This window comes from Virgibacillus sp. MG-45, from assembly GCF_036409425.1.
Taxonomy (GTDB): domain Bacteria; phylum Bacillota; class Bacilli; order Bacillales; family Amphibacillaceae; genus LDC-1.
Window position 1 is genome coordinate 57672 of record NZ_JAXOFU010000002.1, and the last position, 57671, is coordinate 115342.

The window sequence follows — 57671 nt, forward strand, 5'->3', positions numbered from 1 at the left end:
AACCTCCATTTGTTTTTACATTCATTCTTTACAGCTCATCAATGTCCAGTTATACACAATGAGGGTGGTGTCCTAACTGTCCAATTAACCGAAGAACTAGATAAAGCATTAATGAACCGTCCTTTTTACTGGCATTACGTAAAGAGTACAGGACAAAAAGGTAAACCGATGGAGCTTACGTTGATTACAAATCCGGAAAAACGCGAAGAAAAAGGCGAGTGGATTCATTTTGGTAGTCCACGTCTACAGCAAATTATACGGTATTTAAAAACAACAGAGAAATATACGATGCTCTTTCAACGCATTAAAACGCGACAAAACACTGAGCTACATCCTTGGCTTGTAACGAATATTAAAGTTAGCTATATTGGAAAGCAAAAAAGAGATGAATTGTTTTCAATTGGGTTGAATTTAGTGAATGGTAGCATGCTGACGGAATTTATGAAGCAATTAGAACCATTATCCTTCCAGTCAAGCATATCGAACTTTTGCTATACGATTGCTCCATTAATTCGTCTTAAAAGCGGCTATCTCCGTATTGAATCCGTACTAAAGCAATACATTGAAAATCAAGAACAAGAATGGGCCAACGCTTCTCATCAAGCACTCGATGATGAATTGCAAATGCTTAAGCACTTTTACACGGACAAACCAGAGGAAGAATCTAATCAAATGAAGCAAGAAGAAGAAGAAATTCGTAAACGGTTCACTCCAAAAGTTAGAATCGAAGTAATTAATGGAGGTTTAATCTATATTAAGAAACAGCAACTGCAACAGAAAACCAATAGCGGTTAAAGAGATTAGCTATTGGTTTTCTTTCTTTTCTTGAATGTTAGCTGAATAAGAAATGGCAGCAAACCAAACCATCGATTAGATAGTCCTTTCTTTTTCTCGTTTTTCTGTTGCACTCGTTGCTGCTTTCTTTCTTCAGGTGTAGATTCAAGATAAGCTATAAATTGGCCTGCCAAATATTTCACATATTCATCGCCAGACATTGTTGCCTCCTTTTTAATTACTAGCATAAGCATTATGGAATCTCATTATACTCCAATGCTTTTTTTATTTCGGACACAATTGCTAATTCTGACTTTCCGTCTGTATCAATAATTACATCGGCACAGCTCTTATATAAAGGGATTCTCTTGTCATATAATTGTCTTCGTTGATCAACATTTATATCCCATAATGGGCGTAACGTATCGTTATTTAGCCGTTTTGTTATTTCAGCAAAGGATGTGTGTAAATAAACAATGCATCCATTTTGCTTCATGAAAGCTATATTAATTGAGCGTTCGACAATTCCTCCTCCAGTAATAATCACTTGCTCATCCCGTTCTTTTAATGCTATTGTCTCTAATTCTCGAAAAGCCTCCTCCCCTTCGCATTGAAAAATATCCTTAATCTTCTTACCGCTCTCTTTTTCAATATATTGATCAAGATCTATCGAGCTGAGCAACATTTCGTTACTAAATAGCTTTCCGATTGTTGTTTTTCCGCTTCCCATAAACCCGATTAAATATATTCGATCCAATTACTTCAGCTCCCTTTCATAATTTTTTCAAAAAAAGAAGGATTTTAATTAAAAGTGTCGAAATGTACCTATACCTCAAAAATATTATAAGGAGGTGTACTTTTTATTGAACTCCGCAAGAGTACTCGCCGAAAAGCTTCTCTCATCTGCTTTTTCCACTGGAGCTTCTGATATTCACTTCTATCCTTTCCTCAAGGAAACAAACATTTTTTTTCGAGTCCACGGTAAAAGAATTTTGCATCGACAAATTACAGCTTCACAATATGATGCAATCCTCACTTATTTTAAGTTTACCTCAGGAATTGATATTGGGGAAACGAGAAAACCACAAAATGGAGCAATCTCATTTTATTTTAGCAAGAAATCCTACGCATTGCGTATTTCCACCCTACCGCTTGGTCACAAAGAAAGTTTAGCTATTCGTATCCTTCCGCAAGAAAAAGCACTTCCATTAGATAAACTATTTCTTTTTCCAAATCAGGTAAATAAATTAAAGGCATGGATGGACAAGCCTGCTGGCATCATTTTGTTAACAGGACCAACAGGATCTGGAAAAACAACAACACTCTATGCCTTGCTACAAAGTATTATGGAGGAACGCACATGCCAAACCATTACTTTAGAGGATCCTATCGAAAAAAAACTCGATAATATCTTTCAAGTTCAAATTAATGAAAAAGCGGGAATTACGTATCAAACCGGATTAAAAGCTGCATTAAGGCACGACCCTGATATCATAATGATCGGAGAAATAAGAGATGCATTTACAGCAAAATTCGCCTTTAATGCTTCATTAACAGGACATTTGGTTCTCAGTACGTTACATGCTAAGGATACTGTTGGTACAATCCACCGGTTATTAGACATGGGAATAAAACAAATTGATTTACAACAATCTTTAATCGGAGTTGCTTCTTTACAGCTACTCCCTATTACACTAAATACAGGTAAAAAAAGGAGGGCAGCTATTATGGAATTTTTGGATGGACACGCACTTGATCAATCAATAAAAGAAAAAAAAGGAACCGGCATACAACGTATACAGTCATTCCATCATTTACGAAAGAAGGCATTCGCATATGGCTATATTGATCAAACGCTTTTATAAAAAGCAATCATTTAAAAGTGAGCACCACCTGCGATTTCTTCGCGTACTTTCCAGAGCATTAGCGAATGGATATCCATTCATTTCTGCCTTAGAAACCATGATGTGGGACAAAAACTTAAATCAAGCCGCATCCATCATGATGAAAGCTTTAAAATCTGGTGAAACCGTTGACAAAGCTTTTGATAAGGCAGGCTTTCATCCTTCCATCACTTCTTATTTATTTTTTGCTAATAAATCTGGCGAACTAACAAGTAGTATTAAAAAAGGACTTCAGCTTTATGAAAAACGGTTACAATACACGCAAAAACTATACCACGTTTCTCGTTACCCTCTCCTTTTATTTCTATTATTTACTGGCTTACTAATCGTTATCAAACAAATTGTGCTTCCGACATTTAGCGATTTATTTCAAAATGGTTCCACCGCTTCTACGTCAGTAAACTTTTCTATTATCATGATTGATCTATTTATTCAGCTATTTTTTACTCTTCTTCTACTTACTCTTTTCACAGCCTTCCTATTTCAACGATTTAATAAAAAAATTTCTATCGAAACCCTCGTTGCCATCTACCGCTCTATACCAATTTATCGAAAATTGATTTCGATGTATCATTCCTTTTTGTTTGCCACCCATCTTAGTACTCTATTAAAAACCGGAATATCCATGAAAGAAGTTCTTTCTATTTTATCTAAGCAAACGAAGCATCCGGTTCTAGCTCATTATTGTACTGTTATTAATAGTGGCCTACTTCAAGGCGTACACATATCTAGCATGATTACTGAACTTTCCTTGCTTCAACCTCAATTTGCAGCTATCTTTCAGAAGAATAGTGATGTAATCACGTTAGAAAAGGATCTAACTGTTTACGCAGACCTTCTGATTGAAAGATTTCATCATCAAATGATGAAGCTCATTTCCATGATCCATCCCATTTTCTTCATTGTAATTGGAGCTTTTATCATTTTCATTTATGTGACCTTAATGTGGCCGATGTTTGAATTAATACAATCTCTATAAAAGGAGTCAAAATTATGTTTCGTAATAATCGTGGATTTACATTAATCGAAATGCTGATTGTTTTAATGATTATTTCAGTATTAATGATATTAATTATTCCAAATCTTAGTGGGAAAAGTGATCAAGTTTATAAAAAAGGCTGTAAAGCACTTGTTTCTGTCGTGCAAGCACAGGTTGATGCTTATCAACTAGATAAAGGAAGTATCCCCAATGACTTAGATACGCTGGTAGTAGCAGGCTATATTACTCCAGAACAAAAACAATGTCCGAACGGAGAAGGTATTATTTATGAAAACGGGAAAGTTTCAACCCCATAACAGAAATATAAGCGGATTTACACTGATAGAACTCCTTATTCTGTTAGCAATAGTCAGCTTAACCCTTACGATTACTACCCCTATCGCCTTATCAATTTATAAGTCTCAACACGAAAAACATTTTTTTCATGTAATGAACTCTGATATTCTTCTAATTCAAAACATCGCTGTTGGTGGGGCTTCTCAGAAATCAAAGCTAGTATTTCAAAAAGATCAGTACACTGTCATTAATAGTATAGAACAACGTGTAGAAACGAGATCCTATCCATCTGGCTGGAAGCTTAATGGTCAGAATAGAACCATCTATTTTAAGAAGAACGGTACAATTGGGGCTCCGGGAACGATTGTCATTCACACGGATAAAAATAATTATAAAGTTATATTTCCTCTTGGGAAAGGAAGAGGCTATGTGGAAAAACAATAAAGGATTTTTCTTAATGGAATCACTTGTTGCTTTTAGCATTATAATCATCTTAACAACAATCTTTATCCCTATTCATACACAAATCCGTATGGAACGTGTGAATCATAATGACCGAATACTAATTAGTTCAAGATTGCATGATGAATTACAATTACTTTTGGTCAAGCCAAATAATACATTACCACAAAACTATTCTTTGATACTGTATGGGAAAAGTGTTCAATTTTCGTTTATGATGAAGAATGATTTATTGAAAGGATGTGCGCATTGGAAGAATGCCAAATTTAATAAAGAAAGCATTTGTTTATATGGGTATCCGTAAAGATAGTCACGGATTTACCTTCCCTTCACTTCTGTTATCACTTGGGATCTTTTTCATATCCGCCCCTCTCATTATATATATTATTCAAACCTTCCATTATAAAGATAATTATGACCTACTATCTGTCTCTCAATTTTTCCATTATATTAGAGAGGATATAAAGTTTGCATCAGCTATTAACATCAATAACAATACGTTAGAGCTAACATTGCACAATGGTGATCTTGCAACAATCGAACAATATAACCAACTAATAAGACGAAGAGTAAATGGATTAGGTCATGAGGTTTATTTAAGAGATATACAAGAAGTGTTATTTACTTCACTTCAAAATAGTTTTAAAATAACGATCGATACCATCGATGGAGGCCATTATGAGAAAATCTTTATATTTGATGAATAATTCCTATGGTTTTTTTCTCCCGTATACGATGGCTATTCTAGCAATATCATTTCTTGTCTTAATGACTAGTGTTTCTATTTATCGCAATGAACTCTTCATTTCTCATCGCCTCATCGAACAAATTAAAATTGAAACTTTAATGCAAATGGGTCAGGAAAAGTTCAAAGTAGATGCCGCCTCTTCTGAAAAGGACAATGGGAAAGTTTTTTATTCCTTTCCACATGGTGATGTTCATATTGATTATGAACTGGTTGAGCTTAACCAATTTAATTTGACAATCAAAATTAATACAAATAAAAACACACACTATTTTATTACGAAACGAATTAAAAAAAATAAGCGTTAATCCTCTATTGTGATTATTTTCACGAGTTGTGTACAATTCTTAACAATCACTTTGAAAACGCCTTTTTTGGCTATTTTTCTACTATAATGAAAGTAATAAACGTAGTGAGGTGGATTGAAATGGAACGTACATTAAAAGTAACAAATGTATTAAGTGATCCAACACGATTTAATATTTATCAATATGTCATTAAAAAGCGCAAAGAAGTAACAGTAAATGAAATAGCAGAAGAATTTGGTATTCACGCTAATGTATCAAGATTACATTTATCTAAGCTAGAAGATATTAATTTGCTTGTTTCTTATTCTCAAAAGACTGGAAAAGGCGGGAGACCAAGTAGATTATATCGTCTATCAAACGAAGTGGTTGAACTAAATTTCCCACATCGTGATTACAAGATGCTTTCCGCTATCTCGTTAGAAACATTTGCTGAACTAGGAGATATCGGAAGAAAAGCTTTATATGATACTGGTAGAAAATATGGTGCCAAAATCATGGAGCGCTACCAAACACCAACAACGACAGACTTAACAGTAGAACAAAAGCTACAAATTCTTGAGGATGCAGGAACGATGCTTGGTCTCTACCCTGACTTCACCTACTTCCCTAACAAAAATACGATAACATTCCATGTCAACAATTGCCCATTCAAGGAAGTAGCATTGAAAAACCAATCAATGGTTTGTAAAATGCATAATGAGTTTATTCAAGGGATGTTCGAATCATTATTTTCGGGTATTGAATTAGTTGAAACTGAAAATATTTTACAGGGCTGTGAAAATTGCACCTATGTCGCAAAATTTTCAGTAATTTAGAATGATTCATTTACATTATGGAAATACTCGTTTATAATGACTATGAATGTTACCGAGAAGGAGGGGGATGGCATGGATCGTATGTTTCGCGTGCTAGGCTTTTGGACAGGAATATTTACTGTCATGTTCTATGTTGGTGATATGACTGAAGTCGCTTTACTATTTCTTGTTCAAACAGCCTTTTTCCTTGCAGTAAGTTATTTAAAATTATCTGAACGGATGTATATGTATTTGTTCGGGGCTTATTGTACATTGTTTATGATTGGATTTACTTGGTATTCTGAATTTATCTTGATCCCAGGGTTTGGGCACTAAGATAACATTCCATTTTCGATAATTTGCTTTTTCTTTTTATCGAATGATGGCTATAATTCAATATGAAGTTTAGCCTGCAATCTTAATATTTTTTCTTTAAATCCTGCATTCCAAAGTGCAGGATTTTATCTTTTGGAAATATTTCATGAGACGATGAACAAATCGAGATTTTTTAAATTAATTCTATTGACACAGTGTCTATTTACCTTTATTGTTATTATTATAGCTTTAACTTTTTATCCCTAACCAACAAAAGAGCAGAGCACATCCCCCCTAGAAACCCCCTTCTTTTACAAGAAGGGGGTTTCTTATTTAAATGGAACGAATGGGTTATTTTTCTTCTCTTCGCCAATTGTTGTCATCAGACCATGTCCTGCGAAAACTTGAAAATGATCTGGTAAAGAATATAATATGTTTCTTATGCTTGCTTCAAGCTGCTGAAAGTCCCCACCTGGTAAGTCCGTTCGACCAATACTATGTTGAAATAGTACATCTCCGCTTATAACAAATGCTAACTCCTTAAAAATAAAGCTCACACTACCTGGTGAATGTCCTGGAGTTTCAGCCACTTCAAAGCGAAATTTTCCAATTTCCATTTTTCCTGGTTCTAATAATTTATCCGGCTCACGAGCAGATATTTCCTCACCAATAAAAAATGTAGAACGATTTAAATTTGGGTCTTGAAGCCAATCATTTTCGTTTCGATGTAAATACACATCGATATGAAAATGATTTCGAAGTACTTCAACAGCACCAATATGATCAAAGTGAGCGTGAGTTAATAAAATAGCTTTTGGAGAAGCGTTCAAGTTTTGCAATCGTGTAATCACTTCATCTGCGTTTCCACCTGGGTCAATAATTAATGCTTCAGCACCTTTCACAATAAGATAACAATTGGTGCCTAATGGACCTAACTGTAGTGTTATAATTTCCATATAAATCACTCCTAAAACAATTATCACTAAATTCAATGATTATTCTCGACAAAAGTATGGGAATCATATAAAATAATCTATAGTATGTAAATACATAATAATATAAGTGTATTACCTTTATCAAACATATGCACGATGAAAACGTAAGGAGGATTCTATATTATGCAGCATCTTGTATTAGCTTCTATCTTATTAATTGTTGCACTATTATCTGTTATTTCTATCTTTCGTCAAATCAAATTTAAAAACTTTTTCGCCCTAACATTTTCAGTGCTTTCTGCTGTAACCTTTGGATTTTTCTCGATCGCTACAATTATCGATATTTTGAAAAATTCACTGTAACAATGTGTCATTAGTAATATGAATATCCTAAATCCCCGCTTCCTGGTGATAAAAGTTTTGTCGGAAGCGGGGATTTATAATTTACTCCATATTACCTAACTCCCTCTAAAAACAAAAGAAAAAAGCTGCTTTTACAGCTTTTTTAAATACTTCTCTATTTCGGTTAGCTCTACTTAAATTCCATAAAGCGGAATAGATCACCATAAATAATTTTATCTGAGTACTCCAGCTCTTTATCCACTTTTTCTCCTATCGGTTCACATTGTGAAGCTGTGGGATTACTTTTTTCCTCGTCTTTTTCAAGTAACTCACCTGTTTTTCTATCATAACAATTTCCTGATGTAAAAATATAATCATCACTAATAAAGTCACCATTACGTAAAGCGATATATCCTTTACGATTTTTTTGAAATACATCATTTCCGAAATAAATATCATTTTCAGTTTTGATTCCCAACATATTTAGTAACGTAGGCTTAACATCAATTTGACCAGCTACTTCAGACATGACCTTCCCTTTTCCATGATTAGGTATATGGATAAAGAATGGTACACGTTGTAATTGAACATGATCAAATGGTGTGATTTCGTCTTTTTCTAGATATTGTCGCATGGCATGGTTATGACTCGCACTAATTCCGTAATGATCACCCATAATAACGATTATTGAATTGTCATATAGTCCTGCTTGCTTTAACTGTTGAAAAAATTGCTCGATCGATTCATCTAAATATCTTACCGTAGGAAAATAATTGTTCAATGTATTTGAATTCGAATCATATGCTGCAATTGACTTATCTTCTTCATCTAATTCAAATGGAAAATGATTTGTTAAGGTAATGAATTTTGAATAGAACGGCTGCTCTAGTGATTGTAAATACTTGATAGACTGGTCAAAGAAATCCTTATCCTTTAAGCCCCATCCAACTGAATTACTATCAGTAACATCATATGACTCATAATCAAAAAATTCATCATATCCTAAACTTTCATACATTTGATCGCGATTCCAAAAGCTGCGATTATTTGCATGAAATACAGCTGAGTTATACCCTTTTTGTTTCATTAGTTCAGGTAACGCATGATATTCATTTTGACCATGTGTAAAAAATACAGCTCCTCTAGATAATGGGTACAGTGAGTTTGCAACTAAAAACTCTGAGTCTGATGTTTTTCCTTGCTCTGTTTGATGATAAAAATTTTCAAAATAATAGGTATCCTCATCCTGTGTAAGTTTATTTAAAAATGGAGTTATTTCCTCCCCATTTACTTTATTATTAACAACAAAACTTTGTAATGATTCTGCCCAAATAAAAATAACATTTTTGCCTTCAGCAACACCGTGAAGTGAAGACTTCTCTGAACTTTTTACATTTTTTTCTACGTAATCCGTTATTTCTGGTAATTCATTTCCATCAGCAAAAACACGTTGTGTCTTTACTTTGGAATGCACAATGATATCGTAAACATGATAATTAAATAAACCAATATTTTTCACTAAGTATTCCCTGTCAAATGCTCTAGTAAATAATTGAGGACGTTCCATTTCTGCTAAGAAGAAGTTACCTGCAAGAAGTACGAGCGACATTGCTAATGCAAAAACCTTTCCACTTCTTGGGTATTGGACTGCAAATCTATCGGGATGCTTTTTACTGAAGTACCAGACAAATGCAACATCTGTAAGTAAAAAGACATCATAGAACTTGATTAAAGTCCAAATACTTTTTCCTAAATCAGCTGCATTACTTCCTTGGAACAGTTGAGGAACCGTGATAAAATCTGTAAAAGACCGATAAAATACAAGATTTACAAAAATAATGATTGTGCCAAGCAATGCTGTATACCTTAAGTATTTCATTTGACTTTCTTTCCTCTTAAACCAAACACTCAATGCAAATATGATGAATGCCGAAATAAAAGGGTTTAGAAATAAGATGATCTCCTGCATTACATTATCTAATTCAATACTAAACAAAAAGCGATATACAATATACGTTTTCAAACCAAATAATAAAGTAGCAATAATGTATAGTGGTAGTTGAATTCTTTTCCCCTGCATATAAGTTCCTCCTGTATCTTAAGCATCTATCGTAATGCTCTCTAATTATATGCTGTCACTTCTTTACCCGTTACGGCAACGAACGAAACGCCCGCCTTTATCTATACTATATGACGTTTCAATGATGGAAAAAGTTTCAAATAATTTTGAAAGATTTTTAATTAGTTAGTTGCTGCTGATGAACAAGATAAGCAGCTCCAATAATACCTGCATCATTTCCAAGCTGGGCAAGCGCTAACTCACAAACATCGAATACTCTAGGTAAAGCATATTTTTGGAACGCTTCATTTATGTATGTTAATAACGTGTCTCCTGCTTGAGATACTCCTCCACCAATTAAAACTTTAGAAGGGTTCAGGAGGATGGCTAGATTAGCAATTGCAAAACCTATTGCATCAGTTATATGTTGAATGATTACCTGGCTTTCTTTATCTCCTTCAGCTGCACAGGCAAACACATCTTTTGTACTAATATAACCTTTACCTTGTAAAATTGCTGCGAGTTTTCCAGATGGTTGATTTTCAGCAACTTCTATTGCCTGACGTACAATACCAGTTGCAGAAGCAATTGTTTCTAAACAGCCCTTCCTACCACAATTACATGGGCTTCCTTCTGGATCAATGGTGATATGCCCTATTTCACCAGCTGTACCATTTTCTCCCGAAAGAATCTTTCCCTCCGCAATAATTCCTCCACCAACACCTGTTCCTAATGTGATGGCGATCAGGTTATTCGCATGCTTCCCTGCTCCAACCCAATTCTCCCCTAACACAGCAATATTAGCGTCATTTTCAACATATACAGGTAATTGGGATTGCTTTTTTAGTTGATCACCAAGGTCAAAGTTTTTCCAACCAATATTGACCGCCTCATACACCATTCCTGTTTTGGCATCAATAAACCCTGGGGCTCCCACACCAATACCACGTATTTCAACCATTGCCCACTTTTTCTCTGATAATTTCGCTTGAATAGAGCTCCATATTTCATCAACGATAAACTTTCCACCGTTGGCTTTATTCGTAGCTATTTGCCATTTATGTAGAATTTCTCCTGTCTCGTTAATAAAACCTATTTTTACAGAAGTGCCACCTATATCTATTCCTACTGTTATTTGCTTCATAACGTTCTTCCCCGCTTTTCACCTTGTATTTGTCTTGCTTCTTTTTTTAAAACAAGCGTACATTGCTGGTATTCAACCGAAGAAATAAATCCTGATTTAAAAAGCTCATATAACTCTAATTCCATTAGTTCAATATCTGCCAGTCGATCACCGACATAAATAAATATACCAAATCGTTTTAACACTTGTTGTACATCGAATACTGTTTGTATCATAACTACCTCACCAATTTTGATTATACCAAATAGAGAACAGGAAGGGAATTTCTATAAGAAAGGAATGTGCATCATATTTCGAGGACAAGCCGCGTATAATTAGACATCTTAGGAAAAGGATGAAGAATATGCGGAAAATACTAGGTTTACTTTTCATTTTAACGATCATTCTAGTCGTAAGTGTCACTTATGTTAATCAACAAGCAAAACAAGTGATCACTTATTTTCCACTAGATAAAAATGCTTCTTTTATAACAGGAAAAACGAAGTTAACGCTCGCTAATTCAACAAAGGATAAGAAACTACTTAGATGGGATATTCATTCTCAAACAGATGCTCCATTTTACTTACGACAAGATGTCTCCCTTTTGTATGCCAACGGTACATTAAAAGGTATTCGAAGTAAATGGAAAGAAAATACAGATACCATTCAAATGGAGGAAACAGTTCCGATTCAAAATGATACACTTTGGGAAGCTATTTCCTTTCATTATGGAGAAATTCACTACCCAAAGGATATCATTAAAAGTGTTCAAATGATGTCCGAAGACCAGTTATATACTGCAGAATCAAATAAAAAAGATATAACTAGTTTTCGTTCACCAGAAGACAACAGAGAAGAAAAACTAAAAGAGAATCTGGATAAAGTAACGAAGAAAAAGCTATTGCGCCATTGGCAAGACCTACTATCACATTTTAAATTAAATATTAATCAATATGATTCTATTCCGCTAACAAGCTTAGCGCAATATGAGAAGAAAAATTTTCCCGGCTTTACGCAAAAACAAACAGAACAAATAATTGGGCAGCTATGGGAAGGTCTTTATAAAAACTATGTAATTCCAGCATCTAATAATGAAGATCGTCCATCGCAAAGCTATGTGCCTCTTATTTTGATCGATAAGCAGCACACACAGCTCATCGTATTATTTGAGTTAAACGGAAAATATGAAAAACTAATTCAACAATTACCGGAATTTTAACGTAGTAGATCAAGATTCGCTTTCTTTATTAATCCTCTCCATTAATTTCTTGTATTGTTCATTATCCGGTTGAAGTGCATTCGCTTTTTCAGCATATTTAATCGCCTTTTCTTTATCATTTTGCTCATTATAAAGTATTGCTAAATTAAAATATGCCTCATGCATATTGGAATTAATATGTATACACTTCTCTAGGTCATCAATTGCCTGCTTATATTCCCCTAATTGAATATATGCATAAGAACGTTGAAACAGCAAAGGAGCTTCAAAGTCTTTAGGATTGTCTAATGCTTTAGAAGCTCGTTGCACTACTTCGCGATAATCTCCTTTTTGCTGGAGTTCATTAACTACTGTCAATTGATACTCTGGCGATTGAAGATTGTTTGGAATTCCGTAGAACAGCAATGCTCCAATTAACAAACAATAGGCAAGGATAGAAACGAGCTGCGTTCTTAGCTGATGCCTCTTCTGCGGTAAATGGACCATCCCCGCTGCAATAAATCCGGAAACAAGCCCTCCCAGATGCGCACTATTATCTACTTGGGGAACAATAAATCCAAATACAATATTAATGACAACTAACATTAATACATTGGTACCCATTGTTTGAAAAAAGAGCTTTTTATATTGGAGACCAAAAAACATTAATGCACCAAATAAACCGAATAAAGCGCCAGATGCTCCTGCTGCTACACTAGGAGAAAAAGTAAAACTTGCTATCCCCCCACCGATTCCAGCTAACATATAGATTACAAAAAAACGCCACTTTCCATAAATTTTTTCTACAACCGTTCCTAAATAATAGATTGCAATCATGTTTAACACTAAATGTAAAAAACCGATATGTAGAAACATGGAGCTTACTATCCGCCACCATTCCCCGTCTAATATAGCAGGATTATATTTTGCACCAAGACTAATTAACGTATCAATGGATTGACTGCCACCCTTCCATTCCAAAAGAAAGAACATGGCGATATTTAACGCTAGGAGAATATAAGTCAAAAACGGCTTAGCATAGGAAAAAACTTGTTTTTCCTCTTTTACTTTATTTTTAAACGCATTTACAATGTATTGTTTATAATCTTGCACAGAATCCGATAGATTTCCTTCTGTTAATCCTGAACCTTGCAACAAAGAAATATCCGGCATTAATTGCTGAAGCCTCGCTTGCTCTTCATGAAGATTTTGATCATCGAAATAAAAAACGTGCATCATAATAGATGTTTTATCCTTTAATTTCATCGGCCGTTTGAGCATTTCCCATTCATCTACAGGGCTATAGGAGGCGAAATAAATATTATATATTTCCATGCGCTTTCCACGGACTAACCGTTTCATGCCTTGAACACGCTGAAATACGCTTGCAATATCTTTTTTTAGATGGTTTTTCCAATTAAAATCCTGAGATAAAATTCGTACGAGATAGGACGTTTTATCAATATATTTTTCTAACCATACTTCCTCGTTCTTTTCATCAATAAAGAGTAAGTCATACTGATGTTCTGTGATTAATTGGTACACGAATCGATACATCCTATGTTGATTGTTGTTATACATAACGTTTCCTCCCTATCAACATCATATCAAATCTTTTTCCGAATAGCTTTGTAGAAGAACATCTTACAGCAAGGAATATCCTTCCATTTTACTATGTTACATATCCCATTCCTTTAGTATGACCGAGATAAACAGAAATTTAAAATAACAATAAAAAACCACTTTATTCTAGTTTTTTTCTAAAATAAAGTAGTTTAGATGAAGTTTATATTACATTTTCCTTAATGTATTTCTTTCTTGCCATTCGTTTGAAATAAGGCAGGAATTATCTTATTTTTTAATGCAGAAGGCTGAAGCGCAAATGAAACCGCAATACGACGTATCAGTCCAATTGCAAGCAATGTATTTAACAGGCGATATCTCCATTTATACAATAGTGAAAAGCTTGTTATTATTACAGTAAAAAAGACGAATCCTCTCACAAAAACACCCCTTTATTTGTTTCGTGGTGTTTTAGTTATTTACGCTATGGCCCAAATTATACATTAAGAACCGATATAGCGATCATAAAAGGAGCGAGCAACTAGCGTGTCCTCTGTCCCTTGAACAAGCACGCGTCCATCAGAAAAAATAACAAATGTAATTGATTCATCAAAGAGAACCTTAAGTAAAAACGGTGTCTTTTTAATAGTAGCAACACGCGATAATTTAGTTGCTAGTTCATCAAGATCAAAATGCGTTTCTTGATGAATTTGCACCGTATTCCTTCCACAAAGCACCGTTTCTTCTGAGACACCTGCTTTCATGAGAGCAGGAAACACACGCTTCTGACACGACGGACAATTTGAATCAGGCTTTGGAAATTTTAAATCGTATTGATGGTTATACCAAATGTCTATCGTCTTTAATGTACGTCGCAAATGCTTTGTATTATCGGTTAAGTATTTGAATACTTCTGTTACTTGTAAGGAAGAAATGATGTCCACAGCAGGAGCAATTACCCCGACGGTATCACACGTTTGATTTGAATTAGCTTCACCCTTAAACAAACAACGCATACACGGGGTCTCTTCAGGGATAAAGAAAGCTGTCATTCCTCTTGAGCTAACAACACCACCATATGAATAAGGAATATTTTTTTTATAGCATATGTCATTTAATAAATAACGCGTTGCAAAGTTATCTGTACCGTCCATGACTACATCAACGCCAGAAACGAATTGTTCAATATTATCGTTTGAAACATTTGCAACAAATGCTTCTATCTCTATCTCGCTATTAATGGATTGTAGCTTGTTTTTGGCAGCAATTGCTTTTGGTATCGATTGTGCCGCATCCGACTCATCAAATAAAATTTGCCGTTGTAAATTACTATATTCCACATAATCGCGATCAACTAAACGAATTTTTCCAATACCTGCCCTTGCTAATTGGTTACATATAACAGTTCCTAATGCTCCAGCACCTACAACTAGAACTGCACTATTAGCAAGTTTATCCTGTCCAGTTTGTTGAATTGGTTCAAATAACATCTGTCTCGCATATCTGTTCATCTTAATCCCTCACCGTCAAATCAATACACCATGTTCTGTTATTAAATGTTTAACAGGAATATCAAACCGCTCCACCGGAAGTTTTTGTTTTAACTGCTTTGTATGAAGCAATGATATGGTAGGCTGTTGAAAATCTACTAAATAACGATCATAGTAACCCCCACCAAAACCAAGTCGATATCCATCAACATCGAAAAGAATACCCGGCACAATAAGTAAGTCAATCTCGTTCTTTGCGACAAATGTTGTTTTGTTAGGAATAGGCTCACGTAAATGATGATAGACAATTTCTAATTGTGCTTCATCCTCATATGTATAAAATTCTAATTTTCTTGACTGTGGCAAGCATCTAGGAATACAAACCCGCTTTCCTTCTCTTCTGCATGCCTCAATAATTCTATCAGTATTCCACTCTTCACCCATAGAAAGCGTGACACCAATAGTCTTCGCCTTGGTCCACCAAGATGTGTTTGTTAAATAGTGCACTAATTTCTTTTCAATTTCCGCTCTATTCTCATTGGTAAATGATTGGAGAATGGCTAATCCTCGCTCACGCAGTTGTTTTTTATCCAGTCTATTTCCCTCCAATGAATCGTATACTTACCTAAATTATAGCTTATATTTTATAAATGGAAAATGAATAACACTTTAGTGTTGAAATGATGACAATGTCGATGAAAGGAATATGAAAGAGCTTATAAACAAAAAGCTTTCCATTTTAATCCTTTTCTTGCCAAAAAGTAAAGGATAACTGGAAAGCTTCTCGTTTTTATTTTGTTTCACGATGTAACGTATGTTTTTTAAGACGTGGACAATATTTCATAAGCTCAAGACGTTCAGGATTTGTACGCTTATTTTTTGTTGAAATGTAATTGCGATCTCCTGTTTCCGTGCAAGCTAACGTGATGTTTACGCGCATGAATTTTCCCTCCAAACTATCAAATCTTGCCATGAACATTCAAATTACTTCATATCAGACTTATTTATAATATCAAATCTTAACCAATCAATCAAGATGCTCTTGTTAAAATTTACTGTTTTCACTTTTGGTGTTGTATGGTATAACTAATATTGACTAATATTATGGAGGGTAAGAAAAATGATACTTGCAGGATTTGCCATTATTGGCGTAGCAATTGTTTTATTTGTCTATTCATTTTTTATGAAAGATAAATTTGACGAATTAGAAAATCAAATCGAACAATTATCGATTGCGACGATGCAGGATACATATCAAATGAAGAAAAAAATTAAAATATTGGAGGAAGAATTGCTAGGCGATGATATATCTAGCGAACTAGCGTATTCAAAGGAAACAAGCGTTTAAATCCTTCAAAGTGAGCAAGTAAAAATTAGAGAAAAGCAAGGTGACTAGAAGTGAAATATTTTATACGCTCGTTTTCTATAGGGCTCTTTACGGCGGGTCTCATTCTTCTCGCTGTATTTTACTTTTTCGATAACCCTGAAAAAGCTGCACAAAATATGTCAGTAGACGAAATGATCTCAGAAATGAAAGATAAAGGATATCGAGTCTTAACAGAATCAGAGTACATTACATTATCCGTAAATGGAGATACAAGCAAACAGGCTGTTAAGCCAGACTCTGGTGAAAACTCCAAAAAAGATAATGATTCACAATCAACAAAAGAAGATAATTCTGATAGCACAGATACAAATACAGCTAAAGATGACAAAGATCAGTCGAACCCTGTAGAAGAAACGAAAAAAGAAGAAGTAAAAACATATACAGTCAAGATTGAATCTGGCATGCCATCATCTAAAATTGGGGACATGCTTGAAAGCAATAAAATAATTGACGATGCTTCTAAATTTAATCAATATCTTGAAAAAGAAAATTACAGTACTCGCGTTCAACAAGGCGAGTTTAAAGTAAACAGCGGAATGAGCTTTTTTGAAATTGCAGAGGCAATTACAAGATAGATAAACTTAAATAAGCAGGCAGCTTTCTCCTATCGGAAAAGCTGCCTGCTTTCATTTATTATTCAGCTTATTCTTCTGATTCCGTCTCTTCTTTCGCATCTGTTACATTTTCTTTTGCACGTTCTTCCTTTAATTCAAAATACGTGTCTAAAATGCCTTTTCCAATCGTTTTGTTACTTGGATGCTGGCTACTGCTAAGTCCAGTATTTGGAATAATAACCGCAAAGGCCACTTCAGGATCATCATATGGAGCATAGCCTACTAATATGTGATTTTCTGTATCCGCAAGCTTTTTCCCATCTTTATATACTTCATTCTCTGCTGTACCCGTTTTCCCTGCTGCTTTATACGGTTCGTTCGCAAACACACTAGCAGTTCCTGTAGTAAAAACTCTTCTAAAACCTTTTTGTACGCGTTCAATATATGCATCTTTCATTTGAATTCGATTGAGTACTTCTGGATGAATCGTTCGAAAAACCGGTCCTACATCTTTTTCAGAAGGGCTAGGCTCGCGAATTTCTTTCACAAAATGGGGCTTCACGCGATATCCACCATTCGCTATCGTTGACACATATTGTGCAAGCTGCAATGCTGTATAGGTATCATACTGTCCGATAGAATAATGAAGTAAATTCCCTGCCAATGGTGCGTTCCCTTTAAATCCACTTGATTCATATGGGAAGTCAACTCCTGTTTTCACACCTAAGCCAAACTGACTAAAATAATTACGCATTTTTAAGAACGGATCACCCTTAAAATTGACGGGTGTATTATTTGGTGTCGAATATTCGCCAGCCATACGAAGTGCAATATGAAACATATATACGTTGGAGGATTTCTCTAATGCATATAAATCATCAACCCACCCCATATTTTTGTAAGACTTCATCGTAGGTGTACCTTTTATTTTAATTGGACTATCATATAATCGCGTTCCAGGAGAAATAACTCCTTCTTCATATCCTGCTAAAACTGTTGCTCCCTTTACCGAAGATCCTGGTCGATGAGCATCATATAACGCCTTATAATCCGCATTTTCGTATTTATTTGTTTTCCGGTTATAATGCTGTGCAGAAACACCTAATAGTTCCCCTGTTTTCGGATTCATGACAACGGCAATCGCATCTTCTAAATATCTGTTTAGTGATGGCAGCTTATTAATTGTTTTTTTCAATTCCTCACGAACAATTTTATCTAGCCTCTCTTGAAATTCCATATCAATGGTAAGCACAAGATCCTTGCCACGCTCACCTTTGACAACTGTTTCCATATCTACAACTTGCCCATTCTTATTTGTCGTATATTCGATTTTTTCCTTCCTACCACGAAGCACATCCTCATACTGCTCTTCTAAGCCACTAATACCGACACGGTCGTTCCTACTATAGCCTTTCGCTAAGTAATATTCCATGCTCTCACGAGGTATTCCTCTTTTTTCATCCGTAATGTTGCCAATAATGCTGCGCACTGTATCTTTATATGGATATGCACGATTCCAATCTGTTGTAGCGTTAATACCTGGCATTTCATTTAAATGCTCTGCTACACGAGCATATTCCTCAGGAGTTACTCCATTATTTTTTACAATTTGTGGTGTTAACGAATACGCTTTATCTAGTTCCTTTTTAATCAAGATAATTTCTAAATCCTGTTCATCATAATGACTAATTTCTTCTTCGGTAATGCGATCAAGAATAGTTTGATACTGTTCTCCGGGTTCCATATCTGCTGCTTCTTTTTGACTCAACCTTTTTTCTGCTTCATCGGAATGAAGCAAGTACCAATATTCTTTTTTATCACGATCTGTTATCCGAGCTATTTGTTTTTTCTTTTCTTTTGGATCTTTATCAAACATTGAAATGTATTTAGCAAGCCTTTCTGCCACTTCTAACCGATCGTCTGCTTGCACACCCTTTGGTGGCGTATACGTGATTGCATAAAGGGCTTCATTATCTACGACTACATTATGATTACGGTCATAAATTTTCCCTCGCGGTACAGGAACACTTGTAGTATCTTGAATTGTTCGATCAATTTCTTCTTGAAAACTCTCCCCATTCAATATTTGTACAACACCAAGCTGTAATATCAATACTGAAAATAATATAAACACAACAAAAAATAATATATTTAAACGAAAAGGAAGCTGTGCTTTTTTCTTCTTTTTCTTTTTATTCATGTTACTCCCCCATTACCTTAAACTATATATTCATTACATGTGTATTTTTAATTATAACATCTATTATAAGGGGAAGCTAAGACCTTTATCGATTTTTTTCATCTGTCATTTGATATTTGACTAATGTTTCCTTATTCGGAATACTTTTTAAATATATATCCTTAATAAAGAAGTAGATAAACAAATGACCTGTTCCAAAAACAAGCAACAGCACAGGAATAATTTTTTCTGCTTCTATAAGTGTAACTCCACCTATGAACACGAGAATGGAAACTACTCTTCCGATATTAACGTATAGCTCTCTTACTACGATATATTCTACTCTAAGCTCCTTTGCCTTCCATGCTTTCCCAATTACATCATAGGTTAATGAAAAGTATGGAACATTAATAATTGGATACGCAATTCCAATCAAAATGCCATAAATTATTAATGAAACATAGCTCAATTGAAACAGAATGATAAACAAAGAAAAATAAAGTATTACACTTCCAAATAATATAGCCTTTTTTCGTGAATGTGGTTTAATATATTTTGTTGCTAAAAAGTAAAACACAAAAGACAAACCCGAAAAATATAAATTAAACATTCCTAATGCGAGTTCACTATTTGTTACAAGGTAAATCCATATCGTTATAACAAATGTAAAAATCCCTTCCCGTAATCCTTGAAATATATGCGCATTTAAAATACGCTTCCAATTATTATTCTGTTTTCTTTCTTCAAGCACACGTCGAAAGTAAAAGTCACCTTCTGCTTGACGTCGTTTTAGAAAGAAACTGGCAGAAACAGCACCGATAAACAACAAAAACGATATGGTGAAAATAGTAGTATATCCTATATTATCTGGGAGATTTGCAATGATGAAGCCTGCGCTAAGAGGAGCAACCATACCTCCGAATGATTGTAGAATACCAAGAAACCCATTAAAAAAATCTCGCGTTTCTGGTTCAGTGATTTCAAAGGTAAGTACATTAAACGCTAACCAATAAAAGCCATATCCAATTCCTAGTAAGCTTCCTAGCAAAAAATTAAACGTTGCAGCTTTCTCACCAATAATTAACACAAAGAGAAAAAAAAGCGATAAAAAAATGACCCCAAGACGAAGAACGATGATTCGATCGACCTTTTTGGCAATTTTTCCTGCAAAAATGAATGTAGTAGGTTGAAATAAAAAAATTGCCAGATTATACATAGCAATTGTTAAATAATCTCCTGCTTGTTTCCATAAGTAAACATTTACAAATGTATTTGAAAGGAATATACCCAAAGAATATAATCCACCAATAACTAAAAGTAGCACTAGATCTCGATTAATACCGTCTTTTCCGACAACGTGCTGGAGAATTTTTTGCATGATTCATTGCTCCTTTGCTTTCACATTTAGTTTGAGCAATTCATGCACAAATATTCAAGAATAGACGTCACTTGTTTGAAACTAAGGAAATCACCATTGAAGCTGCCAAAAAAAATGAACATAGGAAGAATTCCCATGTTCATTTTAATTAAAGTTTATTTTGCTGCGTTATAATTTTTTGTTACTTCATCCCAATTTACTACATTCCAGAATGCTGCAACATAATCAGGACGCTTATTTTGATATTTTAAGTAGTATGCATGCTCCCAAACATCCAAGCCTAATAATGGCGTCTTTCCTTCCATTAATGGGTTGTCTTGGTTTGGCGTGCTTATCACTTCTAATTCGCCATTATTTAAAACTAACCAAGACCAGCCTGAGCCAAAACGAGTTTTAGCTGCTGTTTCGAATGCTTCTTTAAATTTATCGAAGCTACCAAACGTTCCATTAATCTTATCAGCCAGCTCACCAGTTGGTTCACCACCGCCATTAGGGGAAAGTACTTTCCAGAATAAGCTATGGTTTGCATGACCACCACCATTATTACGTACTGCTGTACGAATATCTGCTGGAACTGCATCCATGTTACTAATAAGCTCTTCTAATGATTTGTTTTGAAGATCTGCATGTCCCTCGATTGCACCATTAAGATTCGTTACATACGTGTTATGATGCTTTGTATGGTGAATGTTCATTGTTTCTTTATCAATAGTAGGCTCCAATGCATCATATGCATAAGGTAGTTCAGGTAATTCAAATTTTGCCATAAATAATTCCTCCTCAAAATTCTTTAATATAAAGGGTAAGCTTACGTCCCTTTCAAAATTAGGTTATCAAAGGTTTAGAAAACTTGCAAACCATTTGCACGATAAAAATGGTGTTAAAGGAAATTTATGCACAAAAAAAACAACTTATCGTTGCTTATAATCGTTAATGGTGGCTCGGGACGGAATCGAACCGCCGACACAAGGATTTTCAGTCCTTTGCTCTACCGACTGAGCTACCGAGCCATATAAATGTATGAAATTTTTAAAATGTGTCCTCGCTCGTAAACTTATTTCGATGTCTTTTCAAGGAAGCATTCTTTGCTCGTCGTGTTGCATGCTTTTCTGTGAAGTCGCACTCCTCGCAAGCCTGCACATAGGTGCTTATCATGGAAGGTTGCGGCTTGCTCTACCGACTGAGCTACCGAGCGTTAATTCTTCTAATTACATATGTATGGAGGAGGTAGAGGGATTCGAACCCCCGCGGGCTTTGACACCCCTGTCGGTTTTCAAGACCGATCCCTTCAGCCAGACTTGGGTATACCTCCGAGATATTAATGGTGGACCCTGCAGGACTCGAACCTGCGACCGATCGGTTATGAGCCGATAGCTCTAACCAACTGAGCTAAGGGTCCGTTTATCAAATTATTAATGGGGCGATCGGTGGGGATCGAACCCACGGATGCCGGAGCCACAATCCGGTGCGTTAACCACTTCGCCACGACCGCCATAATGATGTAAAGTTGGTAGCGGCGGAGGGGATCGAACCCCCGACCTCACGGGTATGAACCGTACGCTCTCGCCAGCTGAGCTACACCGCCAAATTGGCTCCACAGGTAGGATTCGAACCTACGACCGATCGGTTAACAGCCGATTGCTCTACCACTGAGCTACTGTGGAAAAATATCAACATCATTTTTATTATTTGTCGTTTGCAAAGACATTTAGGAACTTATTCCCACTCACTCAATTGTGATTCCTAAACCATTTTTTCAAAATGACAACGAAATATAATTTATCACGTTCGACAAAAACTGTCAAGCACTTTTTTATCAACTATGTATTCGCATTCTTATTATGACGACAATAATTACTATAGCATTTTCTAAAAGGGAATTCAACATAAAAATTATTTTCGGAAAACGATACGCTATACAGAAAATTAAAAAAGATAAGAAAGGGATGTTCCTATTAATCCCTTTCTTATAAAACATTTTAGTCTGAAAGTACTTCTTCAGCTATATTAACAGCATGGTCTCCTATACGTTCCAAATTACTGATAATATCAACGAAAACAATACCTGCTGAACCAGTACATAGGCCTTCATTCATTCGAATGATGTGTTTTTTACGGTAGGTTCGTTCCATTTTATCAATCTGATCTTCTTTTTGAATAACAGCTAGTGCTTCTTCTCTATTCATACTTTCGAGTGCTTTAATTGCTTGTTTTACCGTAAGAATTGTTAAATCAAACATATTATTTAAGTCTTCCTGTGCTTGCTCTGTTATCGTCACCTTATTTGAAATTTTATAATCAATGAGCTCGATAATATTTTCAAAGTGATCACCGATACGTTCAACATCTCTAACTGTATCCATTAGCGCAGTATGCTTTGCACTTTCTAACTCTGACATAGAACCGCCTGAAATCTCCACAAGATATTCGGTGATTTTTCTATCAAGATTATTTAACGCACCTTCAATTTGCATTGCCATTTCCGAATGCTTTTGCTGATGTGTTGTTAAATAAAGATTCGTTTCTTCAAGGCCTTTGTACGCATATTCACCCATACGGATGATTTCTGCCTTTGCCTGATCGAGCGCAAGTGTCGAAGATTGCTGAATAAAAATAGGATCTAAATGTTTCGGCTTATACTCTACAATTACATCTTGCCCAGGAATTAGTTTCGTGACTATCCAAGCCAATGCTCCAATGAATGGAAATTGAATAATCGTATTGGCTATATTAAAGCTTCCATGTGCAAAAGCAATCGTCATTTCTGGATTCAGTGAGAATTGTCCTTGAAGTAAATAAATAAACTTCGTAAACAATCCTAAGAACACTATAAATACGGTAGCTCCTACTAAGTTAAAGATTACATGTGTGTAAGCAGCTCGTTTTGCAGCAACAGAAGCTCCTAAAGACGCTAAAATTGCTGTAATTGTAGTTCCAATATTATCTCCAAAGAGAACAGGGATGGCAGCTTGTAATTCAATTGCTCCCTCCGCAAATAACCCTTGCAAAATTCCGATTGTTGCACTAGAACTTTGTACAATTAATGTAAATATTGTTCCAATAACTACACCTAAAATAGGACTTTGACTCATATCTAATGTAAGCTGTTGGAATGCCTCTAAACTTCTTAATGGTGACATCCCACTACTCATTAACTCCAAGCCAAAAAATAAAGCCCCAAATCCAAATACGGCTTGTCCAATTGCAGTTACTTTTTTATGCTTAAAGAAAAATAAAAGAAAGCTACCGAGCGCAATAATCGGTAATGCATACTCACCAATATCAATACCAATTATAAATGCTGTTACAGTTGTTCCGATATTTGCCCCCATGATAACACCAATAGCTTGTCTTAACGTCATGAAGCCCGCGTTTACTAGTCCAACCGTAAGCACAGTTGTTCCTGAACTACTTTGGATTAATATGGTAACAATTATTCCCGCTAATACACCCAAAAATGGGTTGCTTGTGAATCGATCCAAAATATCTCGAAGTCGATCACCAGCAGATCTTTGTAAACCCTCTCCCATATACTTTATTCCAAGAAGAAATATTCCTAATCCACCTATAAATTCAAATAGGAGTGTTTGAATATCAATTTCCAACGGTACTCCATCCCTTCAAATGCTAAGATTATATGTGACACCTTCTCCATTATTGTAAATTCATAACGCTTTGTAAAGTATCTTTCGACATACTTAACATTAAATTTACAATTAATTAAAATATATATATAAAATCATCCATTTCTATCTCATTGATTCCCCAAATAAATCGTTTTCATTCGAAGTGGCTTAAAAAAAGATCCATAAGCACATGCTCACGGATCTTTTTTATATTTAGTAATATTAATCTTTTATTGATACAAGAATTTTTGTTCCATCTACTTGATCAACAACAATATTGCTTCCTTTAGGAATCCATTGCCCATTTGATACTGCACTATAATCTTTTTGATTTATACGAATTGTACCGACCGGACGCAAATCTGTAAGTGTTATACCTTCTAGTTTCAATAACTTTCCATATTCTTGATTCATTGAATTGTAGCCTGCTTCATTTGTTAATTGATCTGTAAGTGTGATTTTAGTCCACATTTCTCTTCGTTTAAACACCTTTAAAAATAGAAAAGACATGCCTCCGCCTAATAATACGCCTAAAACAGCATAAAGACCCGCAGTGAAATTCGGAGCAGGAAGTGCAACAGCAGTAAGCATACTTGCTAAACCAATAGTCGCTAACGTTCCATCATTAAGTAGCTTTCCATCGATTATGATGAGTAATAATCCAACAAAATAAATAATAAGCATAAGCATAAGAGAGCCTGTTTCTAGATATACCGAAAAATATACAGTAATAAAACCAATTCCTAATAAGGCAAAAAAACCACGCATATTGACTAATATTTCACCTATTAAAAATAAAGTACCTAAGCCAGTTATTACAATTCCTATCCAATCCTGTGAAAAAATCTCCATCGAGGCCACCTCCATTACAGTTCATATTATAATACGTACCTTTATTATAATAGGTTTCATGAAAAGGGGCATTAAAATGAACTTTATTAAAAGATTAGCAATATATATCGTAATTCTTTTGCTTGCTTTTAGTATGTATCAGGATTTATTTAAAGAAGCTAATATGCCAAGACTACAAGATGACGAAATGCAACAAATAGGTTCCTTTTATGTAATTAAAAAACAAGTAGCTCCTGGTGAAAATGTGCTTTCAATTGTTGAGAAAGTAAATAAACAGGAAGAAATCGAAATCGATATTAAACAAATAATGCTTGATTTTAAAATTGCAAACCCATCTGTCAATCCATATCAGCTAACACCAGGAAAATATTACTTTTTTCCTGTTTATAGCGACGAAGTTCCCTGATAATGTTTTTTATAATACAAGAAAAGAGGCTATTTAAAGCCTCTTCTCCTTTATCTATACAAATGGACTTACAAATAAGGATATAACGATTGCGATAGCTCCAGCTGCAATCGCAATATTCCCTAAAGTTGTAACTCCGCGGTTCCGAGCTACAAACCCTACAATAATCCCTGCTCCACCGAAGATGATGGGGACCCAAAAAAAGGAAGCGATGGATAAAGCTAATGCTATCCATCCAATTGCACTCCCCGCTTCGTACGCTCTGTCGTCATCTCTATCGTTAATTGCCGCCCGGGTATTATTAGCAGTTAATTCTGCAGCTGTTTCTGCATCACGCTTACTAAAGGATGATAAAGTAGTATTGGGCGTGTTGTAGTTAGCTGATTCTGCCGTTCGTTCTACATTATTCTCTCCATAATCGTTAAATTCATTTCGTCCTTTATAATCATCCATTCTGGAACCAACCTCCTTTTTAAAATTGAGGTGCATGCATAGTTTATGGATAACTGCGAAAAAAAAAGACGTTATTTTTTGGTAACAGACGTAAGAGCTCATTCGTACAAGATACATTTTTTCTTTTCATCCATATACTAAGACGGAACGTTTATTTATGAAAGGAGTTATTAGATGAACGACTTTATTAAAGAACTTGCATTAAAGAAAATAAAACAAACATCTCCTCGTGAAATCCAACAATATGCAAGAGAATATGGATTTTCGATTACAAGAAGTCAGGCGGAACAAATCTCAACATACATTCGCACACAAAAAATAGATCCATTTCACGAAAGCGGAAGGAAAAAAATGCTAAAAGACTTGGCGTTAATTACAGATGAAGAAACAGCAATGAAAGCGAATCAGTTATTTAAAGAACTTATCAAAACATATGGTCTAGAAGGATTTTTTGCATAAAGAAAAGGAATAATGCTCAAATGGGCACTATTCCTTTTCTTTTAAGCTTTAAGAATTTTTTGCTTTAATTGCTCATCAAATTTACCACTTTTAATCATTTCAATTTCAAAAAGATATGGAGCTTTTTTATTTTTCTTATCTTCCCCTACAAATGGCGTTTCTAAAATCTTGGGAATATCGGCAAATTGCGGATGTTGGATAACATAATGTAAAGCGTCGAACCCGATATGTCCAAAGCCGATGTTTTCATGACGGTCCTTTTGTGCTCCTCGTTCATTTTTACTATCATTTACATGAACAACTTTTATCCGATCTACACCAATAATTTTATCAAACTCATTTAAGACGCCATCAAAATCGTGCACAACATCATAGCCTGCATCATGGATATGACATGTATCTAAACAAACAGATAACTTCTCATTATACGTGACCCCATCAATAATTTTGGCTAATTCATCAAAGCTTCTACCAATTTCTGATCCTTTACCTGCCATTGTTTCTAATGCAATCTGCACGTCGTCATCTTTTTCCAGAACCTCATTTAACCCTTGAACAATACGATTAATTCCTTCTTCAACTCCTGCACCAACATGTGCGCCTGGATGAAGAACAATTTGCTTCGCACCAATAGCTTTTGTACGATCGATTTCATTTCGTAAAAAGTTAACACCAAGCTCGAAGGTTGCTGGCTTTTGAGTATTACCAATATTAATTATATATGGAGCATGAACGACAATATCGGTAATTCCATTCTCAGACATATGCAATTGACCTTGTTCAATATTTAACTCTTCAATTGGTTTTCTTCTTGTGTTTTGTGGCGCGCCAGTATAAATCATAAATGTAGTGGCACCGTAAGATAGTGCTTCTTCACTCGATCCTAAGAGCATTTTTTTCCCACTCATTGATACATGAGATCCTATTTTCAACATGCTTCTCCACCTCTCCTGCTAAAAGATTACTTCTTATATTTCTTTTTTCTAATTAACGTCTTTTTAATTTGCTCCTGCTGCTTTTTCATTTTCTTTTTATAGCCAGGCTTTACTTTTTTAGTTTTTCGTACTTGCTTCCAAGCTTCCTTTTCCACATCTGTTGTTGTTTTCGTACGAAGGTTTCTTTTATTCCATGGATGTGCTTCCTTCCACTCGCCATTTTTAACATCAAAAAAGCGGAAAGTTAGCCCTTTATCTTCTAATTTTTCAATGAGTGGGATATCGTCTTCTGTATACAAGCTAATTGCTGTTCCTTCTAATCCAGCTCTAGCCGTTCTTCCAACACGATGAATATAGAATTCTTCTTCTTTTGGAATATCGGCATTAATAACATGGCTTACCCCTTTAATGTCAATTCCTCGAGCTGCTAAGTCAGTTGCAACAATGTATTGAAAACGCAAATGTTGAATATCCTTTAACACTCTTTTTCTTTCTCTTGGACTTAATCCACCGTGCAATATTCCAGCATCTAGCCCTTTTTCCTGTAACTCACCAGCTAATTCATTGGCATGCTCTTTACTATTCGCAAATATCATCGCTAAATAAGGGTGAATGGTTTTAGAGATTTCCATGATCATATTTGCTTTATTTCGATGTCTTACCGCAATTAAACGATGCTCCATTGTTGTAGGTGAGAGTTCATCTCCTATTTTTACATGAAGCGGATTTTCTAAATATTTTTTAAAGAAATGTTCTAGCCGCTGTGGAATAGTAGCTGAAAAAACAAGTAGTTGAATGCTCGGTTTTGCCCGTAAAAGTAGTTGATCAACTTCATTTATAAAACCTAAATCCAACATTAAATCCGCTTCATCAATTACAAAAGAACTCGCAGTAAAGATAGATACTGCTTCTTCCTTAACCATGTCTAAAATTCTACCGGGTGTTCCAACAATAATATGTGGGGGTTCTTTAAGCTTCTCCATCATTCGCTGCTTATCTGTTCCACCAACCAATAATTTTGCGATCCATTTTTCTTCTTGATTTGAAAAGCGAATGATTTTTTTTACTTCATCATAGATTTGCATTGCAAGCTCTCTTGTTGGAGCTGTAATCACAAATTGAACCTCTCTTTTAGATACATCCATTTGCTGGAATAAAGGTAATAGGTAAGCATGTGTTTTGCCAGACCCTGTATGGGATTGACCGATGACGCTTTTCCCTTGAAGAATTGCAGGTATCACCTTTGTCTGAATCTCAGTTGGTTTCGTAAAATGAAGCTTTTCCAAGGCGTGCATTAATTCGGGTTTAAAAGAAAATTGCTCAAATTTATTTATCTCCATTATTTCCCTCCATTTTCGAAGATTGTTTCGTTAGTGTTGAATGCTTTATAAAAATTGAAATGGGTCTGTATTTACCGCAGAAGCGATAACGTCCACTCCATATGCAGAAGAAAGCTGCTTTAAAAAATCTTTCATGGACTGCTTCATTATTGCTTCAATATAATGACCAGGATCAATAATCCCTAATCCTCTATCCAACGCGTTTTGAGCAGTATGGAAGGTAACATCTCCAGTAATAAATACATCTGCTTTTTTATGGATCGCTTGTGGAATATATTTTTCACCACTACCTCCTAAAATAGCTACTGTACGTATGTTTTTCGATAAATTACCGACAACACGCAATCCTCGCACCCCGAGTGATTGCTTTACATGAGCAACGAAATCCGCAAGAGTCATGTCCTCTTCTAGCTCGCCGATTCTTCCTATCCCATAGTTCTTTCCTTTATTGCTAAGTAAATAGATGTCATAGGCAACTTCTTCATATGGATGGGCTTCAAGCATAGCAGCAACGGCACGAGAGACATTCTCTTCTGGTACTATCGTTTCTAGCTTTATCTCATTGACTTTTTCTAGTTGATTTTCTTTTCCAATAAAAGGACTTGTTCCCTCTAACGGCTTGAAGCTTCCTTCTCCTTCTGTTTGAAATACACAATGACTATAGTTTCCTATATGACCTGCCCCACTTTCGCTCAGTGCGTCCATCACGGAATCAACATGTGTTTTAGGAACAAATACAGCCAGCTTATAAAGTTTTTCCGTGAATACGTCTTCCATTACTCCTTTAACTTTAATACCCAGCTTTTGTGCAAGCATGTCATTTATCCCACCATCGGCAATGTCTAAGTTCGTATGGGCAGCATAAACGGAAATATTGTGAGAAAGTAACTTTTTTATAATTCTTCCTTGTATGGAATCAACATTTAGTTGCTTTAGCGGGTTAAAAAACATTGGATGATGAGCGATAAGTAAGCTTACGTCCTTTTCAATTGCCTCATCGACTACCGCTTCTGTCACATCTAATGTTGTCATTATCTTTTTCACTAAGTGGTTAGAAGAGCCAATTTGCAGTCCTACATTATCCCATTCATACGCAAAATGCTTTGGTGCCATTTGTTCTAATGCGCGAAATATATCGTTGTTTTTTAGTTGTTTATCCATCCTGTAAAACCTCCTCAATCCAATTTAATTCCATTTCAAATTGGGAAAGCTTTTCAACATTTATTTTTTTGGCATTTTTCATATCTGAAATAATTCGATTGTATTTTTTTCGTTCACTCTTCCACTTTTCATAGAAAAGCTTTGAACGTTCTTTTAAAAGGTGCGGTCCAAATAGAAGCTGCTTTTCATCAAGTATAATCGTTTCTTTTTCTTCTTTCCAACGATCTCCTACAATTATCTCATAGAAATGCCCGTTTTCTAGCATCAATACTTCGGCACTAATGTGAAATTGATGCTGTTGCATCCATCTGCGAACATCCCGTTCGTCAATATTTGGTTGGGCAATAATACGATTAACAAGAGATAGCTTATCTTTACCGTTTTCTAGTATATCTCGAATTAAAGAACCGCCCATGCCAGCAATAACAATTTGCTTTACTTCACCATCTCGTAATATTTGCAAACCATTCCCCAGTCTAGCGTCTACTGCATGCTCAAGCCCAAAATTTTGAATCGTTGCTAATGCGCTTTGATACGGGCCATGATTAATTTCACCCGCTATTGCTCGTGAAGATGAATCACACTTACAAACATAGCAAGGTAAATATGCATGGTCAGAACCTATATCTGCAAACAGAGCGTTTTCGGGCAGAAAAGAAGCGACTGTTTTCAGCCGTTCGGATAATTTCAATTGCATGGACATTCTTGCCTCCTATTTATCATGTGTCAAATTCATTGTTAAAAATCAATTATGTGTAACGAATAAACGGAATTTATTTATCAATATTAAAACAAAAGAAAAGCTTTCTGGCATATCACACAGAAAGCTTACTTTTTATGACATCTATCATCATAACATATGCATCCTACTTTTTCTCGCTAAGCCAATCAGCGATTACTTTCACTTCTTCGTCAGCAAGACTTTTTTGTGGAGGCATATTGCCTTTACCATTTTTTATCACATCCGTAATTTCATCAACCGAAAGTTTAGAACCGACTTTAGTTAAATCTGGTCCCATTCCTCCTGATAGATCAGCTCCATGACACGCTGCGCAATTTGATTCATATATTGCTTCTGGATCGTCTGAAACTTCTCCGCCCCCTTGTTCCTCAGTAGCTCCACCTTCCTGAGCTTGTTCGATGTCATCACGCTGATTAACTCCGATAACTGAGATCACAATCACCGCAAGAATCCCAATAATAGCAATAATTGCATAAGGTATAACTGGGTTTCTCTTCATTGTATTTCCTCCTTATGTATCCCCATTTTCTTTGTTATGTAGCTAAAAGCTATATCTATTTTACTTGAAAACCTAAATAGTTTAAAGCATTTGATGTAAAAATTATAAAATGAGGTAGCCAACTGCAATAAATAATCCAATAAAGCTACTAATCATTAAGTAATTTAAACGTAATTTTCTACTTATCCAAAACCAAAAAATAAAATGAAATAAAACGATTATTGCACTTACAGCACTTCCCAAATCAAGCTGTTTTACAAAAAAATCAGAAATAATTAAAAACAGAATAAGCATTACTACTAAAGCAATATGAAAGGAAGAATCCCTTACATGCTTATAGTTGTTGAGCATCCATCCCGAAAAACCAAAAAATAAAAGTAAAATAGAAAGTTGCAAAACAAGTTGAAATTGAGTAAAATAAATGACAAGAAATGAAAACGGTACCAATAGGACTAGAAGAAAGAACTGAAGTCCCTTCTTCATTGTCCAAGTACCCATTCGTTGATTTGAAATCTTTTCTTCATCTTCGAATGTTGAAGCTTCACCATTTGTATATAGTGCGAGCAAAAAATCACAATACATTTCAGGCAATAGTTTATGTTGCTTCCAATAAAGTATTTCTTTAATAATTGTGGTTGTACGCTGATCGTTCAACATATACACCTCGGTTCAATGCTTCCTGTAAAAACAGGATTAGCCAAGTCATTGTTCAAATGCTCCCAATGACTTGCTAAAATTAATCGAGGAAATCCTTTAATCGTTTACTACGACTTGGATGTCGAAGTTTCCTTAAAGCTTTCGCCTCAATTTGTCGAATTCTTTCTCTAGTTACACCAAAAACTTTCCCAACTTCTTCTAATGTCCGTGTTCTTCCATCATCCAGTCCAAATCGTAAACGAAGAACATTTTCTTCTCTGTCTGTAAGCGTGTCTAGCACATCTTCAAGCTGTTCTTTTAACAGTTCGTATGCTGCATGGTCTGATGGAGAAACAGCTTCTTGGTCTTCAATAAAGTCACCTAAATGGGAATCGTCTTCTTCCCCAATTGGTGTTTCTAATGAAACAGGCTCCTGGGCAATTTTAAGAATGTCTCGCACTTTATCTGGTGAAAGTTCCATCTCTTCACCAATTTCTTCTGGAGTTGGTTCTCTACCGAAATCTTGTAACAATTGACGTTGAACTCGAATTAGCTTATTAATTGTTTCTACCATGTGAACTGGAATACGAATGGTTCTAGCTTGATCGGCAATCGCTCTCGTTATCGCTTGTCTAATCCACCATGTTGCATACGTACTAAATTTAAAACCTTTTCGGTGGTCAAATTTTTCTACTGCTTTAATTAGACCCATATTCCCTTCTTGTATCAAATCAAGGAATAGCATTCCGCGTCCAACATAGCGCTTTGCAATACTAACAACCAGTCGAAGATTCGCTTCAGCGAGACGACGTTTTGCTTCTTCATCGCCTTCTTCAATGCGAGTCGCTAATTCAATTTCTTCCGCTGCTGAGAGTAGATTAACACGCCCAATTTCCTTTAAATACATCCGGACTGGATCATTAATCTTAATTCCAATAGGGACGCTTAAGTCATTTAAGTCGAATTCTTCTTCCTCTTTCGCAATTTCCTTCATATTAGGATCTGTTTCTGAATCTCCAATAACCTCTACACCTTGTTCTCCTAGAAACTCATAAAATTCATCAATTTGATCGGATTCTAATTCAAAGTGAGATAACCGATCTGCTATCTCTTCATACGCTAATGAGCCTCGTTTTTTCCCAATTTCCAGTATTTGATCCTTCGCCTGTTCAAGGGTTAATTCGATTTCATTTTCTTTCGTTTGTGAAGACTTATTTTCAGCCATGAGTCCCCCTCCTTCCAAAATTACATATTATATCAATCATTGCTTCATATGTTTTTGAAGCTGGATTATTTGCATTGCTATATGTGCTGCTTTCGCAGTATCATTTTGTTGTTCTGCTAATAATTGCTGTTTTTTTAATTCACGGATACTTGAAACATCGTTTGTTTCCATTTGAATAAGTCGAATATAATCATTAATTTCTTTTTCACTTATTTCTTCATGTATTGGGATCATTGCAATCTCAATTACTAACTGCCTTACTTCCTCATCCTCAAGCATTTGAATAAAATTACTTACATTGGATGAACGTCCTTCTTCATAATATGCATATAAATGGGTCGCTATTATCTTATGTGCATCAATATTAAACCCTGCACCTAATTCCTCCTGTACCCTACTCGCAATATAATGATCTTGCAGCATATAAGCAATAAGTTGTCTTTCAGCCTTGTGAAAAGCTGGTAGCATCTTTGGAGCTTGATAAAAGTTAGATTTTTCCTTAGTATATCTATCTTTTAATCGCTTATCCTGCTTATGTTTATTGGTTCCACGATGCTTGCCTAGTTCTTCTTTTAAAGTTTCCAAAGATATATCAAATTCAGTGTGCAGTTCATTTAAATAGAACTCAAGCTCAATAGAACTTTCCAGTTTACTAAGCTCTTTAATAATTAATTCGATATATTGAATGCGATCTCCTTCAAGACTCATATTAAAATCTCGTTTTACATAGCGCATGTAAAACGCAATAAAAGGATCACTTGGTGTGATAACTTCCCTTTGAAAGGCCTCCCCACCAAATTGATTAATAAAGCTATCTGGATCAAGACCGTCTTTTATATTGGCAATCTTCACCTGACATCCAGTTTGACGAAGCAATGTCGCTGCTTTATACGCACCTTCTAATCCTGCTTGATCACCATCAAAACAAATAACAACTAACTCTGTATACCTTCTTAACAACTTAGCTTGCGTTTCCGTTAATGCCGTACCCATTGTTGCCACAGTATTGCGAATTCCTGCTTGGTAGGCAGAAATTACATCCATATATCCTTCAAACAAAATGACCTCATTTGTTTTTCGAATATACTTTTTCGCCAAATCAAAGTTAAACAATAGCTTTCCTTTTCGGAATAACTCGCTCTCTGAACTATTTAAATATTTGGGACCATCCTCTGTAATGGATCTGCCTCCAAATCCTACTGTTTTCCCGAGGTGATTCCGAATTGGATAAATAACCCTTCCTTTAAACTTGTCCGTAATACTGTGATCATCATGTACAGTAATTAAACCTGCCTTAACTAGAATTTGTTGATGGATTCCCTTTTTTTCCAAGAAAGAAGCCGTGAAATTTTTCACTCGAGGTGCAAATCCCAGCTTAAATGCATCAATGGTTTCGTCATTTATTCCTCGATCTTGAAAATATTGATAACCTTCCTTACCATCCTTTGTGTACCTGAGCAAGTGGTGATAAAGCTTGGTTAGCCAGTCAAAAGCAAGTACCATCTGCTGCTGCTCTTGGGACATAGATGTTTCTTGCGGCACAGCAAATTCAGGTAAAGCAATGTCACTTCTTCTTGCAAGCTCCCGCACAGCTTCGTGGAACGAGAAGCTTTCCATTTCCATAAGAAATGTAATAACATTTCCTCCTTTTCCACACCCAAAACAATGAAAAATTTGTTTATCTTGGGTTACAGAGAAAGATGGAGTCTTCTCTCCATGAAAAGGACACAATCCAAAAAAGTTTCTTCCTTGTTTTTTTAATTGAACATATTCTCCAACTACCTCTACAATATCATTTGCTTGACGAACTTGTTCAATTAATTCTTCTGGTATTTGATTAGACAATGATACCACCATGCTTTTATATTATTCGATGTCGCTTTAAAAAATCCTTCATCATTCGACATTTTTTTTGATAAAGTCGAAAAAAATTTCCTTCTTAGGGTAAAATAACGTGAAGAAGGATGATTACATGATGAATTTACTATGTTCACTCACTTCTAGTATTTCCTCTTGATGTGAAGTGTTAAACATAGATTCTTACTTGGATTTGATGCCTTAATAATACTTCTACGTTCACTTTGCGATTTCCTTCTTATTTCTCAATGTCTTATTTTTCAGAATATCTCTCCTGTTCAATAAAGCATTCTAGGCCATATACCACTTCTATTTTTACACAAATACTAATTATAATACATCATCAATGGTAATTCCATTTAAATGCGCTTAAATTTATTGGTAATTTATGTGTACATAAAAATCGGCAAGGAAAACATCCTATCTTAGCGGATATTTTCCTTGCTTAGACTTATTTTTGAATTGATTGAAGAATTAAATTTGCTGTTTCTTCTACAGCTTTACTTGAAACATCGATGACATTACACCCAATTTTTTCAACAACTTTATCAAAATAATCTAACTCCTGATGAATTCGTTTCATATTAGCATAAGTAGCTTGATCGCCTAATCCTAACGCTTTCAATCTTTCTTTACGAATATCATTTAATTTGTCGGGACTAATACGTAATCCAATACATTTATTAGGATCTACTTCAAACAATTCCTCAGGAGGATCTACTTCAGGAACAATTGGTACGTTTGCAACTTTTAATCGCTTTAAAGCTAAGTATTGTGATAAAGGCGTTTTTGACGTTCTCGAAACGCCAATCAAAATAATATCTGCTCTAGAAATTCCTCGCGGATCACGTCCATCATCGTATTTTACTGCAAACTCGATTGCTTCTACTTTCCTAAAATAATCTTCATCTAACTTATGGACAAGTCCTGGCTGCATTCGAGGTGATTTTTCATATACTCTTTCCATCGCTGCAAGAACTGGACCCATAATATCGATTACTTCTACGTGAAGCATTTTCGCCTGCTCATTCAAATAGCCTCTTAAAAGAGGGTCTACTAACGTGAACCCAATAATCCCTTCATTTTCTTTTGCAAGCTGCAAGGTTTCGTCAATTGTTTTTTTATCTTCTACATATGGAATTCGTTGAATTCTATATTCCCCATTATTAAATTGGCTTAATCCAGCCTTCATTACTAATTCAGCTGTTTCACCTACCGAATCAGATAACACATAAGCAAGTGGTTTCGTGTTCATTTATTATTTCTCCTCCCTGCCTTTATAAATGCTCATCCATAATTAATTCTACAAATGCTTTTGTTACCGTTGTTTTAGTAACTCTTCCAACCACTTCTAAACCAGCATCCGTATCTTTTACAACAGGAACACCATCAATCTGCTTATCGATTAAAATTTTGGCAATATCAATTAATGGATCTTCTTTTCTACAAACTGTTATATTCGGCATTCTCGTCATAATGATATGTACCGGAATATGATTGAGGTCTTGTTTTCCAATACTTGCTCTTAACAAATCTTTCCGAGAAAGAACACCTGTCAAACAAGAATGTTCATCAACTACAAACAACGTTCCAACATCCTCTAAAAACATCGTTGAAATGGCATCATACACTGAGACACTTTCATTAACGACAATTGGAATGGATTGATATTCTTGAATTTTAAACTTTTTTATTTTTTCGGTTAGTAATTCGGAGCCTGTTTTCCCTGTATAAAAATAGCCGACTCGAGGACGTGCGTCCAGATATCCAGCCATTGTTAAAATAGCAAGGTCTGGGCGGAGTGTCGCTCTCGTTAAATGCAACTTCTCAGCTATGTTTTCCCCTGTAATCGGGCCATTTTCTTTTACAATTTCAATGATTTTTTCTTGTCTATTTGATAATTCCACTATCTCACCACCCACGTTCAATATGTCATACAGCTTCTAAATATTATATATGATTACGAGTGGAAAAGGAATCTATGCCATACAATTGTCATATAAACCTCACCTTACACATATGAGTATGGCTTCTTACAAAATGAAGCGTACTGTCTATATTACGAATAATATACGCTTCCACTCCCTAAGCTCGTTTAAGTTAAAAATGCTGTTTCCACTCTATTGCAGACAGGTCAGCAAAATTCAAAATAAGAGATCCAATATTCGTTAACAATGCAAGCCGATTATTTCGAATTGCTTCTTCCTTGGCCATGACCATGTTCTCATTAAAGAAGTGGTGAATAGGTTCAGCGAGTGTTGCAAGCTGATTCAATGCTTCCTCAGCATCAAAGGCTGCATTTGCTTTCGCGAAAGCTTTCGTAACGTTTTGTAGTGCCTGAGATAATGCTGCTTCAGACTCAGTTTGGAATAACTCCGCTTTCACCTCACGATTTTCTTTTGTCTCCATTAAATTCAGAACTCGAACTAACCCTTCCTGTGTTGGTTTAAATCTAGGATCATTCCGTTTTTCGGAAAGTATTTTAGCTTTTTCTATCGTATATGCTACATTTCCTACTGCATTTTTTGTTACAGCAGCTATGACATCAACTTCAATTGCTTCTTCTTTAAGAATGAAGTCCATTCGCTGACGCATAAAATCATTTAACTCTTTTTCAAAATCTGGTGTTCCTTTTATGGATGATGCCTCATATAACGTAATCGGAATCCTTAATAGTTCCTCTAAGGATATTTTCCAATCTTGTGCTAGTAATATTCTCAGGATTCCGATTGCTTGTCTTCTTAGTCCATACGGATCCTGAGAGCCAGATGGTCTTAAACCAACATAGATACAACCAGTAATTGTATCCAGCTTATCCGATAAGCTTAATACAGCACCGACAAGTGTTTCAGGCAAAGCACCATTCGACTGTTTTGGTAAATATTGCTCTGCTATTGCTCTAGCAACATCCTCATCCTCGTTAAAATGCAGGGCATATTTTTCGCCCATAATTCCTTGAAGCTCTGTAAATTCATTTACCATGTTCGTAACTAAGTCATATTTACTAATCTCTGCTGCACGAACTACTTTTTCTGTTTGCTTAGCGTCTAAATGTAATAGATTAGCTAAGTGCTTGGCAATATTACTTGTGCGTTGCACCTTATCATGTATCGTACCTAAATCTTTTTGGAAGACAACTTGCTTTAATTTTGCTAAATAATCATTTATTGAATGCTGCTTATCTTCATCAAAAAAGAATTGGGCATCAGAAAGTCTTGCACGAAGTACCTTCTCATTTCCTTTAACTACTTTATCTAATGCAAAGCTATCCCCGTTTCTTACTCCTATAAAATAATGAAGCAGTTCTCCCGTCTTTGATTTCACAGGAAAGTATCGTTGGTGTTCCTTCATGGAGGTAATTAACACTTCAGAAGGTAATGTAAGAAATTGTTTATCAAATTGTCCAACAAACACTGTGGGATATTCGACAAGGTTGCGCACTTCATCTAACAATGCTTGATCAATTGGAATAGTATATCCTTCACGTGCTTCAATTGCATTAATTTCATTTAAAATTATCGTTTCTCTTCTTTTAGGATTTACAATAACATGTTGTTCTTCAAGAATTTTTTCATAATCAACAGGATGGTGAATTACCATTTCTTTTCCTAAAAATCGGTGCCCGTAGGTTATATTGCTTGTTGTTACGCTAGCAATTTCAAAAGGAATAACTTCATCTCCATACAAAGCTACTAGCCAGCGAATAGGACGAGCATAGCGTATTTTTTCAACGCCCCACTTCATATTTTTTGCAAAGGAAAGAGACTCAATAATTTCTTTAAACTGCGTTAATAATTGGAAGCTAGGCTTCCCTTCAATCCGTTTATTAACAAATATATAAGAAATTCCTTTTATTTCTTTCGTATATATGTCTGCGGTTGTTTTGCCTTGACCCTTCGTAAAACCAATTGCAGCTTTCGTCCAATTGCCATCAGCATCTTGAGCAATTTTTAAAGCAGGCCCTTTTGCTTCTTCCTCAACCGTCGTTTGCTCTTCAGCCAAGCCTTGAATTAGAATAGCTAATCGTCTAGGAGTCGAATATGTGGTAATTGTTTCAAAAGCAACACGTAACTCCTTTAACCAGCTTTCTGTTTTTTCTTTTAACTGCATTTCTGCATCATCAATAAACCGAGCTGGTAATTCCTCTAGTCCGATTTCGAATAAAACGTCCTTTGCCATTTATTTTTCCTCCTTTTTCAGCATAGGAAATCCAAGCTTTTCTCGTTCTTCTACATAAGCTTTTGCAATCTTTCTAGCTAAGTTGCGAATCCTAGATATATAGCCGGTTCTTTCTGTTACAGATATAACTCCTCTGGCATCGAGCAAATTAAAGGTATGCGAGCATTTGAGAACATAATCATAAGCTGGAAAAACAAGCCCTTTTTCCATTGTCTTTCTCGCTTCTTCTTCATACATTGTAAATAATTGAAATAACATATCTGTGCTTGATTCTTCAAAGGTGTATTTTGAATGCTCGTATTCAGGCTGCAAGAAGATATCTCGCACTGTAAATCCTTTCGTCCACTCTAAATCGAATACATTTTCCTTATCTTGTATATAAGAAGCTAAGCGTTCGATGCCATATGTCAGTTCAACTGCAACTGGATTTGCTTCTAAGCCCCCAATTTGTTGGAAATAAGTGAATTGCGTTATTTCCATTCCATCTAACCAAACTTCCCATCCAAGACCAGCTGCTCCAAGGGTTGGATTCTCCCAATTATCCTCAACAAAACGAATATCATGCTCTAACGGATTTATTCCAAGCGCTTTAAGTGATTCTAGATACAATTCTTGAATATTGTCTGGTGAAGGTTTCATAATTACTTGAAACTGATGATGCTGGTATAGTCGGTTTGGATTTTCGCCGTATCGTCCATCCGCTGGCCTTCTTGATGGCTCCACGTAAGCTACATTCCATGGTTCAGGACCAAGACTCCTAAGGAGCGTCATTGGCGACATTGTGCCAGCCCCTTTTTCCACATCATAAGCCTGCATTAAAATACAATTTTGCTTTGACCAATATTCTTGTAACGTTAAAATCATTTGTTGAATATTCATATTGTTATCCTCCACTCTATTTTCTTTTAAAATCAAAAAACCGTCCCTATGTCAATTGTAGACATAGGGACGGTTATAACCGCGGTTCCACCCTATTTGCTTCCGAATTGGAAGCCACTTTATATGCAATATTGCTCCAGAGTGCCTTCCGATATGCTTCATGATCCAGCTTCCACCACCTCTGGACTCGCTTTGCAAGGGTCACATAACGTACTCTTCTCTATCGTAGCAATGTATAATTATTATGTAAAAATGATACGCTATTCATTCGTATTCGTCAACTTAAATTACTAGGAAAGACGGTCTAATTGATTAAGAAACCTTTTACTCTTCAATGCATAACCACCATATTGATCATAATACTGATCAAGTATTTGTCGAATCAATTGAATGTTCTCCTCTTTCATTGAGATGTTTCCAATTCTTTCTAAGCCTACCTGTGCGAAAAGCTGAAAAAGCCGTGCTACTGAATTGGACAGTGAAACCGCCTGTATATCTTTAGACATACATCCTTTACAAAGAAAGCCACCTTCTAAAACAGAAAACGCAAATGGCGACTGCTTACTCCCACATTGCACACATTTATCCACGGTTGGTAAAAAACCGCCTATCTGATAGGACTTTAACTCATACATCATAACCGGAATTTGATAATCATCATGATTTTCAATCCATTTCATTGTTGCGAAAAGCTGCTGATAGAGATATATGTTCGGCTTTTTATCTTCTACTAATTTATCAGTTAATTCAAGCAAAAAAGCAGCATATGCTGTTTTAATAATATCTTCACGGATGGAACGAAAGGAGTGAATAATATCTCCTTGCTGTATAGTACTTAGACCTTTTGACAAATAAACAAAAAATTGTCCATGGATGAATGGCTGCGTTAAAGCAGCCATTCTGCTTTTAGGTTTTTTTGCCCCTCTGGCAATCGCTGAGAACTTTCCTATTTTTTCACTGAAAATCGTAACGATTTTATGCGTTTCACCATAATCCGATGTTTTTATTATAATTCCATCAATTTTCTCAAGCACATCTGTTCATCCTTTTTACTACCGCATGTTTTTTGAGCTAAAGGTTGATGGCTCAGAGCGTTCTAAAAGTTCGAGTTCCCTTGTATCTGATTCTTTTTCTAACTCTTTTAATAATAAATAGGTTTCAATATTTCCTGTTTGACTAAAAAGTTTCCACGTCAAGTCGATCACAAGAAAACCCACCTTTCTTCATCCATTATCCGGATATATTTTATAAGGTTAGACAAAGCAAAAGCTCCCGAGAACTGTCTACGCTCTTAGATTTTCCATCCTGCGTAAAACAATTAGTAAAAAAATTTACCATGTTTAATAATCGTCATTCCGAAAACCAAATTGATTTAGCTGACTTTGTTTATTTCGCCAATCTTTTTGAACCTTAATCCAAAGCTCCAAGTACACCTTACTACCAAGCAATGCTTCTATGTCTTTACGGGCATTTTTCCCAATTTGCTTTAACATGCTTCCTTGCTTTCCGATTAATATTCCTTTTTGTGATTTTCTTTCTGTTATCACGACAGCCTGAATAAATACCGTATCATTATCGCGTTCTTCGATGTTTTCAATATCTACAGCAATCGAATGTGGTATTTCTTCACGGGTTAAATGTAACACTTTTTCTCGAATTAATTCACTTATAATAAATCGTTCAGGATGATCTGTTACTTGATCTTCTGGATAATACTGCGGCCCTTCAGGCAAGTGAACTTTTAATACATCTAATAAATGATCGACATTATTTCCTTCTAAAGCGGATATCGGAATAATTTCTTCAAATTCACATTTATCTTTATACAATTCAATAAGCGGTAATAACGCTTCTGGATGAACTAAATCAATCTTATTTACAATTAGAAATACTGGCTTACGAACCTTTTGTAGTAGATCTAGGATATACTGGTCCCCTTTTCCATACCCTTCCTTTGCATCAATCATAAATAAAATGGCATCCACTTCATTTAAAGTGTTCTCTGCAATCCGGACCATGAAATCCCCTAGACGATGCTTTGGTTTATGAATACCGGGTGTATCAATGAATACGAACTGCGCATCCTGTTGTGTAAGTACTCCTTGAATCTTATTTCGTGTTGTTTGCGCTTTATCACTCATGATGGCAATCTTTTGCCCTACTACACGATTTAAGAAAGTTGATTTTCCTACATTGGGTCTTCCAATGATAGCGATAAATCCTGATTTATAATTTGTTTTCACATTGCTTCCTCCAAGACGTAATAAAAATTGTTAAATAAAGCATGTTCATTCTGTTATTATTATCATACTATAAAAAACACATGCTTTCATGAATTCGACAAAACCTTCCTAATTATAATCTTCATTGCCAAATTTTGAAACAACAAATTTTCCTTTCATAAAAAATAAGGCTCCAACAATTGGCAGCCTTACAAACCAAGTAATATCTTTATTTTCGGAAGGAACACGATACATCCGATAACGACAGCCATCATTGCTGCTACTAATACGGCACCAGCTGCAATGTCCTTAATCAACTTTGCAGCTGGATGAATTTGTGGGCGTACATAGTCTAAAAAGCTTTCTATCGCCGTATTTATCATTTCACAAATGAGTACCATTCCAATCGAAATGATTACGGCAATCCACTCAAAACGACTGATTTGAAAATAAAAACCTGCAATAATCACTAAAAAAGCAACACCCAAATGAACTTGAAAGTTTTTTTCCATTCGAATAATTTGCTTCAACCCACTCCATGCATAACGAAACCCGATTCCGCGCTTTTTATCGCTCAAGATTAAATGCACCTAATATTTCATCTTGGAGTTGAAACATTTCCTTTTCATCTTCGTCATTCAAATGATCATAACCTAAAAGATGCAGAAATCCGTGGACAGCTAAGAAGCCAAGCTCGCGCTCGATAGAATGATTATAATCATCTGCTTGCTCCTTTGCCTTGTCGATTGAGATAACAATATCACCTAAAACTAGAGGAATTTCTTCCCCAAGGATTTCTATTTCTCCCTCTACAGATTCTTGTAAAGCAAAAGAAATGACGTCTGTCGGCTTATCTTGTCCTCGATAATTTCGATTTAGTTCTTGAATTTCTCGATTATTAACAAAATTAATCGATATTTCTGCTTCCTGTGGAATCTTTTGCCTTTTACCTGCAAATTGAAGTAATTGATGAAGCATGTCAACATATTCTGATGGTATCGACTTCGTATTATCATGGAAATAAATATGCATTAGTTTGCCTCCTTCATTGGATATTGAATTCTAGAATGAAATATTCCCTTAAGTGTTTCCTGAATAACTCGATGCACTTCATTTAACTCTTTAATTGTTATCGGACATTCATCAAACTGCCCGTCCAATAAACGGTCATTAACAATTGAAGCGACAATATCATCAATCTTTTCTTTTGTCGGTTCCTGTAATGACCGTACAGCTGCCTCTACAGAATCACAAATACAAATGATAGCAGCTTCTTTCGTTTGTGGTTTAGGACCCGGATAGCGATAATCCGCTTCCAAAACGTCTGGATTCTGCTCTTTTTCTTTATAATAAAAGAATTTTAATAAGGAAGTACCGTGATGTTGCATTGCTATATCAATAATTTCCCGTGGCAGCTTATATTTTTTCAACATATCTGCTCCATCATAAGGATGGCTAATAATAATTTCTGCACTTTCCTTCGGAGCAATCCGATCATGCGGATTTGAAATTGCAAGTTGGTTTTCTATGAAATAATGCGGACGTAATGTCTTTCCTATATCGTGATAATAGGCTCCCACCCTTGCTAGCAACCCGTTGGCTCCGATCGCATCACAAGCTGTTTCACTTAAATTTGCTACCATTACAGAATGATGATAGGTTCCAGGTGCCTCCAGAAGAATTTTCTTTAATAATGGTTGATTCGGACTAGATAACTGTAATAGCTTCATGTCCGTTAAGATATTAAGCCCCGTTTCAAAAAACGGCAGTAATCCAATCGTTAATACTGCAGATAAAAAGGCCGATGATACGCCAAAACCGAGTTGTATCATTAAGCTAGAGAAGGCATATTTTTCAAAGGATAGAAATAAAAATAATAATATAGCAAGCATATTAATAACAGACATTCCTATACCTGCTTTAATAACTGCCAATCTATCCTTTGGATTAGCAAGGAAAATAATTGCAGCTATTTGAGAAAAGAAAAAGTAAATGCCTGCTTCCATGTTCAATGATCCAGCTATTTCGCCATTAAATAAGATAGTTGCGATAATAGAAAATAAACTAGCATAGACGATAGCTAGCCGCTCATTAAGAAGTTGTTTCAGCAATAACACACCTGTTGCTACTGGTACGACTAAATAAAGCTGATTCGTCTGGGTCGTATATATGCTAACAACCTTCATCAATGTAATTACAAAAATACTAATTAATAAGATAGCGGTCATTTTCTTTAAATTCAATTGTTTTCTTTTATCTAAAATGTATGCTTCATAGCCGATAATACTCACAATTAGCAAAACAAAGAAAGCTAAACCAACTAATGGATAAACGTTTCGCTCATTATTTAACAATCCAACAAGCTGTAATTCTTCATATTTCTCATTGGTGATTGTTTGCCCTTCACGTACAATTATTTCTCCTGCTCGAATAACGACAGGCTCTACATTTGCCGCCGCTTCTTTTTGTGCTTCCATCGTCTTTTTCGCGTCAAAAAACGAATTATCGATGACTGCAAATTCACTCAACGCTTGCAACGCTTTTTTCAAATTATCATTTAAAGAACTATATTTAATGCGTTGCTTAATTTCGGACATCGCACTATTTATATTCTCAACCCGAACTCCTTTTTCCATTACCTTTTTTAACGCAGGTACAAAAACTTCTTCTCCTTTATCACGATCCTTTTTAGGTGTCTCAATCAAGGTCACCAAAAGACTATCATTTACATTTTCTGTGATCTCCGCGGATAGGATTTGCTTTAAATTCATCAGTTTTTCTTGCGTTGAAATCGGGCTTTCTTCTTTCGTTTTTTCTGCTTTATATCCGGCCTCAAGCTTTGTAATCGCATCAAAAATCTCTTCTACATAAGCAACTCTCTCTGCTGTAATTTCGGTTGAAATATCAAATCGATCCTCAACAGATTGAACTGCTTCTCGTGTCTTTCGTTCTGTTTCTTGCTCATTTTCTATTGTAATAGGAGATCGTATCGTCTCTTTCGCATTATTAAATCGTTCAATATCTAGTGTTTTCGTGTAAATATTGTCTAATGAAATCAAAAAAAGGAAAGCACCAAGCAATAAGCATGGTACTATGACGGTCACCCATTTAGATCTTGTTCGCTTTATGAATCTAACAGCATTTACAATTTTTGATTTCATGGCAGCCACCTTCTACATTTATTAAGGAACTAAGTGGATACTGTATTACTGACTCTGTTCATATGCATCAATAACTCGTTGTACAAGTGGATGTCTCACAACATCTGTCTGACTAAGGTGAATGAACGATATCCCTTCAATCTTAGACAAAATACGATCAGCTGCTTGTAAGCCCGAAGTAACTCCCTTTGGTAAATCGATTTGTGTCACATCTCCTGTGATAACCATCTTCGACCCAAATCCAAGCCTAGTCAAGAACATTTTCATCTGCGCTGGTGTTGTATTTTGTGCCTCATCTAAAATAACAAATGCATCATCAAGTGTTCTTCCACGCATATATGCCAGTGGAGCAATTTCAATTGTTTCGCGTTCAATGAGCCTTGCTGTATGTTCTGCACCAAGAACATCATGAAGTGCATCATATAGAGGGCGTAAGTACGGGTCTACCTTTTCTTTTAAATCGCCAGGCAGAAAGCCAAGACTCTCACCAGCTTCTACAGCTGGTCGCGTTAAAATAATCCGCTTAACTTGACCGTTTTTTAATGCACGCACAGCCATTACTACCGCTAAATACGTCTTTCCTGTTCCAGCAGGTCCAATTCCAAATACCAAGTCATTTGTTTTTATCGCAGCTACATAAGTCTTTTGACCAAGTGTTTTTACCCGAATGGATTTTCCTTTTGAATTCTTCGTTATTTCGTCTTCAAATAATGTTTCGAATTGCGCAAGCTTCCCTTGTTTAGCTAAATCAACTGCGTACACAATATCTCGTTCGGAAATCGTTAATCCCTTTCGAATAACGTTTAATAGTGTTAACAATATTTGTTGGACAAGGCTTTTACTCTCATCCGTTCCAGTCACACCTACTTGCTCGCCTCTTGTTATAATCGATACATTTAATTGCGCCTCAAGATGCTTTAAGAATTTATCATTCGCTCCAAATAATTCAAGCGCTTCATTTGAATTAGTTAACTGTAAATCAATCAATTGTAAGTTATCTGTCATAATCAATCTCCTTGATAAATACCTCAGTCTCCATCCTTACTGTTCTTCTGAATAGGTACTTCCTTTACAATATCTTCTTCGACTGTTAGATATAATTCTAAGTTAACTTTACCACGCTCTGTGGTTACATGCAAAACTTTTTCCGATATTACCTTGGCATCTGGACCTAATTCATATACCAGTTCTTGTTTAGCCTGTTCAATACCAATTTGAATCGCCTCTTCCTTGGTACGCTTCGTTGTGTGATATGTTTTTTCACTAATACTGGATTCAATAAACTGAAAGGGAAGCTTCCATTTTAAAAAGTAAATCGGATTCTCGTTTTGTTCTACAAAGATATCTGCATATTCTGGTGTTTTAAATCCCCAAATTGGTACTTGAAAATCATTAATACCCATGTAATATCTTTTTTCTTGTTTTCCAGTGAGCACCTCATATTTCGCTTCAAGTGGAATTGATACTGCTACCTCGTACCATGTATTTGCGATAACTTGTCCCTCTGAAGCTACGAATACCTTATTCTTATCCTTTTCCTTATTATTCTCCTCACTTTGATTTAATACTCCTGAAACAAGTACATCACCAGGCTTTACAAAATCATTCACTGCGACCTGGGGAACCCCTTTTGATATATACATTTTTTTAATTGTTCCTTTTTTTGTAGCAACCAAATGTCGTGGACCTTTTACCTTATCTTCTTTTACAATAAGCTTTTCTACTCCTTCAAGCTGAAAGGTTGTCCCCTTTTTTTGCACGCCTATCCATAACAATTCCGGTACATCGCGCATTAGCTTCTTTTGAATGTCACTTGGCGTACCAAGTGACAATGTCCACGCTCCTTGATGGATCCCGTAGCTTTCTAATTGTTTCACTACTTTTTCTTCTATTTCTTTTGGTAATCCATTAATGTCAACCTTCCAAATAATATTTGAAAGAAAAATGATAGCAAATATGCCAATTAATAATCCAAATAACACTTCTTTTCTTTTTATAAAGCGATGAAATAAAAAAGGGAACCCTTTACGCCCAACAAACGAAATTCGATAATTACCTCTTCGTTTAATCTGCTTTATTGCATGAATGTCCGACAATTTTACATTTCCAACGCAGGAATCTACCCCTTTTTTTCGGACATTCCAGACTGAAATCCCCTGTTCCACACATTTCTGAAAAAACAATTCAGGCATATTCCCTTTCACTAATATTGTGACATAACCAGATAAAAACTTCCCTTGTGTGTGTTTCATTTCCTCCTCCTCCAAAGCACTCTATTATTCTGAAATAAAGCGAATATCGGTAATTGTTCCTTCTAATAATATTTCTTCAGGTAGCATCATCTTTAAAACAAAAGAAGAACCCTTAATCTGGATATAACCTTTCGTTGCTCTCAATCGTAGTTCTTCATCTGTAAATAAAGCTAAACCTTTATGATTTTCAATATACGCATGGATTTGTCCAATAACGGTTATCCTCGGTAGCTCTAATACGACATCGGAAGGCAGTGCAAGGTATTTAATTAAAAGTGGACGAATTCGTTGTTGTATATTTTTCATACGTGCAGCCCCCTCTCACACTTCTATGTTTATGAATAATCTAAACAGATAAGAACAAGGAAAATGCGTGCCCTAACAATGCTGTGAATGAATCCATAAAAAAGTATCCTTAGGATAATCTCCTAAGGATACTTTTTGTTTATCTATTATTTCTATCTGTTATGATGTTTCGATATGGCTTTTTAGCTCGAGGAGCACCCAACACTTCCGCCATGATGACACTGTCTACAAGTCCTCTTGATGTTAACCGGTTTTCCATCTGCTTTTTTCGCTTATGAATGGAATAGTGAGAATTTTGATGCTGTTGCTTCATTCCATTCATTTTTTGCTTTCCTGTATGCTGTTTATTTATGTGCTGCATCGAATGATCCATGGTTGTGTTCACTCGATTTGCTAAGCGTTCCAATTGTTGCTGCTGTTGCTCTTTAATAGATGCCGGTTGAACTGTAACCATTTCCTGCTCTGCATGTTGTTTTTGCACTTCAACCGAAGGAGGCACAGTTCGGCCTCTTTCAGAAGCAGTAGGAACTGGTCTTGGACTTTGTGCAGGTCTCGGATTTCTAGTTGGATTAGAACTTTCTTTTCTTTGATCCTCTTTACTAGTAGAATCACCAAAAAATTTAAGCAGCCCACCAACAATTAATGCGATAATAACGATGTTATCCATAATAAAATCCATACAAACCCTCCTTACAAATTGTCAGGGTTATTATTTATCACCGTCTTCAAGATCATCTTTTTCTTCAGAAAGTTTTCCAATTGAATCGCGCATTCCTGTATCTGCATTGATGTTTTGATAATTCATATAATCCATCACACCCATTTTTCCAGAGCGTAATGCCTCTGCAAGTGCTTTTGGAACATCAGCTTCTGCTTCAACAACCTTCGAGCGCATTTCTTGAACTCGAGCAACCATTTCCTGTTCTTGTGCAACAGCCATGGCACGACGTTCTTCAGCTTTCGCTTGGGCAATGTTCTTATCTGCTTCTGCTTGATCAGTTTGAAGAATCGCACCGATATTTTTACCGATATCAACGTCAGCGATATCAATAGATAAAATTTCAAAGGCTGTACCTGCATCAAGCCCTTTTGAAAGTACGGTATGTGAAATTGAATCTGGATTTTCTAATACTTGTTTATGTGTTCTTGAACTACCAATCGTACTTACTACACCTTCACCAACACGAGCAATAACAGTTTCTTCACCCGCACCACCAACTAATCGATCAATATTAGCACGTACTGTAATTCTTGCTAATGCTTTCACTTCAATTCCATCCATTGCTATACCAGCAATAAACGGTGTTTCAATAACCTTTGGATTAACACTCATTTGTACTGCCTCTAGAACATCACGACCAGCAAGGTCAATAGCGGCAGCTCTTTCAAATGTTAGCTCCATATTGGCACGATGTGCAGCGATTAGTGCGTTAACTACACGGTCAACATTACCACCTGCTAAGTAGTGGCTTTCCAATTGATTTGTAGTCACACTTAAACCTGCTTTATGTGCTTTAATTAAAGGGTTAATAACTCGATTTGGAACAACACGACGTAGTCTCATTCCAATTAACGTAAAGATTCCAACCTTAACACCGGCAGCTAGTGCGCTGATCCACAGCATGACCGGAATAAAAGTAAACAAAATCGCCACTGCGATTAAAATGACTGCGATTATGATAATCGGCATAAGTTCAGCTAAACCCATTATTCATTCCTCCTAATTATTGTGTTATTTTATATCAAAAAGTCGATTACGACCTTTGATTACCACTTTTATACTTCGCGTACAACAACACGTACGCCTTCAACTTTTACAACCTTTACTTTTCGGTCTTTTTCAATAAAGTTTCCTTCTGAAATGACATCAATTCGCTCGCCATCCATTAGTGCGGTTCCAGAAGGACGTAACGGTGTTATCGTTTCTCCTTCCAATCCAATTAACTCAAGACGTGTTTGCGATGATACATAACCAAGCTCTGTTTTCGTACTATCCTTTAAAATAATATGTCTGAACAAGCCTTTTTCCATCCCGATTGTTTTAAAGAGAATAACAGATGCAATAATCGCTACTAAGAAAGCTATTCCGATACTCATTGCCATATGCCCGACATCCGCACCGGCCACAAACAGCGATCCAATAACTGCTCCTACACCTAAGAGTCCGACTATACCACCCGGAACAAAAAATTCAGCAATTATTAACACAATCCCAAGCACTAATAATATGACTGCTTCCATTCCTGCAAGACCTGCCACGACATGGCCATAGAAGAACAAGATTAGTGCAACAAGTCCCATCGTACCCGGAACGCCAAAGCCTGGAGAATATAATTCTACAATTAACCCTAAGCTAGCAATGGATAATAAAATAGGAACGACAATTGGACTCGTTAAAAATCGGGCAATTTCCTCTGCCAAGGTGGGCTTCGTTTCAACGATGGTTGCATTCGTAAGGTTTAAATCATGCAACAGTTCAGTCCGATGGGATACGACGCTTTCAGCATACCCAACTTTCACTGCATCTTTTGGACCGAGGGTTAGAAATTTTCCTTTCGGAGCTCCGTATTCAGGTAAGTCAATATCTGCATCTGCCATAGCTAAAGCATACAGCGGATCTCGTCCTTTTGATTCTGCAGCTGTCTTCATTTGAGCTAACCATGCTGATTGTGCTTTTTTATCGGCAGCCGTTCCATCTTGATTGATAATTCCACTTGCTCCCATACGCGTATGTGGTTTCATATAGATTGTGTCCGTATTCAAAGCAATATAAGAACCTGCTGACAATGCTTCACTTACAACAAAAGAAGTGGTTGGGATTTCTAAATCCTGCAGTAAAGACGCTATTTTACCAGCCGCATCGACTCTTCCTCCAGGTGTATCAATCTCAAAAATGATATGATCTGCACCTTCTTCCGTTGCCTCCTTTGTTGTACGAGCTAGAAAGGCTTCAAGACCACGTTCTACTTCATTTTTCACAGGAATGACATAAACAAGCTTGCCACTTCCCTCTGTTTTTGCTGAACTAAAAGTAGGATGAGTCATAAAAACAGAAAAAAACATAAATACTACAAATATGTATGTAATTACTCGTCTAACAAGCAAATAAACACCCCCTTTACCTTGGTAAGAAATACGAATCAACTAATTGTAAAGTTTCATTTTATGAAATAAATATTCACTACCATTCATAGTACCATGAATAGATACACATTAGCTATTATTGAAATTTATTTCTTTTCAAAACATCCAAAAGGAAATTTTCTGGTTAACGCTTTGTTTTTTCATTAAAAAAATCCTTGTCTATGTTGACAAGGACTTTTTTAATTTAAATTAGTTCAAATGCTTTTGTACAAGTCTATTGACTAATGCACCATCTGCTTTTCCTTTTACTTTTGGCATAATGGCACTCATCACTTTACCCATATCTTTTTTGGAAGATGCACCTACTTCTTCGACCGTTTCCTGAACAACTGCCTCAAGCTCATCTTCTGTAAGCTGGGCTGGCATATATTCCTGTAGAATCTTAATTTCAACATTAAGCTTCTCAACAAGATCTTCGCGTCCAGCAGATCTGAATTCTTGGAGGGAATCTTTTCTTTGTTTCAGTTCTCTTGATAAAATAGTTAATTCTTCATCTAAAGATAGTTCACTTTTACCAAGCTTGATCGATTCGTTTTGCAATGAAGCTTTTACCATTCGAATAACGCTAAGGGTTTCCTTATCTTTACTTTTCATGGCTTTCTTCATATCGGTGTTTAGTTGTTCCAATAATGACATCTCTTGCACCTTCTTTAGAATTTACGCTTTCTAGCAGCTTCCGATTTCTTTTTGCGACGTACGCTTGGTTTTTCATAATATTCACGCTTACGATATTCGGATAGTGTACCACTTTTTGACACACTACGTTTAAAGCGACGAAGAGCATCTTCAAGAGACTCGTTTTTACGAACGCGAGTTGTATTTGACATGCTAATTTCCCTCCCTCCGAAGCATAAAACAGAATGTAAAGGCATATGTAAGAAGATATCACATGCCTTTTGTAATTATAATATATCCATTGTTACAGGTCAACTGCTTAATTCTCAATAATACGAAGAGAGGACCACATTCTAATAATCCGAGGAACCTGACTTCCCTTTTACTATATCAATACCAGCACTAGCACCTATACGTGTCGCTCCTGCTTCAATCATAGCTTTTGTTGTTTCAAAATCACGCACACCACCTGAAGCTTTCACTCCCATTTCTGGTCCAACAGTTTGACGCATTAATGTAATATCCGCAACAGTCGCACCACCACTAGAAAATCCTGTTGACGTTTTTACAAAATCGGCGCCTGCTTCTTTTGCGAGCTTGCAGACACGTACCTTTTCTTCATCTGTAAGCAGTGCTGTTTCAATAATTACCTTTGTTAATGCTTTTCCTTTTGCTTCTTTTACAACCGCCTCAATATCTTGTTTCACAAATGCATCATTACCTGATTTTAATTCACCGACATTAATAACCATGTCCACTTCTGTTGCACCATTTTGAATTGCTTGCTTTGTTTCATACACCTTTGTTTCGGTAGTTGTTGCACCGAGTGGAAAACCTATTACTGTGCATACTTTAACATCTGTCCCTTGTAATATTTCTGCACATCGTGATACCCAATGAGGATTAACACATACAGATGCAAAGGAATGCTCCTTTGCCTCAACTGCTAATTTCTCAATTTGATCCTTTGTTGCTTCAGGTTTTAGTAAGGTATGGTCGATATATTTCGCTAAATTTTGCATTGTTTTACTCCCTTTCAGTATAAGTTGTACGTACCTCTTTTGTTATCATAGCATGCTTCCGTTAAAATAGCTAATGAAAGCCTTTTCTCATCTTTAACTTATATAGATATAAGAAATCCATGAAGCATTATGATTCACACTTCATGGATTTTTACACTTTTACTAACATTTTATTAAGCTTTTGCTTTTATGGATGCATGTGTTGCATTTTCCATCTCTCTAACAAAAACACCTTCATTTATAGGGTATCCAGCTTTGGTTATTTTCACACGTACAATTTTTCCTATCATATCTGGGGTTCCTCTAAATTGCACTTTCAAATAATTATCTGAGTAACCAACGAAAAGATCTGGATGAGCTGCATTTTGAATATGTTCTTCTGGAATAATTTCCACTACTTCGTTTTCGTAGCGTGAAGCATATTCTTTTGCAAGCTGATCTGAAAGCTCAATCATACTCGTTACACGCGCATTTTTCACATCTTCATCGACCTGATCCTGCATTCTAGCAGCAGGGGTACCGGTTCTACGTGAAAATGGAAATACATGAAGCTCCGAATAACCTACTTTACGTATAAAATCATAGGTTTCTTGAAACTCCTCATCCGTTTCTCCGGGAAAACCAACAATTACATCAGACGTTATCGCTAAATCAGGTAATGCTTTACGAATCTTTTCAACTTTCTCGAAGTAAAAGCTTGACGAATACTTTCTACGCATACGAGCAAGAACGGAATCCGAACCAGATTGTAAAGGTATGTGTAAGTGACGAACGACCTTTTCTGATTTATCTAATACGTCGATTACCTCATCTGTAATTTGGCTTGCTTCTATCGAAGAAATACGAATTCGTTTTAGCCCTTCTACTTTTGTTTCAAGATCTATTAATAGCTTAGCAAAATTATAGTCATTCATGTCTTCGCCATACCCGGCAGTATGAATCCCAGTTAAAACAATTTCTTTATACCCAGCATCTACTAACTTTTGTGCTTGGCTAATAACACTTTCTGGATCCCTTGAGCGTAATAATCCGCGAGACCAAGGAATAATACAAAATGTACAGAAGTTATTACATCCTTCTTGAATCTTCAACGATGCTCTAGTTCGATCGGTAAACACAGGAACATCCATTTCTTCAAATACACGATTTTTCATAATGTTTGAAACACCATTAATTGGCTCGCGCGTTTTTTGGTGTTCTTCAATATACTTGATCATGTTTTTTCTGTTCTGTGTACCAACTACAACATCTACACCTGGAATTTCCATAATCTCCCCAGGGGATGTTTGTGCATAGCAACCTGTAACACAAACGACAGCCTCTGGATTTTTACGGATGGCTCGTCGAATAATTTGTCGACTCTTTTTATCTCCAGTATTTGTAACGGTACACGTGTTAATAACATAGATGTCTGATTGGCTATCAAAATCAACGCGTTCATAGCCATTTTCTTTAAACATCCGCCATATTCCTTCAGTTTCATAATGATTAACCTTACAACCCAATGTATGAAAAGCCACAGTAGGCATTACGAACACTCCAATTCTTCAAAATGATAGGAAATACTTGCTAGTGCATAGAGCGCTGCGGTTTCAGTCCGCAAAATTCTTCGTCCTAATCGGACTGGAACAAATGCATGCTCTTTTAAGGTATGGATTTCAGCTGGAGAAAACCCACCCTCTGGACCAATACAAATTAAGATGCTTTCACCTGGTTTCAGCTGTGAAAGTTGCTTGCTAAAGGAATGATGCACATCTGTTTTAGCTTCTTCCTCATACGCGATAACACACACATCGTAGTTTTTACTTTCTTCTACGAGCTGTGGAAGCGTCACTCTGTTTTTAATATGTGGAATGGTATTTCGATGGCACTGTTCACTCGCTTCTTTCACAATCTTTTGATACCGACTTAATTTCTTTTGAGCCTTTTTATCATCCCATTTTACAACAGATCGTTCCGCTTGAAAAGGGATGAAGGAATATGCGCCGAGCTCGGTTCCTTTTTGAAGAACAAGTTCAAATTTATCTCCCTTTGGTAGACCCTGGACAATTGTTGCCTTCACTGGTAGCTCAGAAGATTCTTCTAACCATTCTTCTATATATAGAGTAATCTCTGACTCATTCAATTCGGTAATTTTTGCCGTCCCTGCTTTTCCACTCGGATGATTACATATAACCAAATCACCTACAGTGTTTCGCATAACTTTTACAATATGATGTGCATCCTCGCCAGTGATGATAACATGTTTACCATCCCAATTATTTTCTGGAATAAAATACCTTTGCAACGCATGCACCTACTTCTTATCTTTTTTTGCAACAATTGATACCCAATCTTCCATCTCGTTTGATTCAACGATTGAAAAACCACTATCCTTTAGCTTATTCAAGACCATTTCCTTCTTAGCTTGAATGATGCCAGAAGTAATAAATAAGCCATCATCCTTTAAATTTTTCCAAGCATCTTCCACAAACTGAACAATAATTTCAGCTAAAATATTAGAAACAATAACATTTGCTTGTATTGCTACATTTTGTAATAGATTGTTTTGTTGTACTTCGATTTTGGCTTCTTGTTTATTCGTCTCCATATTTAAACGCGTGCTTTTAATAGCAACATCATCTAAATCATACGCATATACCTTATTCGCGCCTAATGCTGCAGAAGCAATACTTAAAATTCCTGAACCACATCCAACATCAATAACGACATCACCTTTTCGTATAAAGCTTTCCAATGCACGTAAGCTTAATATTGTCGTTGGATGTGTACCAGTACCAAATGCCATGCCTGGATCCAATTCAATCAGAATTTCATCGTCATTACTCGGCTGATAATTTTCCCAAGTCGGAGCAATTGTGATATGATCCGATACCCTCACAGGCTTGTAATACTTTTTCCACGCTGTTTCCCAGTCTTCTTCTTGAACCTCTGATTGAATAATATGATTTTTACCAAGCTTAATGTCATAGTGACGTAAACGATCAATGCTTTGCCTTAAATCGTCCACTTTCTCTGTTAATTGCTCATTAATAGGGAAATAAGCTTTCACATATACCCCTTCATCCGGATAATCACTAGCATCTAATTCAAATATCTCTCCATATAACGGAACGCGGTCAATCATCAAATCTATTGGATCCTCTATTACAACTCCCGCTGCGCCAAACTCATGCAAGATATTCGATATCGGCTCTACCGCTTCATTTGTCGTATGAATACAAATTTCCGACCATTTCAACTTTAAACCACCCATTTCATAAAATACGTGCACAGTTTTAGCTTTTTGAATCGTTATGGTCAGCCTTTATTAATCACCTTTAAAGGCTTTCTTAAACCGTTGGAAAAACGAATCATCTTCTTCATTTATTTGTTCATTTCCACCAATATCACTAAATTCACGCAATAATTCCTTTTGTCGATCTGTTAGCTTTGTAGGAGTTACGATCCGCACTTTAATATGTTGGTCCCCATGTCCATAACCACGTACGTTAGGCGCACCTTTTCCTTTTAAACGAAACACTCTACCTGATTGCGTTCCTGCTGGTATTTTTAACTTCACTTTTCCATGCACAGTTGGCACCTCTACTTCATCTCCTAGTGCTGCCTGTGCAAAAGTGAGTGGTAGTTCACAATATATATGATCTCCTTCTCTTTCAAAAAACGCATGATCGCGAATTTTTACGACAACATATAAATCTCCGGCAGGTCCACCATTTACTCCTGCTTCCCCTTTACCAGCAACTCGAATTTGTTGTCCCTCATCAATACCTGCTGGAATGGTTATATTAATTTTTTTGTTTTTCTTAATGCGTCCTGTCCCACTGCAAGTAGTACATTTATCAGGAATAATTTTGCCAGATCCATTACAGTAATGACATACTCTGCGATTTACAACTTTACCAAAAGGGGTATTTTGTTCTGTATTTAATTGCCCTGTTCCATGACAATGTGAACAGGTTTTCGCCTCTGTACCTGGCTTTGCACCAGAACCATGACATGTATTACAATCCTCTTCTTTTGGAACGGTTATTTCTGCTTCTTTTCCAAAGATCGCTTCTTCAAAGTTCAACACCATCGTATATTGCAAGTCATTACCTTGCTGAGGTGCATTTGGATCACGTCTGCGGCCACCGCCGCCACCGAAAAACATATCAAAAATATCACCAAATCCACCAAAGTCCTGTGCACCACCAAAGCCGCCAAAGCCTTGTCCCTGAGCTCCTGCATGACCAAACTGATCATATTGGCTCCGCTTCTGGTCATCACTTAAAACTTCATAAGCTTCTTTAACCTCTTTAAATTGATCTGCGGCACCCGCTTCTTTGTTTACGTCCGGGTGGTATTTTCTTGCTAACTTACGGTACGCCTTTTTCACTTCTTCTTTTGAGGCATCCTTGGAAACACCTAATACCTCATAATAATCCCGTTTACTCAACTGTAAATCACTCTCCCGATACACTTTTGCATACGTTTTATGTTACCATTTTTTCTTTATTAATGCCAAACAAGGATAGATATTGCTGCTTGATGCATCTATTTATTTATCAAGTTAAAAAGTCAAAGCCAAGAATTTCCTGACTTTGACTTTTTTGTGTAAAGTAGTTATTATTTTTTATCCGCTTCGTCGTCTACTTCTTGATAATCTGCATCAACAACATCTTCATCCGCATTTGCTTCTTGACCTTCTTGTGCTTGATTTTGTTGTGCCATTTGTTCATATAGTTTAACGGATAATTGTTGAACCTGCTCCTGTAAAGCGTCTTTTTTCGCTTTAATTTCTTCCAGATTATCTGTTTCTAATGCTTTCTTTAATTCTTCTTTTGCAGCTTCTGCTTTTTGCTTATCTTCTTCAGAAACATTGTCTGCTAAATCCTTCAATGTTTTATCAGTTGTAAACAATAATTGATCTGC

General features: G+C 35.9%; 66 protein-coding genes, 6 tRNA genes and 1 other annotated feature (3 of these 73 running past the window's edge). Of the genes, 17 read left to right on the forward strand and 55 right to left on the reverse strand.

Features of this window, described 5'->3' with window-relative positions:
- Window positions 1-2, forward strand: a 2-nt sliver of a protein-coding gene (locus SPK86_RS02440) for a DEAD/DEAH box helicase (RefSeq protein WP_284140387.1). 1654 nt of this gene lie to the left of the window's left edge; just 2 of its 1656 coding nucleotides fall inside the window; its start codon lies beyond the left edge, outside the window; only part of the stop codon is in view: it crosses the left edge, with 2 bases visible at window positions 1-2.
- Window positions 1-795, forward strand: partial view of a YqhG family protein gene (locus tag SPK86_RS02445; protein ID WP_284140388.1) — the 3' portion only. It extends 12 nt beyond the left edge of the window; only the last 795 of its 807 coding nucleotides appear in the window; the start codon falls outside the window, past its left edge; its stop codon occupies window positions 793-795. Before SPK86_RS02440 ends, SPK86_RS02445 begins: the two co-directional genes overlap by 14 nt.
- A gap of 5 nt (window positions 796-800) precedes the next feature.
- Here the strand turns inward: SPK86_RS02445 and SPK86_RS02450 are convergent, their stop codons facing one another.
- Together SPK86_RS02450 and SPK86_RS02455 are read right to left on the reverse strand one after the other, a co-directional pair.
- Entirely contained in the window at window positions 801-1028 is a 228-nt protein-coding gene (locus SPK86_RS02450) for a YqzE family protein (protein ID WP_330948601.1), read from the reverse strand.
- Complete coding sequence (locus tag SPK86_RS02455) at window positions 1028-1531, reverse strand: shikimate kinase (RefSeq protein ID WP_284140390.1); 504 nt, start codon at window positions 1529-1531, stop codon at window positions 1028-1030. Before SPK86_RS02455 ends, SPK86_RS02450 begins: the two co-directional genes overlap by 1 nt.
- A 106-nt stretch (window positions 1532-1637) precedes the next feature.
- Between SPK86_RS02455 and comGA the strand changes: the two genes are divergently transcribed.
- The 9 genes from comGA (at window position 1638) to SPK86_RS02500 (ending at window position 6599) form a co-directional block, all read left to right on the forward strand.
- Complete coding sequence (gene comGA / locus SPK86_RS02460) at window positions 1638-2639, forward strand: competence type IV pilus ATPase ComGA (RefSeq protein ID WP_284140391.1); 1002 nt, start codon at window positions 1638-1640, stop codon at window positions 2637-2639.
- Window positions 2611-3657 carry a type II secretion system F family protein gene (locus SPK86_RS02465; RefSeq protein WP_330948602.1) on the forward strand — a complete coding sequence of 349 codons (1047 nt, stop codon included), beginning with the start codon at window positions 2611-2613 and terminating at the stop codon, window positions 3655-3657. Before comGA ends, SPK86_RS02465 begins: the two co-directional genes overlap by 29 nt.
- 14 nt (window positions 3658-3671) lie before the next feature.
- On the forward strand, window positions 3672-3974 hold the full coding sequence (comGC, locus tag SPK86_RS02470) for a competence type IV pilus major pilin ComGC (protein ID WP_443089748.1): 303 nt from the start codon (window positions 3672-3674) through the stop codon (window positions 3972-3974).
- Window positions 3946-4398: a competence type IV pilus minor pilin ComGD gene (gene comGD, locus SPK86_RS02475; protein WP_330948603.1), complete on the forward strand. Its 453-nt coding sequence runs from the start codon at window positions 3946-3948 to the stop codon at window positions 4396-4398. The genes comGC and comGD overlap by 29 nt, the downstream gene beginning before the upstream one ends.
- Window positions 4382-4720, forward strand: coding sequence for a hypothetical protein (locus SPK86_RS02480; RefSeq protein WP_330948604.1), 339 nt, complete (start codon window positions 4382-4384; stop codon window positions 4718-4720). Before comGD ends, SPK86_RS02480 begins: the two co-directional genes overlap by 17 nt.
- Complete coding sequence (locus SPK86_RS02485) at window positions 4674-5123, forward strand: ComGF family competence protein (RefSeq protein ID WP_284140394.1); 450 nt, start codon at window positions 4674-4676, stop codon at window positions 5121-5123. Before SPK86_RS02480 ends, SPK86_RS02485 begins: the two co-directional genes overlap by 47 nt.
- On the forward strand, window positions 5095-5469 hold the full coding sequence (gene comGG / locus SPK86_RS02490) for a competence type IV pilus minor pilin ComGG (RefSeq protein WP_284140395.1): 375 nt from the start codon (window positions 5095-5097) through the stop codon (window positions 5467-5469). Before SPK86_RS02485 ends, comGG begins: the two co-directional genes overlap by 29 nt.
- Before the next feature lie 119 nt (window positions 5470-5588).
- The gene (locus tag SPK86_RS02495; protein WP_284140396.1) at window positions 5589-6284 is read left to right on the forward strand and encodes a helix-turn-helix transcriptional regulator; all 696 of its coding nucleotides are present in this window, start codon (window positions 5589-5591) and stop codon (window positions 6282-6284) included.
- 72 nt (window positions 6285-6356) lie between these two features.
- A complete protein-coding gene (locus SPK86_RS02500; protein WP_284140397.1) occupies window positions 6357-6599 on the forward strand; it encodes a DUF2626 domain-containing protein in 243 nt (80 codons plus the stop codon).
- Between the two features lie 308 nt (window positions 6600-6907).
- Here SPK86_RS02500 and SPK86_RS02505 read toward each other — a convergent pair whose 3' ends face one another.
- Complete coding sequence (locus tag SPK86_RS02505) at window positions 6908-7534, reverse strand: MBL fold metallo-hydrolase (RefSeq protein WP_284140398.1); 627 nt, start codon at window positions 7532-7534, stop codon at window positions 6908-6910.
- A 162-nt stretch (window positions 7535-7696) separates the two neighbouring features.
- On the opposite strand from SPK86_RS02505, the gene SPK86_RS02510 reads away from it, so the two are divergent.
- Window positions 7697-7876 carry a DUF2759 family protein gene (locus tag SPK86_RS02510; protein ID WP_284140399.1) on the forward strand — a complete coding sequence of 60 codons (180 nt, stop codon included), beginning with the start codon at window positions 7697-7699 and terminating at the stop codon, window positions 7874-7876.
- Between the two features lie 169 nt (window positions 7877-8045).
- Here SPK86_RS02510 and SPK86_RS02515 read toward each other — a convergent pair whose 3' ends face one another.
- The 3 genes from SPK86_RS02515 to SPK86_RS02525 form a co-directional block, all read right to left on the reverse strand.
- The gene (locus SPK86_RS02515; RefSeq protein ID WP_284140400.1) at window positions 8046-9935 is read right to left on the reverse strand and encodes an LTA synthase family protein; all 1890 of its coding nucleotides are present in this window, start codon (window positions 9933-9935) and stop codon (window positions 8046-8048) included.
- Between the two features lie 157 nt (window positions 9936-10092).
- Window positions 10093-11058: an ROK family glucokinase gene (locus SPK86_RS02520; protein WP_284140401.1), complete on the reverse strand. Its 966-nt coding sequence runs from the start codon at window positions 11056-11058 to the stop codon at window positions 10093-10095.
- Window positions 11055-11270 (reverse strand): YqgQ family protein, encoded by a 216-nt coding sequence (locus SPK86_RS02525; protein WP_284140477.1) that lies wholly within the window; start codon window positions 11268-11270, stop codon window positions 11055-11057. Before SPK86_RS02525 ends, SPK86_RS02520 begins: the two co-directional genes overlap by 4 nt.
- A 131-nt stretch (window positions 11271-11401) precedes the next feature.
- On the opposite strand from SPK86_RS02525, the gene SPK86_RS02530 reads away from it, so the two are divergent.
- Window positions 11402-12256 carry a hypothetical protein gene (locus tag SPK86_RS02530; protein ID WP_284140402.1) on the forward strand — a complete coding sequence of 285 codons (855 nt, stop codon included), beginning with the start codon at window positions 11402-11404 and terminating at the stop codon, window positions 12254-12256.
- Window positions 12257-12265: 9 nt separating this feature from the next.
- Here SPK86_RS02530 and SPK86_RS02535 read toward each other — a convergent pair whose 3' ends face one another.
- From SPK86_RS02535 to rpmG, 5 genes are all read right to left on the reverse strand, one after another.
- Window positions 12266-13816 carry a rhomboid family intramembrane serine protease gene (locus tag SPK86_RS02535; RefSeq protein ID WP_284140403.1) on the reverse strand — a complete coding sequence of 517 codons (1551 nt, stop codon included), beginning with the start codon at window positions 13814-13816 and terminating at the stop codon, window positions 12266-12268.
- 221 nt (window positions 13817-14037) lie between these two features.
- The gene (locus tag SPK86_RS02540; protein WP_284140404.1) at window positions 14038-14238 is read right to left on the reverse strand and encodes a hypothetical protein; all 201 of its coding nucleotides are present in this window, start codon (window positions 14236-14238) and stop codon (window positions 14038-14040) included.
- Window positions 14239-14301: 63 nt separating this feature from the next.
- Window positions 14302-15309, reverse strand: coding sequence for a ThiF family adenylyltransferase (locus SPK86_RS02545; RefSeq protein ID WP_284140405.1), 1008 nt, complete (start codon window positions 15307-15309; stop codon window positions 14302-14304).
- 15 nt (window positions 15310-15324) lie between these two features.
- Window positions 15325-15897, reverse strand: coding sequence for a 5-formyltetrahydrofolate cyclo-ligase (locus tag SPK86_RS02550; protein WP_284140406.1), 573 nt, complete (start codon window positions 15895-15897; stop codon window positions 15325-15327).
- 181 nt (window positions 15898-16078) lie between these two features.
- The gene (gene rpmG / locus SPK86_RS02555; protein ID WP_029271012.1) at window positions 16079-16228 is read right to left on the reverse strand and encodes a 50S ribosomal protein L33; all 150 of its coding nucleotides are present in this window, start codon (window positions 16226-16228) and stop codon (window positions 16079-16081) included.
- Window positions 16229-16408: 180 nt separating this feature from the next.
- Here rpmG and SPK86_RS02560 point away from each other — a divergent pair, with 180 nt between their 5' ends.
- A complete protein-coding gene (locus SPK86_RS02560) occupies window positions 16409-16636 on the forward strand; it encodes a hypothetical protein (RefSeq protein ID WP_284140407.1) in 228 nt (75 codons plus the stop codon).
- A gap of 50 nt (window positions 16637-16686) precedes the next feature.
- Window positions 16687-17250 carry a hypothetical protein gene (locus SPK86_RS02565; RefSeq protein ID WP_284140408.1) on the forward strand — a complete coding sequence of 188 codons (564 nt, stop codon included), beginning with the start codon at window positions 16687-16689 and terminating at the stop codon, window positions 17248-17250.
- Between the two features lie 67 nt (window positions 17251-17317).
- Here SPK86_RS02565 and SPK86_RS02570 read toward each other — a convergent pair whose 3' ends face one another.
- From SPK86_RS02570 to SPK86_RS02620, 11 genes are all read right to left on the reverse strand, one after another.
- Complete coding sequence (locus SPK86_RS02570) at window positions 17318-19429, reverse strand: peptidoglycan D,D-transpeptidase FtsI family protein (RefSeq protein WP_284140409.1); 2112 nt, start codon at window positions 19427-19429, stop codon at window positions 17318-17320.
- Window positions 19430-19514: 85 nt separating this feature from the next.
- A complete protein-coding gene (locus SPK86_RS02575; protein WP_330948605.1) occupies window positions 19515-20786 on the reverse strand; it encodes an MFS transporter in 1272 nt (423 codons plus the stop codon).
- Between the two features lie 155 nt (window positions 20787-20941).
- On the reverse strand, window positions 20942-21553 hold the full coding sequence (locus tag SPK86_RS02580) for a superoxide dismutase (RefSeq protein WP_330948606.1): 612 nt from the start codon (window positions 21551-21553) through the stop codon (window positions 20942-20944).
- A gap of 167 nt (window positions 21554-21720) precedes the next feature.
- Window positions 21721-21796 (reverse strand) — tRNA-Phe (locus SPK86_RS02585).
- Window positions 21797-22005: 209 nt separating this feature from the next.
- Window positions 22006-22098, reverse strand: a tRNA-Ser gene (locus SPK86_RS02590).
- Window positions 22099-22108: 10 nt separating this feature from the next.
- A tRNA-Ile gene (locus SPK86_RS02595) sits at window positions 22109-22185 on the reverse strand.
- A gap of 17 nt (window positions 22186-22202) precedes the next feature.
- Window positions 22203-22278: transfer RNA gene (locus SPK86_RS02600), tRNA-His, on the reverse strand.
- Window positions 22279-22294: 16 nt separating this feature from the next.
- Window positions 22295-22371: transfer RNA gene (locus tag SPK86_RS02605), tRNA-Met, on the reverse strand.
- A 4-nt stretch (window positions 22372-22375) separates the two neighbouring features.
- Window positions 22376-22450 (reverse strand) — tRNA-Asn (locus SPK86_RS02610).
- Window positions 22451-22765: 315 nt separating this feature from the next.
- Entirely contained in the window at window positions 22766-24391 is a 1626-nt protein-coding gene (locus tag SPK86_RS02615) for a Na/Pi cotransporter family protein (RefSeq protein WP_284140412.1), read from the reverse strand.
- 243 nt (window positions 24392-24634) lie between these two features.
- Window positions 24635-25264, reverse strand: a complete 630-nt coding sequence (locus tag SPK86_RS02620; protein WP_330948607.1) for an NfeD family protein — start codon at window positions 25262-25264, stop codon at window positions 24635-24637.
- 76 nt (window positions 25265-25340) lie between these two features.
- On the opposite strand from SPK86_RS02620, the gene SPK86_RS02625 reads away from it, so the two are divergent.
- The gene (locus SPK86_RS02625) at window positions 25341-25670 is read left to right on the forward strand and encodes a hypothetical protein (protein WP_330948608.1); all 330 of its coding nucleotides are present in this window, start codon (window positions 25341-25343) and stop codon (window positions 25668-25670) included.
- Between the two features lie 54 nt (window positions 25671-25724).
- Here the strand turns inward: SPK86_RS02625 and SPK86_RS02630 are convergent, their stop codons facing one another.
- Window positions 25725-26123, reverse strand: a complete 399-nt coding sequence (locus SPK86_RS02630) for a DUF4190 domain-containing protein (RefSeq protein ID WP_284140415.1) — start codon at window positions 26121-26123, stop codon at window positions 25725-25727.
- Between the two features lie 174 nt (window positions 26124-26297).
- Here SPK86_RS02630 and SPK86_RS02635 point away from each other — a divergent pair, with 174 nt between their 5' ends.
- Window positions 26298-26582, forward strand: coding sequence for a DUF2624 domain-containing protein (locus SPK86_RS02635; protein ID WP_284140416.1), 285 nt, complete (start codon window positions 26298-26300; stop codon window positions 26580-26582).
- Between the two features lie 41 nt (window positions 26583-26623).
- On the opposite strand, the gene SPK86_RS02640 is transcribed toward SPK86_RS02635, so the two are convergent.
- The 32 genes from SPK86_RS02640 to dnaK form a co-directional block, all read right to left on the reverse strand.
- A complete protein-coding gene (locus SPK86_RS02640) occupies window positions 26624-27517 on the reverse strand; it encodes a deoxyribonuclease IV (RefSeq protein WP_330948609.1) in 894 nt (297 codons plus the stop codon).
- Window positions 27518-27543: 26 nt separating this feature from the next.
- Window positions 27544-28857 carry a DEAD/DEAH box helicase gene (locus SPK86_RS02645; RefSeq protein ID WP_330948610.1) on the reverse strand — a complete coding sequence of 438 codons (1314 nt, stop codon included), beginning with the start codon at window positions 28855-28857 and terminating at the stop codon, window positions 27544-27546.
- Window positions 28858-28902: 45 nt separating this feature from the next.
- Entirely contained in the window at window positions 28903-30018 is a 1116-nt protein-coding gene (locus SPK86_RS02650; protein ID WP_284140419.1) for a Nif3-like dinuclear metal center hexameric protein, read from the reverse strand.
- Window positions 30011-30721: a tRNA (adenine(22)-N(1))-methyltransferase gene (locus SPK86_RS02655; RefSeq protein ID WP_284140420.1), complete on the reverse strand. Its 711-nt coding sequence runs from the start codon at window positions 30719-30721 to the stop codon at window positions 30011-30013. Before SPK86_RS02655 ends, SPK86_RS02650 begins: the two co-directional genes overlap by 8 nt.
- A gap of 163 nt (window positions 30722-30884) precedes the next feature.
- Complete coding sequence (cccA, locus tag SPK86_RS02660; RefSeq protein WP_284140421.1) at window positions 30885-31259, reverse strand: cytochrome c550; 375 nt, start codon at window positions 31257-31259, stop codon at window positions 30885-30887.
- A 102-nt stretch (window positions 31260-31361) separates the two neighbouring features.
- The gene (locus tag SPK86_RS02665) at window positions 31362-31916 is read right to left on the reverse strand and encodes a hypothetical protein (RefSeq protein WP_330948611.1); all 555 of its coding nucleotides are present in this window, start codon (window positions 31914-31916) and stop codon (window positions 31362-31364) included.
- A gap of 79 nt (window positions 31917-31995) precedes the next feature.
- Window positions 31996-33120: an RNA polymerase sigma factor RpoD gene (gene rpoD / locus SPK86_RS02670; protein ID WP_284140423.1), complete on the reverse strand. Its 1125-nt coding sequence runs from the start codon at window positions 33118-33120 to the stop codon at window positions 31996-31998.
- Between the two features lie 36 nt (window positions 33121-33156).
- On the reverse strand, window positions 33157-34965 hold the full coding sequence (gene dnaG, locus SPK86_RS02675; RefSeq protein ID WP_284140424.1) for a DNA primase: 1809 nt from the start codon (window positions 34963-34965) through the stop codon (window positions 33157-33159).
- Between the two features lie 463 nt (window positions 34966-35428).
- Window positions 35429-36232 (reverse strand): pyruvate, water dikinase regulatory protein, encoded by an 804-nt coding sequence (locus SPK86_RS02680; RefSeq protein WP_284140425.1) that lies wholly within the window; start codon window positions 36230-36232, stop codon window positions 35429-35431.
- Window positions 36233-36254: 22 nt separating this feature from the next.
- Window positions 36255-36884: a helix-turn-helix transcriptional regulator gene (locus SPK86_RS02685; RefSeq protein WP_284140426.1), complete on the reverse strand. Its 630-nt coding sequence runs from the start codon at window positions 36882-36884 to the stop codon at window positions 36255-36257.
- Between the two features lie 193 nt (window positions 36885-37077).
- Window positions 37078-39156, reverse strand: coding sequence for a glycine--tRNA ligase subunit beta (gene glyS, locus SPK86_RS02690; RefSeq protein WP_284140427.1), 2079 nt, complete (start codon window positions 39154-39156; stop codon window positions 37078-37080).
- Window positions 39157-40035, reverse strand: coding sequence for a glycine--tRNA ligase subunit alpha (gene glyQ, locus SPK86_RS02695; protein ID WP_284140428.1), 879 nt, complete (start codon window positions 40033-40035; stop codon window positions 39157-39159).
- A gap of 62 nt (window positions 40036-40097) precedes the next feature.
- Window positions 40098-40271 (reverse strand) — a binding site (T-box leader).
- A gap of 54 nt (window positions 40272-40325) precedes the next feature.
- A complete protein-coding gene (gene recO, locus SPK86_RS02700; protein WP_284140429.1) occupies window positions 40326-41069 on the reverse strand; it encodes a DNA repair protein RecO in 744 nt (247 codons plus the stop codon).
- A gap of 18 nt (window positions 41070-41087) precedes the next feature.
- Window positions 41088-41240: a YqzL family protein gene (locus tag SPK86_RS02705; RefSeq protein WP_284140430.1), complete on the reverse strand. Its 153-nt coding sequence runs from the start codon at window positions 41238-41240 to the stop codon at window positions 41088-41090.
- Window positions 41241-41375: 135 nt separating this feature from the next.
- Window positions 41376-42278 carry a GTPase Era gene (era, locus tag SPK86_RS02710; RefSeq protein WP_284140431.1) on the reverse strand — a complete coding sequence of 301 codons (903 nt, stop codon included), beginning with the start codon at window positions 42276-42278 and terminating at the stop codon, window positions 41376-41378.
- A gap of 188 nt (window positions 42279-42466) precedes the next feature.
- On the reverse strand, window positions 42467-42835 hold the full coding sequence (locus tag SPK86_RS02715) for a diacylglycerol kinase family protein (RefSeq protein WP_284140432.1): 369 nt from the start codon (window positions 42833-42835) through the stop codon (window positions 42467-42469).
- Entirely contained in the window at window positions 42825-43289 is a 465-nt protein-coding gene (gene ybeY, locus SPK86_RS02720; RefSeq protein ID WP_284140433.1) for an rRNA maturation RNase YbeY, read from the reverse strand. The genes SPK86_RS02715 and ybeY overlap by 11 nt, the downstream gene beginning before the upstream one ends.
- Entirely contained in the window at window positions 43289-45418 is a 2130-nt protein-coding gene (locus SPK86_RS02725; protein WP_330948612.1) for an HD family phosphohydrolase, read from the reverse strand. Before SPK86_RS02725 ends, ybeY begins: the two co-directional genes overlap by 1 nt.
- Before the next feature lie 45 nt (window positions 45419-45463).
- Entirely contained in the window at window positions 45464-46423 is a 960-nt protein-coding gene (locus SPK86_RS02730; protein ID WP_284140436.1) for a PhoH family protein, read from the reverse strand.
- A 23-nt stretch (window positions 46424-46446) separates the two neighbouring features.
- Window positions 46447-47670, reverse strand: coding sequence for a sporulation protein YqfD (yqfD, locus tag SPK86_RS02735; RefSeq protein ID WP_330948613.1), 1224 nt, complete (start codon window positions 47668-47670; stop codon window positions 46447-46449).
- A gap of 24 nt (window positions 47671-47694) precedes the next feature.
- Window positions 47695-47976, reverse strand: coding sequence for a sporulation protein YqfC (gene yqfC / locus SPK86_RS02740; protein ID WP_284140438.1), 282 nt, complete (start codon window positions 47974-47976; stop codon window positions 47695-47697).
- 139 nt (window positions 47977-48115) lie between these two features.
- The gene (locus SPK86_RS02745) at window positions 48116-48655 is read right to left on the reverse strand and encodes a hypothetical protein (RefSeq protein ID WP_330948614.1); all 540 of its coding nucleotides are present in this window, start codon (window positions 48653-48655) and stop codon (window positions 48116-48118) included.
- A gap of 30 nt (window positions 48656-48685) precedes the next feature.
- On the reverse strand, window positions 48686-49684 hold the full coding sequence (gene floA / locus SPK86_RS02750; RefSeq protein WP_284140440.1) for a flotillin-like protein FloA: 999 nt from the start codon (window positions 49682-49684) through the stop codon (window positions 48686-48688).
- A 68-nt stretch (window positions 49685-49752) separates the two neighbouring features.
- Entirely contained in the window at window positions 49753-51039 is a 1287-nt protein-coding gene (locus tag SPK86_RS02755) for an NfeD family protein (RefSeq protein ID WP_284140478.1), read from the reverse strand.
- Between the two features lie 270 nt (window positions 51040-51309).
- A complete protein-coding gene (locus SPK86_RS02760; RefSeq protein ID WP_284140441.1) occupies window positions 51310-51756 on the reverse strand; it encodes a GatB/YqeY domain-containing protein in 447 nt (148 codons plus the stop codon).
- A 14-nt stretch (window positions 51757-51770) separates the two neighbouring features.
- Window positions 51771-51947 (reverse strand): 30S ribosomal protein S21, encoded by a 177-nt coding sequence (rpsU, locus tag SPK86_RS02765; protein WP_284140442.1) that lies wholly within the window; start codon window positions 51945-51947, stop codon window positions 51771-51773.
- A gap of 141 nt (window positions 51948-52088) precedes the next feature.
- Window positions 52089-52757: a deoxyribose-phosphate aldolase gene (gene deoC, locus SPK86_RS02770; protein ID WP_330948615.1), complete on the reverse strand. Its 669-nt coding sequence runs from the start codon at window positions 52755-52757 to the stop codon at window positions 52089-52091.
- Between the two features lie 173 nt (window positions 52758-52930).
- Window positions 52931-54286: a tRNA (N(6)-L-threonylcarbamoyladenosine(37)-C(2))-methylthiotransferase MtaB gene (mtaB, locus tag SPK86_RS02775; protein ID WP_284140444.1), complete on the reverse strand. Its 1356-nt coding sequence runs from the start codon at window positions 54284-54286 to the stop codon at window positions 52931-52933.
- A complete protein-coding gene (locus tag SPK86_RS02780; protein ID WP_330948616.1) occupies window positions 54286-55044 on the reverse strand; it encodes a 16S rRNA (uracil(1498)-N(3))-methyltransferase in 759 nt (252 codons plus the stop codon). Before SPK86_RS02780 ends, mtaB begins: the two co-directional genes overlap by 1 nt.
- Before the next feature lie 9 nt (window positions 55045-55053).
- On the reverse strand, window positions 55054-55998 hold the full coding sequence (gene prmA, locus SPK86_RS02785; protein ID WP_284140446.1) for a 50S ribosomal protein L11 methyltransferase: 945 nt from the start codon (window positions 55996-55998) through the stop codon (window positions 55054-55056).
- A 69-nt stretch (window positions 55999-56067) separates the two neighbouring features.
- Complete coding sequence (gene dnaJ / locus SPK86_RS02790) at window positions 56068-57195, reverse strand: molecular chaperone DnaJ (protein WP_330948617.1); 1128 nt, start codon at window positions 57193-57195, stop codon at window positions 56068-56070.
- Between the two features lie 170 nt (window positions 57196-57365).
- Window positions 57366-57671 carry the end of a molecular chaperone DnaK gene (dnaK, locus tag SPK86_RS02795; RefSeq protein WP_330948618.1) on the reverse strand. Its footprint extends 1524 nt past the window's final position, so only the last 306 of its 1830 coding nucleotides appear in the window; its start codon lies beyond the right edge, outside the window; it ends in the stop codon at window positions 57366-57368.

Excerpts from the sequence above, each read along its gene's own strand:
- SPK86_RS02495 (WP_284140396.1), top strand. The coding sequence starts at position 5,589 with ATGGAACGTACATTAAAAGTAACAAATGTATTAAGTGATCCAACACGA.
- SPK86_RS02545 (WP_284140405.1), bottom strand. The coding sequence starts at position 15,309 with ATGAACAGATATGCGAGACAGATGTTATTTGAACCAATTCAACAAACT.
- SPK86_RS02655 (WP_284140420.1), bottom strand. The coding sequence starts at position 30,721 with ATGTCCATGCAATTGAAATTATCCGAACGGCTGAAAACAGTCGCTTCT.
- SPK86_RS02480 (WP_330948604.1), top strand. The coding sequence starts at position 4,382 with ATGTGGAAAAACAATAAAGGATTTTTCTTAATGGAATCACTTGTTGCT.
- SPK86_RS02450 (WP_330948601.1), bottom strand. The coding sequence starts at position 1,028 with ATGCTTATGCTAGTAATTAAAAAGGAGGCAACAATGTCTGGCGATGAA.
- comGD (WP_330948603.1), top strand. The coding sequence starts at position 3,946 with ATGAAAACGGGAAAGTTTCAACCCCATAACAGAAATATAAGCGGATTT.
- SPK86_RS02755 (WP_284140478.1), bottom strand. The coding sequence starts at position 51,039 with ATGTTTTTTTCTGTTTTTATGACTCATCCTACTTTTAGTTCAGCAAAA.
- yqfD (WP_330948613.1), bottom strand. The coding sequence starts at position 47,670 with ATGAAACACACACAAGGGAAGTTTTTATCTGGTTATGTCACAATATTA.
- SPK86_RS02665 (WP_330948611.1), bottom strand. The coding sequence starts at position 31,916 with ATGTTGAACGATCAGCGTACAACCACAATTATTAAAGAAATACTTTAT.
- mtaB (WP_284140444.1), bottom strand. The coding sequence starts at position 54,286 with ATGCCTACTGTGGCTTTTCATACATTGGGTTGTAAGGTTAATCATTAT.
- cccA (WP_284140421.1), bottom strand. The coding sequence starts at position 31,259 with ATGAAGAGAAACCCAGTTATACCTTATGCAATTATTGCTATTATTGGG.
- glyQ (WP_284140428.1), bottom strand. The coding sequence starts at position 40,035 with ATGAATATTCAACAAATGATTTTAACGTTACAAGAATATTGGTCAAAG.
- comGG (WP_284140395.1), top strand. The coding sequence starts at position 5,095 with ATGAGAAAATCTTTATATTTGATGAATAATTCCTATGGTTTTTTTCTC.
- SPK86_RS02510 (WP_284140399.1), top strand. The coding sequence starts at position 7,697 with ATGCAGCATCTTGTATTAGCTTCTATCTTATTAATTGTTGCACTATTA.
- rpsU (WP_284140442.1), bottom strand. The coding sequence starts at position 51,947 with ATGTCAAATACAACTCGCGTTCGTAAAAACGAGTCTCTTGAAGATGCT.
- SPK86_RS02530 (WP_284140402.1), top strand. The coding sequence starts at position 11,402 with ATGCGGAAAATACTAGGTTTACTTTTCATTTTAACGATCATTCTAGTC.
- SPK86_RS02580 (WP_330948606.1), bottom strand. The coding sequence starts at position 21,553 with ATGGCAAAATTTGAATTACCTGAACTACCTTATGCATATGATGCATTG.
- SPK86_RS02560 (WP_284140407.1), top strand. The coding sequence starts at position 16,409 with ATGATACTTGCAGGATTTGCCATTATTGGCGTAGCAATTGTTTTATTT.
- SPK86_RS02515 (WP_284140400.1), bottom strand. The coding sequence starts at position 9,935 with ATGCAGGGGAAAAGAATTCAACTACCACTATACATTATTGCTACTTTA.
- SPK86_RS02680 (WP_284140425.1), bottom strand. The coding sequence starts at position 36,232 with ATGAACACGAAACCACTTGCTTATGTGTTATCTGATTCGGTAGGTGAA.
- deoC (WP_330948615.1), bottom strand. The coding sequence starts at position 52,757 with ATGCAAAATTTAGCGAAATATATCGACCATACCTTACTAAAACCTGAA.
- comGC (WP_443089748.1), top strand. The coding sequence starts at position 3,672 with ATGTTTCGTAATAATCGTGGATTTACATTAATCGAAATGCTGATTGTT.
- SPK86_RS02725 (WP_330948612.1), bottom strand. The coding sequence starts at position 45,418 with ATGAAATCAAAAATTGTAAATGCTGTTAGATTCATAAAGCGAACAAGA.
- SPK86_RS02500 (WP_284140397.1), top strand. The coding sequence starts at position 6,357 with ATGGATCGTATGTTTCGCGTGCTAGGCTTTTGGACAGGAATATTTACT.
- yqfC (WP_284140438.1), bottom strand. The coding sequence starts at position 47,976 with ATGAAAAATATACAACAACGAATTCGTCCACTTTTAATTAAATACCTT.
- glyS (WP_284140427.1), bottom strand. The coding sequence starts at position 39,156 with ATGGCAAAGGACGTTTTATTCGAAATCGGACTAGAGGAATTACCAGCT.
- SPK86_RS02575 (WP_330948605.1), bottom strand. The coding sequence starts at position 20,786 with ATGCAAAAAATTCTCCAGCACGTTGTCGGAAAAGACGGTATTAATCGA.
- SPK86_RS02745 (WP_330948614.1), bottom strand. The coding sequence starts at position 48,655 with ATGGATTTTATTATGGATAACATCGTTATTATCGCATTAATTGTTGGT.
- SPK86_RS02485 (WP_284140394.1), top strand. The coding sequence starts at position 4,674 with ATGCCAAATTTAATAAAGAAAGCATTTGTTTATATGGGTATCCGTAAA.
- SPK86_RS02465 (WP_330948602.1), top strand. The coding sequence starts at position 2,611 with ATGGCTATATTGATCAAACGCTTTTATAAAAAGCAATCATTTAAAAGT.
- SPK86_RS02570 (WP_284140409.1), bottom strand. The coding sequence starts at position 19,429 with ATGAATAAAAAGAAAAAGAAGAAAAAAGCACAGCTTCCTTTTCGTTTA.
- SPK86_RS02650 (WP_284140419.1), bottom strand. The coding sequence starts at position 30,018 with ATGGATAAACAACTAAAAAACAACGATATATTTCGCGCATTAGAACAA.
- SPK86_RS02520 (WP_284140401.1), bottom strand. The coding sequence starts at position 11,058 with ATGAAGCAAATAACAGTAGGAATAGATATAGGTGGCACTTCTGTAAAA.
- rpoD (WP_284140423.1), bottom strand. The coding sequence starts at position 33,120 with ATGGCTGAAAATAAGTCTTCACAAACGAAAGAAAATGAAATCGAATTA.
- SPK86_RS02625 (WP_330948608.1), top strand. The coding sequence starts at position 25,341 with ATGAACTTTATTAAAAGATTAGCAATATATATCGTAATTCTTTTGCTT.
- SPK86_RS02760 (WP_284140441.1), bottom strand. The coding sequence starts at position 51,756 with ATGTCATTATTGGAACAACTAAACACCGATATGAAGAAAGCCATGAAA.
- SPK86_RS02620 (WP_330948607.1), bottom strand. The coding sequence starts at position 25,264 with ATGGAGATTTTTTCACAGGATTGGATAGGAATTGTAATAACTGGCTTA.
- floA (WP_284140440.1), bottom strand. The coding sequence starts at position 49,684 with ATGGGTTTAGCTGAACTTATGCCGATTATCATAATCGCAGTCATTTTA.
- SPK86_RS02635 (WP_284140416.1), top strand. The coding sequence starts at position 26,298 with ATGAACGACTTTATTAAAGAACTTGCATTAAAGAAAATAAAACAAACA.
- SPK86_RS02505 (WP_284140398.1), bottom strand. The coding sequence starts at position 7,534 with ATGGAAATTATAACACTACAGTTAGGTCCATTAGGCACCAATTGTTAT.
- rpmG (WP_029271012.1), bottom strand. The coding sequence starts at position 16,228 with ATGCGCGTAAACATCACGTTAGCTTGCACGGAAACAGGAGATCGCAAT.
- SPK86_RS02640 (WP_330948609.1), bottom strand. The coding sequence starts at position 27,517 with ATGTTGAAAATAGGATCTCATGTATCAATGAGTGGGAAAAAAATGCTC.
- SPK86_RS02630 (WP_284140415.1), bottom strand. The coding sequence starts at position 26,123 with ATGGATGATTATAAAGGACGAAATGAATTTAACGATTATGGAGAGAAT.
- SPK86_RS02730 (WP_284140436.1), bottom strand. The coding sequence starts at position 46,423 with ATGACAGATAACTTACAATTGATTGATTTACAGTTAACTAATTCAAAT.
- ybeY (WP_284140433.1), bottom strand. The coding sequence starts at position 43,289 with ATGCATATTTATTTCCATGATAATACGAAGTCGATACCATCAGAATAT.
- SPK86_RS02535 (WP_284140403.1), bottom strand. The coding sequence starts at position 13,816 with ATGTATAACAACAATCAACATAGGATGTATCGATTCGTGTACCAATTA.
- SPK86_RS02645 (WP_330948610.1), bottom strand. The coding sequence starts at position 28,857 with ATGGAGATAAATAAATTTGAGCAATTTTCTTTTAAACCCGAATTAATG.